Origin of the sequence: Dongia sp. (assembly GCF_041906375.1) — a bacterium.
GTDB lineage: Bacteria > Pseudomonadota > Alphaproteobacteria > Dongiales > Dongiaceae > Dongia.
Genome location: NZ_JAYRJJ010000008.1, coordinates 29,882 through 87,552 on the forward strand (window position 1 = coordinate 29,882; position 57,671 = coordinate 87,552).

The 57,671-nt window shown below is 63.5% G+C and carries 48 protein-coding genes and 1 tRNA gene (1 of these 49 cut by a window edge); 37 read left to right on the forward strand and 12 right to left on the reverse strand.

Annotated features, from left to right (window positions below):
• From ACE3OA_RS19475 to ACE3OA_RS19510, 8 genes are all read right to left on the reverse strand, one after another.
• On the reverse strand, nt 1–1,226 hold a 1,226-nt coding region (locus ACE3OA_RS19475; protein WP_374313888.1), incomplete at its 3' end, for an amidohydrolase family protein.
• Nucleotides 1,227–1,230: 4 nt separating this feature from the next.
• Nucleotides 1,231–2,169, reverse strand: coding sequence for an ABC transporter permease (locus ACE3OA_RS19480; protein WP_374313890.1), 939 nt, complete (start codon nt 2,167–2,169; stop codon nt 1,231–1,233).
• 4 nt (nt 2,170–2,173) lie between these two features.
• On the reverse strand, nt 2,174–3,223 hold the full coding sequence (locus ACE3OA_RS19485; protein ID WP_374313892.1) for an ABC transporter permease: 1,050 nt from the start codon (nt 3,221–3,223) through the stop codon (nt 2,174–2,176).
• Nucleotides 3,213–4,775 carry an ABC transporter ATP-binding protein gene (locus ACE3OA_RS19490; protein ID WP_374313894.1) on the reverse strand — a complete coding sequence of 521 codons (1,563 nt, stop codon included), beginning with the start codon at nt 4,773–4,775 and terminating at the stop codon, nt 3,213–3,215. The genes ACE3OA_RS19485 and ACE3OA_RS19490 overlap by 11 nt, the downstream gene beginning before the upstream one ends.
• Nucleotides 4,775–5,776, reverse strand: coding sequence for a BMP family protein (locus ACE3OA_RS19495; RefSeq protein WP_374313896.1), 1,002 nt, complete (start codon nt 5,774–5,776; stop codon nt 4,775–4,777). The genes ACE3OA_RS19490 and ACE3OA_RS19495 overlap by 1 nt, the downstream gene beginning before the upstream one ends.
• A 224-nt stretch (nt 5,777–6,000) precedes the next feature.
• Nucleotides 6,001–7,686: an ATP-binding protein gene (locus ACE3OA_RS19500; protein WP_374313898.1), complete on the reverse strand. Its 1,686-nt coding sequence runs from the start codon at nt 7,684–7,686 to the stop codon at nt 6,001–6,003.
• Between the two features lie 367 nt (nt 7,687–8,053).
• Nucleotides 8,054–9,331, reverse strand: a complete 1,278-nt coding sequence (gene preA, locus ACE3OA_RS19505; RefSeq protein WP_374314020.1) for an NAD-dependent dihydropyrimidine dehydrogenase subunit PreA — start codon at nt 9,329–9,331, stop codon at nt 8,054–8,056.
• Nucleotides 9,332–9,342: 11 nt separating this feature from the next.
• Nucleotides 9,343–10,704 carry an NAD(P)-dependent oxidoreductase gene (locus ACE3OA_RS19510; protein WP_374313900.1) on the reverse strand — a complete coding sequence of 454 codons (1,362 nt, stop codon included), beginning with the start codon at nt 10,702–10,704 and terminating at the stop codon, nt 9,343–9,345.
• 296 nt (nt 10,705–11,000) lie between these two features.
• On the opposite strand from ACE3OA_RS19510, the gene ACE3OA_RS19515 reads away from it, so the two are divergent.
• The 14 genes from ACE3OA_RS19515 (at nt 11,001) to ACE3OA_RS19580 (ending at nt 21,890) form a co-directional block, all read left to right on the forward strand.
• Nucleotides 11,001–11,210 (forward strand): DUF1127 domain-containing protein, encoded by a 210-nt coding sequence (locus ACE3OA_RS19515; protein ID WP_374313902.1) that lies wholly within the window; start codon nt 11,001–11,003, stop codon nt 11,208–11,210.
• Between the two features lie 148 nt (nt 11,211–11,358).
• A complete protein-coding gene (locus tag ACE3OA_RS19520; protein ID WP_374313904.1) occupies nt 11,359–12,354 on the forward strand; it encodes an ABC transporter substrate-binding protein in 996 nt (331 codons plus the stop codon).
• Nucleotides 12,355–12,476: 122 nt separating this feature from the next.
• On the forward strand, nt 12,477–13,463 hold the full coding sequence (locus ACE3OA_RS19525; RefSeq protein WP_374313907.1) for an ABC transporter permease: 987 nt from the start codon (nt 12,477–12,479) through the stop codon (nt 13,461–13,463).
• A complete protein-coding gene (locus ACE3OA_RS19530; protein WP_374313909.1) occupies nt 13,460–14,233 on the forward strand; it encodes an ATP-binding cassette domain-containing protein in 774 nt (257 codons plus the stop codon). Before ACE3OA_RS19525 ends, ACE3OA_RS19530 begins: the two co-directional genes overlap by 4 nt.
• Entirely contained in the window at nt 14,233–15,330 is a 1,098-nt protein-coding gene (locus ACE3OA_RS19535; RefSeq protein ID WP_374313911.1) for a hypothetical protein, read from the forward strand. Before ACE3OA_RS19530 ends, ACE3OA_RS19535 begins: the two co-directional genes overlap by 1 nt.
• Entirely contained in the window at nt 15,327–16,325 is a 999-nt protein-coding gene (locus ACE3OA_RS19540; protein ID WP_374313913.1) for a LacI family DNA-binding transcriptional regulator, read from the forward strand. Before ACE3OA_RS19535 ends, ACE3OA_RS19540 begins: the two co-directional genes overlap by 4 nt.
• Nucleotides 16,326–16,336: 11 nt before the next feature.
• Nucleotides 16,337–17,521 carry an AGE family epimerase/isomerase gene (locus ACE3OA_RS19545; protein ID WP_374313915.1) on the forward strand — a complete coding sequence of 395 codons (1,185 nt, stop codon included), beginning with the start codon at nt 16,337–16,339 and terminating at the stop codon, nt 17,519–17,521.
• Nucleotides 17,522–17,669: 148 nt separating this feature from the next.
• Nucleotides 17,670–18,347 carry a TetR/AcrR family transcriptional regulator gene (locus ACE3OA_RS19550; protein ID WP_374313916.1) on the forward strand — a complete coding sequence of 226 codons (678 nt, stop codon included), beginning with the start codon at nt 17,670–17,672 and terminating at the stop codon, nt 18,345–18,347.
• Nucleotides 18,344–18,715, forward strand: coding sequence for a hypothetical protein (locus ACE3OA_RS19555; RefSeq protein ID WP_374313918.1), 372 nt, complete (start codon nt 18,344–18,346; stop codon nt 18,713–18,715). The genes ACE3OA_RS19550 and ACE3OA_RS19555 overlap by 4 nt, the downstream gene beginning before the upstream one ends.
• Before the next feature lie 13 nt (nt 18,716–18,728).
• Nucleotides 18,729–18,866, forward strand: a complete 138-nt coding sequence (locus ACE3OA_RS19560) for a hypothetical protein (RefSeq protein WP_374313920.1) — start codon at nt 18,729–18,731, stop codon at nt 18,864–18,866.
• Entirely contained in the window at nt 18,863–19,414 is a 552-nt protein-coding gene (locus ACE3OA_RS19565) for a GNAT family N-acetyltransferase (RefSeq protein WP_374313922.1), read from the forward strand. Before ACE3OA_RS19560 ends, ACE3OA_RS19565 begins: the two co-directional genes overlap by 4 nt.
• A gap of 67 nt (nt 19,415–19,481) precedes the next feature.
• On the forward strand, nt 19,482–19,916 hold the full coding sequence (locus ACE3OA_RS19570; protein ID WP_374313924.1) for a hypothetical protein: 435 nt from the start codon (nt 19,482–19,484) through the stop codon (nt 19,914–19,916).
• A gap of 497 nt (nt 19,917–20,413) precedes the next feature.
• The gene (locus ACE3OA_RS19575) at nt 20,414–21,310 is read left to right on the forward strand and encodes a GyrI-like domain-containing protein (RefSeq protein WP_374313926.1); all 897 of its coding nucleotides are present in this window, start codon (nt 20,414–20,416) and stop codon (nt 21,308–21,310) included.
• Between the two features lie 97 nt (nt 21,311–21,407).
• Complete coding sequence (locus tag ACE3OA_RS19580; RefSeq protein ID WP_374313928.1) at nt 21,408–21,890, forward strand: SRPBCC family protein; 483 nt, start codon at nt 21,408–21,410, stop codon at nt 21,888–21,890.
• A gap of 127 nt (nt 21,891–22,017) precedes the next feature.
• On the opposite strand, the gene hydA is transcribed toward ACE3OA_RS19580, so the two are convergent.
• Nucleotides 22,018–23,478: a dihydropyrimidinase gene (gene hydA / locus ACE3OA_RS19585; protein ID WP_374313930.1), complete on the reverse strand. Its 1,461-nt coding sequence runs from the start codon at nt 23,476–23,478 to the stop codon at nt 22,018–22,020.
• 955 nt (nt 23,479–24,433) lie between these two features.
• Between hydA and ACE3OA_RS19590 the strand changes: the two genes are divergently transcribed.
• From ACE3OA_RS19590 to ACE3OA_RS19645, 12 genes are all read left to right on the forward strand, one after another.
• Nucleotides 24,434–24,817 carry a type II toxin-antitoxin system RelE/ParE family toxin gene (locus ACE3OA_RS19590; protein WP_374313932.1) on the forward strand — a complete coding sequence of 128 codons (384 nt, stop codon included), beginning with the start codon at nt 24,434–24,436 and terminating at the stop codon, nt 24,815–24,817.
• A complete protein-coding gene (locus tag ACE3OA_RS19595) occupies nt 24,810–25,121 on the forward strand; it encodes a helix-turn-helix domain-containing protein (protein ID WP_374313934.1) in 312 nt (103 codons plus the stop codon). The genes ACE3OA_RS19590 and ACE3OA_RS19595 overlap by 8 nt, the downstream gene beginning before the upstream one ends.
• 107 nt (nt 25,122–25,228) lie before the next feature.
• On the forward strand, nt 25,229–27,217 hold the full coding sequence (locus tag ACE3OA_RS19600) for a hypothetical protein (protein WP_374313936.1): 1,989 nt from the start codon (nt 25,229–25,231) through the stop codon (nt 27,215–27,217).
• On the forward strand, nt 27,136–28,197 hold the full coding sequence (locus tag ACE3OA_RS19605) for a hypothetical protein (RefSeq protein ID WP_374313938.1): 1,062 nt from the start codon (nt 27,136–27,138) through the stop codon (nt 28,195–28,197). Before ACE3OA_RS19600 ends, ACE3OA_RS19605 begins: the two co-directional genes overlap by 82 nt.
• A 359-nt stretch (nt 28,198–28,556) precedes the next feature.
• Nucleotides 28,557–29,495, forward strand: coding sequence for a DMT family transporter (locus ACE3OA_RS19610; RefSeq protein WP_374313940.1), 939 nt, complete (start codon nt 28,557–28,559; stop codon nt 29,493–29,495).
• 237 nt (nt 29,496–29,732) lie between these two features.
• Nucleotides 29,733–30,578, forward strand: coding sequence for an ABC transporter permease (locus ACE3OA_RS19615; protein WP_374313942.1), 846 nt, complete (start codon nt 29,733–29,735; stop codon nt 30,576–30,578).
• Nucleotides 30,578–31,498, forward strand: coding sequence for an ABC transporter permease (locus tag ACE3OA_RS19620; RefSeq protein ID WP_374313944.1), 921 nt, complete (start codon nt 30,578–30,580; stop codon nt 31,496–31,498). The genes ACE3OA_RS19615 and ACE3OA_RS19620 overlap by 1 nt, the downstream gene beginning before the upstream one ends.
• A 31-nt stretch (nt 31,499–31,529) precedes the next feature.
• Nucleotides 31,530–33,233: an ABC transporter substrate-binding protein gene (locus ACE3OA_RS19625; RefSeq protein WP_374313946.1), complete on the forward strand. Its 1,704-nt coding sequence runs from the start codon at nt 31,530–31,532 to the stop codon at nt 33,231–33,233.
• An 80-nt stretch (nt 33,234–33,313) separates the two neighbouring features.
• Nucleotides 33,314–34,996: an ABC transporter substrate-binding protein gene (locus ACE3OA_RS19630; protein ID WP_374313948.1), complete on the forward strand. Its 1,683-nt coding sequence runs from the start codon at nt 33,314–33,316 to the stop codon at nt 34,994–34,996.
• 17 nt (nt 34,997–35,013) lie between these two features.
• Nucleotides 35,014–35,982, forward strand: a complete 969-nt coding sequence (locus ACE3OA_RS19635) for an acetamidase/formamidase family protein (protein ID WP_374313950.1) — start codon at nt 35,014–35,016, stop codon at nt 35,980–35,982.
• A 124-nt stretch (nt 35,983–36,106) separates the two neighbouring features.
• Nucleotides 36,107–37,882: an ABC transporter ATP-binding protein gene (locus ACE3OA_RS19640; RefSeq protein ID WP_374313952.1), complete on the forward strand. Its 1,776-nt coding sequence runs from the start codon at nt 36,107–36,109 to the stop codon at nt 37,880–37,882.
• Between the two features lie 146 nt (nt 37,883–38,028).
• Nucleotides 38,029–39,438 (forward strand): amidase, encoded by a 1,410-nt coding sequence (locus ACE3OA_RS19645; protein ID WP_374313954.1) that lies wholly within the window; start codon nt 38,029–38,031, stop codon nt 39,436–39,438.
• Between the two features lie 126 nt (nt 39,439–39,564).
• Here the strand turns inward: ACE3OA_RS19645 and ACE3OA_RS19650 are convergent, their stop codons facing one another.
• Nucleotides 39,565–40,071, reverse strand: coding sequence for a winged helix-turn-helix transcriptional regulator (locus ACE3OA_RS19650; RefSeq protein WP_374313956.1), 507 nt, complete (start codon nt 40,069–40,071; stop codon nt 39,565–39,567).
• 191 nt (nt 40,072–40,262) lie between these two features.
• Here ACE3OA_RS19650 and ACE3OA_RS19655 point away from each other — a divergent pair, with 191 nt between their 5' ends.
• The 8 genes from ACE3OA_RS19655 (at nt 40,263) to ACE3OA_RS19690 (ending at nt 50,185) form a co-directional block, all read left to right on the forward strand.
• Nucleotides 40,263–40,709, forward strand: a complete 447-nt coding sequence (locus tag ACE3OA_RS19655) for a MaoC family dehydratase (protein WP_374313958.1) — start codon at nt 40,263–40,265, stop codon at nt 40,707–40,709.
• Nucleotides 40,710–40,881: 172 nt separating this feature from the next.
• Nucleotides 40,882–41,871: a bifunctional riboflavin kinase/FAD synthetase gene (locus ACE3OA_RS19660; RefSeq protein ID WP_374313960.1), complete on the forward strand. Its 990-nt coding sequence runs from the start codon at nt 40,882–40,884 to the stop codon at nt 41,869–41,871.
• Nucleotides 41,872–41,901: 30 nt separating this feature from the next.
• The gene (gene ileS / locus ACE3OA_RS19665; protein WP_374313962.1) at nt 41,902–44,760 is read left to right on the forward strand and encodes an isoleucine--tRNA ligase; all 2,859 of its coding nucleotides are present in this window, start codon (nt 41,902–41,904) and stop codon (nt 44,758–44,760) included.
• A gap of 167 nt (nt 44,761–44,927) precedes the next feature.
• The gene (gene lspA, locus ACE3OA_RS19670; protein ID WP_374313963.1) at nt 44,928–45,458 is read left to right on the forward strand and encodes a signal peptidase II; all 531 of its coding nucleotides are present in this window, start codon (nt 44,928–44,930) and stop codon (nt 45,456–45,458) included.
• A gap of 3 nt (nt 45,459–45,461) precedes the next feature.
• Nucleotides 45,462–46,058, forward strand: a complete 597-nt coding sequence (locus ACE3OA_RS19675; RefSeq protein ID WP_374313965.1) for a DUF3035 domain-containing protein — start codon at nt 45,462–45,464, stop codon at nt 46,056–46,058.
• Between the two features lie 7 nt (nt 46,059–46,065).
• Nucleotides 46,066–47,511: a M16 family metallopeptidase gene (locus tag ACE3OA_RS19680; protein WP_374313967.1), complete on the forward strand. Its 1,446-nt coding sequence runs from the start codon at nt 46,066–46,068 to the stop codon at nt 47,509–47,511.
• Nucleotides 47,508–48,842, forward strand: a complete 1,335-nt coding sequence (locus tag ACE3OA_RS19685) for a M16 family metallopeptidase (protein ID WP_374313969.1) — start codon at nt 47,508–47,510, stop codon at nt 48,840–48,842. The genes ACE3OA_RS19680 and ACE3OA_RS19685 overlap by 4 nt, the downstream gene beginning before the upstream one ends.
• 140 nt (nt 48,843–48,982) lie before the next feature.
• Complete coding sequence (locus ACE3OA_RS19690) at nt 48,983–50,185, forward strand: multidrug effflux MFS transporter (protein ID WP_374313971.1); 1,203 nt, start codon at nt 48,983–48,985, stop codon at nt 50,183–50,185.
• Here the strand turns inward: ACE3OA_RS19690 and ACE3OA_RS19695 are convergent.
• Nucleotides 50,182–52,260: a transglycosylase domain-containing protein gene (locus ACE3OA_RS19695; RefSeq protein ID WP_374313973.1), complete on the reverse strand. Its 2,079-nt coding sequence runs from the start codon at nt 52,258–52,260 to the stop codon at nt 50,182–50,184. The genes ACE3OA_RS19690 and ACE3OA_RS19695 overlap by 4 nt on opposite strands.
• 130 nt (nt 52,261–52,390) lie before the next feature.
• Nucleotides 52,391–53,515, reverse strand: a complete 1,125-nt coding sequence (locus ACE3OA_RS19700; RefSeq protein WP_374313975.1) for a DUF2336 domain-containing protein — start codon at nt 53,513–53,515, stop codon at nt 52,391–52,393.
• A 570-nt stretch (nt 53,516–54,085) separates the two neighbouring features.
• Here ACE3OA_RS19700 and ACE3OA_RS19705 point away from each other — a divergent pair.
• The 3 genes from ACE3OA_RS19705 to ACE3OA_RS19715 all read left to right on the forward strand — a co-directional run.
• Nucleotides 54,086–54,171: transfer RNA gene (locus ACE3OA_RS19705), tRNA-Leu, on the forward strand.
• Between the two features lie 394 nt (nt 54,172–54,565).
• Nucleotides 54,566–55,015: a hypothetical protein gene (locus ACE3OA_RS19710; RefSeq protein ID WP_374313977.1), complete on the forward strand. Its 450-nt coding sequence runs from the start codon at nt 54,566–54,568 to the stop codon at nt 55,013–55,015.
• Between the two features lie 595 nt (nt 55,016–55,610).
• A protein-coding gene (locus tag ACE3OA_RS19715) for a methyl-accepting chemotaxis protein (protein WP_374313979.1) crosses the window boundary here: on the forward strand, nt 55,611–57,671 show its 5' portion. The gene runs 441 nt beyond the window's last position; the window shows 2,061 of its 2,502 coding nt (coding positions 1–2,061); its start codon is at nt 55,611–55,613; its stop codon lies off the right edge, out of view.

The following is a 57,671-nucleotide window of genomic DNA, read 5'->3' on the forward strand; positions in this document are numbered from 1 at the left end:
TGCATCGCCCCGCCCGGCCCTTCCGCCACGACCCGGCCGCGCCGCAGCACCTTCAAGCGCGCGGCCTTGAGGCGGATCGCCTCGATCGGATCGCCGGCATCGAGCAGGACGAGATCGGCATAACAGCCGGGTGCCAGGCCATAGCCGTCGAGATGAAGGATCTTTGCCGGCGTTTCGGTGACAGATTGGAAACAGGCACGCATTGCTTCCAGCCCCGTCATCTGCCCCACATGCAGCGCCATGGTGGCGACATCGAGCATGTCGCCCGATCCCATCGAATACCAGGGATCCATCACGCAATCATGGCCGAAGGCCACGGGCACGCCGGCCGCCATCAGTTCCGGGACGCGCGTCATGCCGCGGCGCTTGGGATATGTGTCGTGCCGCCCCTGGATGGTGATGTTGATGAGCGGGTTGGCGATGGCCGCGACCCCGCTTTCCGCCATCAGCGGAATGAGCTTGCTGACATAATAATTGTCCATCGAATGCATCGAGGTGAGATGCGAGCCGGTGACTCGGCCTGAGAGGCCCAGCCGGTGTGTCTCGGCGGCCAGCGTCTCGATATGGCGCGACAGCGGATCGTCCGTCTCGTCACAATGCATATCGACCAGCAGGCCGCGCTCGGCGGCAAGCTCGCATAAGGCACGCACCGAGGCCGCACCCTCCGCCATCGTGCGTTCGAAATGCGGGATGCCGCCCACCACGTCGACACCGCGATTGAGCGCTGTGCTCAACAGTTCGACGGCACCGGCGCTGCGGAAATAACCGTCCTGCGGGAAGGCCACCAATTGCAGGTCGAGATAGGGTTTGACCCGTTTCTTCACTTCAAGCAGCGCATCGACCGCCAGCAATCGCGGATCGCAGATGTCGACATGGGAGCGGATCGCGAGCAACCCCCGCGCCACCGCCCAGTCGCAATAGCGCAGGGCGCGCTCCATGATCGCTTCCTGGGTGAGATGGGGTTTCAGCTCGCCCCAGAGCCGGATGCCTTCGAGCAGCGTGCCCGATTGGTTGAGCCGCGGGAGCCCTAAGCTCAACGTCGCATCCATGTGGAAATGCGCGTCGACGAAGGGTGGGCTGACCAGATTGCCGCCGGCATTGATGGTGGCTTCGCCGGCATCGGGCAGGCCATGCTCGACCGCGACGATACGCTCGCCCCGGATGCCGATATCGATATCCTTGCGCCCATCGGGCAAGCTGGCGTGGCGCACGATCAGGTCGAACATGGGATTACCTTTCCCCCTTGCGATAGGGAATCATCAGGGCCCGGGGATAGCCGGCCCGCCGCGCCATCGTGATGAGCGCCAGGATCGAGAGGATATAGGGCAGCATCAGGAAGAACTGGTAGGGGACACCGGCCACGATCTGCTGCAGGCGCAGCTGATAGGCGTCGAAGGCGGCAAAGAGAATGGCGCCCAGCAGCGCCTTGCCCGGCCGCCATGAGCCGAACACCACGAGTGCGATGGCGATCCAGCCGCGCCCGTTGACCATGTCGAAATAGAAGGAATTGAAGGCCGACATGGTGAGGAAGGCGCCACCCAGCGCCATCAGGGCGCTGCCCGCCATGACGGCACCGATGCGCAACAGCGTGACGTCGATGCCCTGCGCCTCGACCGCCGCCGGATTCTCGCCGACCATGCGGACCGCAAGGCCCAACGGCGTCCGGTAGAGGATATAGGCCACCAGCGCCACGCTGATGAAAGCGAGATAGGTGAGCGGCGTCTGGCTGAACAGCGCCTCGCCGAAGAAAGGGAGATCGGAGAGGCCGGGAATCGGCAGCGATTGAAAGGGTTCGATCTTGGGCGGGCTGGTCACTTCCGGCAGCGAGACGCGGTAGACATAGGAGGTGAGCGAGGTCGCGAGCAGCGTGATGCCGATGCCGGTCACATGCTGCGAGAGGCCCAGCGGCACCACGAGGAGCGCATGCAGCAGGCCGAAGGCAGCCCCGGAGGCCGCCGCCACCACGACGCCCACCCAGAGATCGCCGCCGAGATACACCGTGAACCAGCCGGTGAAGGCGCCCACCGTCATGATGCCTTCGATGCCGAGATTGAGCACGCCGGCCCGCTCGCAGATAAGCTCGCCCAGCGTCGCGAAAATGAGCGGCGAGGCGATGCGGATGGCGGCGGCCCAGAGGCTGGCGGTGAAGATGATCTCGAGTGCTGCCATCACCTCACCTCCATTTGAGGCGGAAGCGGGTGAACAGCATGCCGACCACCATGGTGAGCAAGGCCGTGGCCACCATCACATGGGCGATGTAATTGGGGACACCGGCCTGCCGGCTCATCGCATCGGCACCGACGAACATCGCCGCAACGAAGATCGCGGCCGCCACCACGCCCAGCGGATGCAGCATCGCCAGCATGGCAACGACGATGCCGGCATAGCCGAAGCCGGGGCTGAGATCGAGGGTGAGATTGCCCTTGAGCCCGATCACTTCGGAAACGCCGGCAAGGGCCGCGAGGCCCCCGGAGAGCAGCGCCACCTTCACCATGACGAGATCGACCTTCATGCCGGCAAAGCGCGCCGCGCGGGCATTGAAGCCGACGGCCCGCATCTCATAGCCATGGATCGTCCGGCTGTTGATGAACCAGACGAAACCCGCCATGACAAGCGCGAGGAGGAACCCGAGATGCAGGCGCTTACCCTGGACGAGCTTGGGCAGTTGCGCCGCTTCGATCACCTTCTTCGATTGCGGCCAGCCCATGCCCATCGGGTCCTTCAACGGTCCTTCCAGCAGGAAGGAGACCAGCAGCAGGATGATGAAATTGAGGAGCAGCGTGGTGACGACCTCGTCGACGCCGAACCGCGTCTTCATGAGCGTCGGCCCCAGCAGCAGCAGCGCACCCGCGAGCGCGCCCGCGACGAGCAGAATGGGAATGAGGATGGGACTGGGCAGCGGCAGCAGGCCGGTCCCCAGCACCGCCGCCATGATGGCGCCGCCATAAAGCTGCGCCTCGCCGCCGATATTCCAGAGGCGCGCGCGGAAGGCGACCGCTGCGGCAAGGCCCGTGAAGATGAGCGGCGTCGCCCGCGTCAGCGTCTCGAAAAGCGCGAACTGCGTCCCCACGGCGCCCTTGATCACCAGGCCGAAGACGCCGAAGGGATCGGCCCCGCTCCACAGCACGAGGAGGGCCGCGATCAGCAGGCTGGCGCCCACCGCCGCCAAGGGTGCGGCGAGCCAGAGAATCCAGGGCGTCTCGAGGCGCGGTTCAAGCCGCATGGCTCGCTCCGAATCCCTGGCCGAACCCATGTCCCGCCATCATCAGCCCGATCTGCTGCACCGAGAATTCGGCGCGGGTGAGCGGCGGCGACACCACTCCGCGATAGATCACGGCGATGCGGTCGCTCAAGGTCAGCAATTCGTCAAGATCCTCGGAAATGAGCAGGATGCCAGCACCACGCCGGCGGGCGCTCAGCAATTGTTCATGCACATAGCCGACGGCGCCGATATCGAGCCCGCGCGTCGGCTGTGCCGCCAGAATGAGCTTGGGATTCCCCGCCATCTCGCGTCCCAGAATCAACTTCTGCATGTTGCCGCCGGACAAGAGCCGCGCGGTCGCCTGCGGCCCCGGGCAGCGCACGTCGAAACCCGCGATGATCTCGGCCGCGAATTTCCGCGCCGCCGGCCAATCGATGAGATGATGCTTCGAGAAGGGTTCGTCGCGATAGCGTTCCGCGATCATGTTTTCGGTGATCGACATGTCGCCGATGAGGCCCATTGCATGCCGGTCTTCCGGGATGCGCCCCATGCCATGCCGCACCATCGCCGCCGCATCCGCCCCGGCGATCGCCGCGCCGAACAGCGTGAAGCTGCCGGCATCGGGCTGCGCAAGCCCGCTCAACAGATCGGCGAGCATCGCCTGGCCGTTGCCGCTCACCCCGGCAAGACCCAATATCTCACCCTCCCGCAAGCTCAGATCGACCCGGTCCAGTTCCGCCCGCCCATGGGGGCCCATGATGGTGACGCCTTTGAGCGCGAGGAGTTCTGAGCCGGCTTGCTGCGGCTCCACTTTCGGCAGCGGAACCGCGCGCCCCACCATCAGCTCGGCAAGCTCCGCCCGCGTCGCCCCCTTGGTCTCGCGTCCCGCCACCAGTTTTCCCTGGCGCAGCACCAGGACGCGGTCGCTCACCGCCAGCACTTCATTGAGCTTGTGGCTGATGAAGATGATGGCAAGCCCGCGCGCCACCAGTTTCTCCAGGGTCGCAAACAGGCTGTCGCTTTCCTGCGGCGTCAGCACCGCGGTGGGTTCGTCGAGAATGAGGATGCGGGCGTTGCGATAGAGCGCCTTCAGGATCTCGACCCGCTGCCGCTCGCCGACCGATAGCTCGCTCACCCGCAGATCGGGGTGGACGGCAAGGCCGAAATCCGCCGCCAGCTGCGCCAAGCGCTCCTTGGCCTTCGCCTTGTTCGAGCGCCAGGACCACAGGCTCTCCGTCCCCAGCACGATGTTGTCGAGCACGGTGAGATTGTCGGCCAGGGTGAAATGCTGGTGCACCATGCCGATGCCGGCCTCGAGGGCAGCAGCCGGGCTGCCCGGCGGCAATGCGCGCCCGAACACCTCGATGCTGCCCGCATCAGCCACGTAATGGCCGAAGAGGATGTTCATCAAGGTCGTCTTGCCGGCGCCGTTCTCGCCGAGCAGGGCCAGCACTTCCCCGCGCCGGAGCTCGAAGCCGATATCGTCATTGGCCTTGAGCGCGCCGAAGCGCTTGGAAATACCGGCCAGCCGGAGGACGATTTCCCCCGGCTGGCCGCTTGTCGTCTCGCTCATCAGCTCGATTTCGGCTCGTTGTCGTCGATGGCGACCTGGAAAGCGCCGGATTTGATGGCGGCTTCGCGTTCCTTGACCTTGGCGACGATATCCGCCGGCACCTTGGCCTCGAACGTGCCCAAGGGTGCGAGAGAGCAGCCGCCTTCCTTCATGAAGGACAGCGCCCCGTAATCCTCGGCCGTGAAGCTCTTGTCCTTCACCTTGGCGATGGCCTTGTCGAGCGTCGGCTCGAAATGCCACAGGGCGGAAGCCACGACCGTGTCCGGGTAATCGGCTTGCGTGTCGATCACATTGCCGACCGCCAGCACGCCCTTTTCCTTGGCCGCGTCCGAAACACCGAAGCGTTCGGCATAAAGGAGATCCGCCCCGGCATCGATCTGCGCCAGCGCCGTCTCCTTGGCCTTGGGCGGATCGAACCAGGAGCCGATGAAGGCCACCTGGAACTTGGTGTCGGGCTTCACTTCCTTGACGCCCGCCATGAAGGCGTTCATCAGGCGGTTGACCTCGGGGATCGGATAGCCGCCGACCATGCCGATATTGCCGCTCTTGGTCATCGCGCCGGCGATCATGCCGGTCAGGTACGAGGCATCCTGGATGTAATTGTCGAAGGTCGCGAAATTGGGCAGGGCCGCATCCGGCTTGAAGGATGACCCGATCAGGAAGGCGACACCCGGATAATCCTTGGCGACGGCGCGCGCGGCGTCCTCGACCGCGAAGGCCTCGCCGACGATCAGCTGATGGCCGGCCTCGCAATATTCGCGCATGACGCGCTCGTAATCGGTATTGGCGACCTTTTCCGAGAACACATAGTCGATGTCGCCCCGCTCCTTGGCGGTGGTCGCCGCCTTGTGGATGCGGCTCACCCATTGCTGCTCGATGGGCACGGTATAGATCGCCGCCACCTTGATCGCATCGGCGGCACGGACTGCGCGCGGCAGAACCGTGACAGCCGAGATGGCGGCCGATGCATGCAGAAACGCACGTCGAGATACCCGGATCATAGCCTTCTCCTGCTACAATTTATGTCGCGTTTATGTCTTGTAACCCCTGCTGTACGAGCCCACCCGACGGCCAGGGGGTATGGTGGCCGCAATATGGTCGGGTGCAAGTGCGGTGCGCGATGTCCCAACCGGACGAGGGCCCCGCCTATCAAACTCGCGTCACGATAGTTTCACAAACGCGCCGGACCGGCAATAATTTTTCCGCAGGCGCGAAAGCGCCGCTCTCACGCCGCCTTGGGTGCGGCTGGGAAACGCATCCGCACATTGGTGCCCTGGCGCGGGGCGCTGCTGATGGCGAACTGGCCGCCATGCAATTCCACAAGGCGCAGCACGATGGTGAGGCCCAATCCCGTGCCGCCCTGGCGCTGGCGGTTGGAGCCGGCCTGTTCGAAGGGCAGCAGGACCTGCTCAAGCTCCGCCTCGCTCATGCCGATGCCGGTATCTTCGACCTCGATGACACCGCCGCCATCCGGCTGCAGGCTGAGGCGGATCTCGACCGAGCCGCCGGCCTCGGTGAACTTCACCGCGTTGGAAAGAAGATTGAGGAGGATCTGGCGCAGTGCCAGTTCGTCGGCATGGAGTACGGGTGCCCCATGCGCCTTGACGCTGAGCTTGACGTTCTTGGCCTCGGCCCGGCTGGCCAGCAGGTCGAGGCACGCTGCGGCGATGGCCGGCGCGTCGACGAGGCTGGGCTCGATCTCGCGCTTGCCGGCCTCGATCTTGGCATGGTCCAGGATCTCGTCGATCAGCCCCAGCAGCAGCGAGCCGCTGGCATGGATGTCGTTGGCATAATCGCGCACCCGTTCCAGCGTCAGCATCTGGCGCGTCGGCGTGCGCAGCAGGTCGGCAAAACCGATGATGGCATTCAAGGGGGTCCTGAGGTCATGGCTGGCGGTCGCCAGCAGCATGCTCTTGCCCCGGTTGGCGGCCTCGGCCGCGCGGCGCTCGCGAAACAGCGCCACGATGGTCAGCACCGACATGGTGAACAGCACGATGAGCTCGCCCGCCAATTGCAGCGGGTTGATGGTGGCCGGCGCATGGAACGGCCCGACACCGGCCGCGGTTCCCGCCATGGCGATGACCGATGCCAGCGACACCAGCGTATAGGCGGCGCGGAGCGAGGTATTGAGCGCGATCCAGGAAAGCGGCACGACCAGCAGGAAGGGCAGCGAGGCAAAGAGTGCGATCGGCACCGGCGGTGCCGCGAAAAGGCCGATGACGATGACGGCAACGCCGATCCAGACGATGCGGTCCTGGCGCGTGAGGTGCCGCGCCTTTTCCTCCGACGCGTTTTCACCGCCCAGCCACAGCAGCAGGCAGGGTGCAAAGGAGAGCGTGCCGCCGCTGTCGCACAGCCACCAGCTGACCCAGGTCCGCGTAAGGGCCGTGAGATGCAGCGAGCCGCCGCCGGCGAGGTTCGGCAGATTGAGCGCCAAGGTGCCACCGGTTGCGGTGATCGCCGGATGCAGCACCACGGCGCAGAGGATGAAGGCGACGACGCCGGCAAAGCTGCTGAAGAGCGACGGCTGCGGGCGCCAGCGCCGCATGATCTGCGTCGCCAGGATCGGCCCCAGCGCGTTGGTGAGCGAGATCAGCGTCGCCACCAGCAGGTTTGATCCGAAATAGCCGTAATTGATCAGGAACGATCCCAGGAACAGACCGGGAAAGAAGCGCCAGCCGCCGAGCATCGCCGCGACGACGGCAACGCTGGCGGGCAGCCAGATCGGCGCCGGAAACAGTCCATAGGCGGAAAAATACTGGCCGACCGCGAGGCCCAGCAGGAAATAGAGGGCGGCGGCGGCAAGATTGCCGCCGAAGCAGGGCAGGAATCCGCCATCGGCGCGCAGCCAGTTGGCAAAGTCAGGAACGGCGAGCCGGGTGGCGTCGAATTTTTGCAGCGTGGCGGGCATTCCCGCCGATTCGCCCGAAACAGACCCAGATACCGAAACCGACATCATCTCAACCCGCACTCTCGCTTCCGACCGCCCCGGACCTCTATCAGATATTCATGGCAGGCGGCCGTTTGGGGATATTTGCCTCAACTTCCTTAATTTGGCGTGAACTTTTGGACAAGGTTTGCGGCTGCGGCAATACCTCTCGGGGATGAAAAGCATCGGGGCCCGCCCTCGTCTTTGGGCGAGCCCCGCTCATGCTGTGGAAGTTGGGTAGGCTTTGGACTGAAGCCGATCGATAAACCCCGCTCTTATCCCCTCCCCCCTTCAGGGGGGAGGGCTCGTCGGCGGGTGGGGGGCTGGAAGCGATGACTCTCGCCCAGCCTTACTCCGCCGCCTTCTTGCGCATCGGGTTCCTGGGGTCCTGGGTCCAGTTCAGGTACGGCTTGCCCGTGTCCTGCGGCACCATGGTGATGACGTTCGGCACCGGGCAGGCGTGGTAGCAGAGGTTGCAGCCGACGCACTCCGCGTCGATCACCTCATAGCGCCGTTTCCCGTCCACCCGCTTCGCCGCAATCGCCTGGTGCGAGGTGTCCTCGCAGGCGATGTGGCAGAGGCCGCATTGGATGCATGTCTCCTGGTCGATCGCAGCGACGGTCTTGAAATTGATGTTGAGATATTGCCAATCGGTGACGTTGGGGACGGCCTTGCCCCGGAAATCCTCGATCGTCCGATAGCCCTTCTCATCCATCCAGTTGGAAAGACCGCTCGCCATTTCCTCGACGATGCGGAAACCGTAATGCATCGCCGCCGTGCAGACCTGCACATTGCCGGCCGACATGGAGATGAACTCGGCCGCATCCCGCCAGGTGCCGATGCCGCCGATGGCCGAGATCGGCAGTCCATGCGTCGCCGGATCGCGCGCGATCTCCGCCACCATGTTGAGCGCGATGGGCTTCACGGCGGGCCCACAATAGCCGCCATGAGTGCCCTTGCCATCGACCACGGGTGTGGGCGCCATGGCGTCGAGATCGACCGAGCAGATCGAATTGATGGTGTTGATGAGCGAGACGGCATCCGCCCCCCCCTTCTTCGCCGCTTGCGCCGGCTTACGGACATCAGTGACGTTGGGCGTCAGCTTGACGATGACCGGCATCCTGGTGTTCTGCTTGCACCAGCGCGCGACCATCTCGACATATTCGGGCACCTGGCCCACGGCGGCACCCATGCCGCGTTCCGACATGCCGTGCGGGCAGCCGAAATTGAGCTCGATGCCGTCGGCTTCCGTTTCCTCGACGCGTTTCAGGATACGCTTCCAGGCATCCTCCTCGCAGGGCACCATCAGCGAGACGATCATGGCGCGGTCTTTCCAGTCGCGCTTCACCCGCTTGATCTCCTGCAAATTCACGTCGAGCGGCCGGTCGGAAATGAGCTCGATATTGTTGAAGCCGATCATGCGGTCGGGCCCCAGATGCATGGCGCCGTAGCGCGAGCTCACATTCACCACGGGCGGATCTTCGCCCAAAGTCTTCCACACCACGCCACCCCAGCCCGCCTGGAACGCGCGCACGACATTGTATTCCTTGTCCGTCGGCGGCGCCGAGGCCAGCCAGAACGGGTTGGGCGATTTGATGCCGATGAAATTGGACCGCAGGTCAGCCATCATTCCCTCCCTTACGCTTCGCCGCGCAGATACGCGTCGATCGCAATTGCCGCATCGCGCCCGTCGGCCACCGACTGCACCGTGAGATCGACGCCGGACGTCACGCAATCGCCGCCGGCGAAGACACCCTTGATCGAGGTCGCGAAATCCTCGTTGACCGCGATCTTGTTGCCGGCAAGGTCGAGCACGTCCTGCGCTTTGCCGTTGACCGGGTCTTTCACCAGCGTCTGCCCGATCGCCTTGAAGACCGTGTCGCAGAGCAGCGTGAACTTTTCACCCGTCCCCATCAGGCGGCCCTGCGCATCAAGCTGCGTGTATTCGAACTCGATCTCGCGCACCGCGCCATTATGGCCATAAAGCTTCACCGGCCGCGCCCAATGCTTGATCTTGACGCCATTCACCTGTGCAAATTCCTGCTCGTGAGGCGTGGCGCTCATATTGTCCGCCCCGCGGCGGTAGACCAGGGTCACGTCCTCGGCGCCTAAGCGCTTCGACTGGATGGCGATATCGATCGCGGTGTTGCCGCCGCCGATGACCACAACCTTGCGCCCGACGGGGAGCGAATTCTTGTCCTTGGCCTGGCGCAGCTTGGCGATATAGGCCACCGCGTCCTCGACACCCTGCAGCGTCTCGCCTTCCGCGCCCAGCGCATTGACGCCGCCAAGGCCCATCGCCAGGAACACGGCATCATAGGTCTTGCGCAAACCCTCCAGCGTCACGTCGCGGCCCAGCGCCTGGCCGGTCTTTACCGTGATGCCGCCCAGCGCCAGGATGAAGGAGACTTCCGTCTGCGCAAAATCATGCACCGTCTTATAGGCGGCGATGCCGTATTCATTGAGCCCGCCCAGTTTCGGCTTCGCCTCATAGACCGTGACGTCATGGCCAAGGCGCGACAGGCGATGCGCCGCCGAAAGCCCGGCCGGACCGCCGCCGACGACCGCGACCTTCTTTCCGCTCGAAGGTGCCCGCGTGAAGGGCTGCTTGCCGCTTGCCACCAGCGCATCCGTGGCATAGCGCTGCAACGCGCCGATCTGCACGGGCTTGTCTTCGGAATGATTGCGGACGCAGGCATCCTCGCACAGGATCTCGACCGGGCAGACGCGGGCGCACATGCCGCCCATGATATTGGCCTCGAGGATCGTCTCGGCAGCACCCAGCGGATCATCGACCGCAACCGAGCGGATGAAGCTCGGTATGTCGATGCTGGTCGGGCAGGCCTCGATGCAGGGCGCGTCATAGCAATAGAAGCAGCGGCTGCTCTCGACCAGCGCGCGCTTGCGGTCCAGCGGCGGCTTCACATCATCGAAATTGGCCGCCAGTTCGGCGGCGGTGAGGCGGCCCGCACGGATATCTGGCGCGGCATGCTCGCTCATCGGCGTGTCCTCCCGGTTGACGTAGCGTCTATCCCTGGCCGGACCGCCCCTTGCGCCCTCATGAATCCTTGCGGGGCGCGCTTGTTTCTGGTGGCGATCGGCTACCTGTTCAACGCGATGAAAACACATTCTTTCCATATGGTCAATTATTCTTGACCGATTGGAAAGACTTTCTGCGGTTCATCCGACAAGTGAATCCGATCACAGCACCCCCGCGCAGCCCGGCCTATCTCCTCCCCATAAGAAGCGGGCGTCTGAAGCCCCTTGGTTCATTGAGCATGAAACGGAGATCGCCCATGTCGAGTTACGTCCTCTTCACCCGCACCGACCGCCGCAGCCGGTTCTTCCGTCTAGTCATCAGCCTGGCGACGAAGCTCAGTCGCACCATGGAACGCCACCGCGCTGTGGCGGCCCTCTCGCAAATGTCGGACCATCAGCTGCGCGACATCGGCATCACCCGGGGAGAGATCGAGCACGCCATCGATCACGGCCGTGACTTCCGATAAGGTTTGTTTAGCGCGATTACTAAACTGCATGCCGTTTATTCTCCCTGATTGACGCCACGAATAGGAACGTCCCAGTATTCGCGCATGGTTGCCGCTAAGAGCGACCTGCACTGGGACCATTCCTGTTTAATAAACATGGGGAGACTGCATGATGATCACGCGTCGTCGTCTGCTGCTGAACGCTGCCGGCCTATCCGGAATCGGCCTGATGGCCACCACTTTGCCCCTCAACCTCGCCCGTGCCGCCGGCAAGCCCGTCGTGGCCCTGCTGCCGGGTGTCGTTGATCCCTTCTACTTCACCATGAAGCGCGGCGCCGACAAGGCGGCGGAAGAAGAAGGCGTCGAGTTGATGTTCCAGATACCGAAGGCCTGGAACGTCACCGAACAGGTGCCGATTTTGAAAGCCGTCATCGCCAAGAAGCCGGACGTGCTGCTGATCTCGCCGGTCGACAAGGACCAGCTGATCCAGCCGCTGAAAGAGGCGGCCGATGCCGGCATCAAGGTCATCACCGTCGACACCTATATCGGCGAAGGCAAATACCAGACCGGCGCCGGCAAGGCTGACTTCCCGCTTTCCTATGTTGCCTCCGACAATACCGAAGGCGGCCGCATCGCCGCCCGCGCGCTCGCCAAGGCGGTTGGCGAGAAGGGCAGCGTCTATTGCGAAAACAACAAGCCCGGCATCTCCTCGACCGACCAGCGCATGGTGGGCTTCGAGGAGGAATTGAAGAAGTACCCCAATATCAAGATCCTCAAGACCCAATATAACGAGGACGATGCCAACAAGGCCGCGGCCCATGTGGCGGCGGTGCTGGCACGCGAGCCGGACCTTGCCGGCATCTTCGGCGCCAACACCTTCTCCGGCATGGGTGCGTCCGAAGGCGTCAAGAAGGCCGGCAAGACCGGTGCGGTGAAAGTCGTCGTCTTCGACGCCGTCCCCGGCATCGACGCCAGCATCAAATCCGGCCTCGTCGATCTGGCGATCGCGCAGAAGCCGGCCGAGATGGGCTATGTCGGCGTCAAATTCGCGTCCGACCTCATCAAGGGCAAGACCATCCCCACCTGGCAAGGCACCGGCTTCGTCGTCATGGACAAGTCGAACATCGACCAGGAAGACGTCCGCCAGTACATCTATTCGAACTGATCACCCTCACTTGCGTCATGCCCGGGCTTGACCCGGGCATCCACTCTATCCGGCAAGCAGTGGATCCCCGGGTCAAGCCCGGGGATGACGCAGTGGAGCGCCGCATAAGGATTCGCGTACCCGTGACCGACCACACCGTCGACGACAAGCTCGGCCGCATCGCATTGCTGACAAGGCTGTGGCCCTGGCTGTTCCTGCTCACCCTCATCGCCTTCTTTGAAGCCTGGGCGCAGATCGAGGTGGGGCGCACATTTCTTTTCAGCGCCTATAACCTGCAGGCGATCCTGCTGGCGGCCTCGGCGCCCTTGCTCCTCGCCTTGGGGCAGACCTTCGTCATCATCACCAGCGGCATCGATCTTTCCGTGGGCTTCGTCATGGGATTGGCGGCCGTGGTAGTGGCGCAGTTCACGCTGCTGGCCGGCAATACCGAACTGGCCCTCGTCCTCGGCATCCTCGGCACGCTCATCGTCTGCATGGTCTCCGGCTGGATTTCGGGAACCCTGGTGGCGCGGCTGGGTGTGCCGGCCTTCATCGGCACGCTCGGCATGTATGGCGTGGCGCGCGGTGCGGGCTTCCTCTCGGCCGGCAGCGGCATGACCATCTCCATCGACAATCCGGGCCTCGTTTTCCTCGGCACCGGCTGGGCTCCCGTCATCGTCACCGGCATCCTGCTGCTGGGGCTGCATTTCGTCCTCTCGCAGACCAAATTCGGCCAGTACACCTATGCGATCGGCGGCAATCTGCAATCGGCGGCGCGCGCCGGCATCGACGTGAAGCGCCATTTGATCAAGATCTACATGCTATCGGCCGCTTTCGCCGGGGTGGGCGGCATCGTCTATACCGCGCGCTATGCGGCAGGGGCCGCCAATGCCGGCGAATCCATGCTGCTCGATTCCATCGCCGCCGTCGTCATCGGCGGCGCCTCGCTGTTCGGCGGCACCGGCAATGTGGTGGGGACCCTCATCGGCGCGCTCATCATCGCCGTCATCCAGTTCGGTCTCATCTTCATCGATGTCGATGCCTTCTGGCAGTTCATCGCCGTGGGTGTCGTCATCATCCTCTCGGTCCTCATCGACCAATACAAAGACCGGCTGCTGAGGGCGTCATGAGCGGACCGATCCTCGAAGCCAGGAATGTCTCGATCCGCTTCGGCGGTGTCGAAGCGCTGAAAGACGTCTCGCTCAGCGTCGCCCCCGGCGAGGTGCTGGCGCTCGCCGGCGACAATGGCGCCGGCAAATCGACCCTCATCAAAATCATCTCCGGCGTCTATCACCCGCATGAAGGAGCACTCTTCTTCGATGGCGCGCCGCTCACCTTGCGCGACCCGCAGGATGCCCGCGCCAAGGGCATCGAGACGATCTATCAGGACCTCGCCTTGGCCGACAATCTCGACGTCGGCGCCAACATCTTCCTTGGCCGCGAGCCGATGCGCCGGCGCTTCGGGCTCTCCGTCATCGACCGTCCGCGCATGCGGCAAGTGGCGCGCCAGGTGCTTGACCGGCTCGACATCGTCGTCCCGGAAAAGAAACTCGCGGGTCCGGTGCGGACACTTTCCGGCGGCCAGCGCCAGGCCATCGCCATCGGCCGCGCCATTTATTGGGACGCGCGCGTGCTCATCATGGACGAGCCCACGGCGGCCTTGGGTGTCCCCGAACAGCGCAAGGTGATGGAGCTGATCCTGGGGCTGAAGGCGCAGGGTGTTGCCGTCATCCTCATCTCGCACAATCTCCACGACATCTTCGGTGTCGCCGACCGCATCCTGGTGCTGCGCCGTGGCGAGCTTGCCGGTGAGCGCCTGGCGCGCGAGACCGATGGCGACGAGATCGTGCGCCTGATGGTGGGCGATACCTATGCTGCCACCAAGACGGTTTCCAGGTAATGGACCGCTGGCAGATCGCCCGCTGGCAGATCGCCCGCTGGCAACTCGACTGGCCGTTCGGCACGGCGGAAATCATCAGCCTCGGCGGCATGCTGGGCCCGGTGAATTTTCGCCTGCCCGATGGCCGCGCGCTGCAGCCGATGTATCTGGCGCCGTGGCTGAACGACCCGGCAACTCCGGATCTGCCGCCGCTCCTGCGCCATTTGCGCGGCGAATTCCCTTGCGTGCCCTTCGGCCGGACCGATTTTCCGGAAGGACTGGATACTCCGCTCTTTCAATCGTCATCCCCGGGCTTGACCCGGGGATCCACTCTCTCGGCGGCACCAGTGGATGCCCGGGTCAAGCCCGGGCATGACGAGAAAATATGGGAGAGGGCGGACCCCCGCGACGGTTGGGAACATGGCTACAGCGCCAATCAGCCCTGGTCGCTCATCAGCGCGGACCGGCAGCATGTGCGCATCGGCATCGACTATCCGGAAAGTTCACCCATCGCACGGCTGGAGCGGCAGGTGAGCGCCGATCCCGAACAGCCGGCGCTCGACCTCTCGCTCACCATCTGGGCGCGGCAGGACGCCACCCTCCCCGTGGCGTTGCATCCGACCTTCCGCACCACGGGCGGCGTGCGCGTGCTGCCGGGCCCCTTCACGGCGGCCATCGCCTATCCGGTACCGACGGAGACCGACGTGTCGCAGCTCATTGCCGACGGCCGCAGCGCTGATCTTGCCGTCCTGCCCGCCCTTTCCGGCCCACTCGACCTCACCCGTCTGCCCTTGCCGGTCAAAACCGAGGAATTGCTGCAGCTCAAGGATTGCAAAGCGCCGTTTTCGCTCTATTACGAGACGGAGGGGGTGACCATGACCTTGTGGTGGGACCAGGACCAATTGCCCGACGTCATGCTGTGGGTCAGCAATGGCGGCCGCGCGGGCTTCCCTTGGAACGGCCGCAATTACGCGCTGGGGATCGAGCCGGTGAACGGCGCCTTCGATCTCGGCCGTGTCGCCGCCCCGCCCGCGGACCATCCCCTGGCCACCCGCCGCGGCCTAACCTTACGGAAGGGCAAGCCCTTGCGCCTCGATTACCGGATCGCCGTCCAATGAGCATTACCGTGCGCGACATCGCCCGCGAGGCCGGCGTCTCCATCGGCACCGTTTCGCGTGCGCTTAAAAACCAACCGGGCCTCGCCGAAGAAACGCGCCGCCATGTGCGCGCCGTGGCAGCGAGGCTCGGCTATGACCAGGGCAAGCTGCAGCCGCGCAAAATCAGGAAACTCGCCTTCCTGCTGCATCGCCAGCACAACACGCTCGCCAACACGCCTTTCTTCTCGGCCGTCCTCCACGGCGTCGAGGAAGCCTGCCGGACCGAAGGCATCGTGCCCTCCTTCCTCTCCGTAGGGCCGATGGATCCGGTGGCCGAGCAATTGCGCCTGCACGACCCCGATGCCCTGCTCTGCGCCGGCTTCTTCGAGCCCGAACTCCTTGCCGTCTTCCGCGAGGCCGGCAAGCCCATCGCCCTCATCGATCTCCTCGCCGATGGCTTCCTCTCGGTCAATCCGGACAACCAGCGCGGCGGCTATCTCGCCACCCAGCATCTGCTGCGCCAGGGCAGGAAGCGCATCGCCTTCCTCTCCGGCTCGCTCGCCCATTATTCGATCCGCGAAAGATTCCGCGGCCATCGCCAGGCCCTATTCGATGCCGGCATCCTCGCCGACCCGTCCCTCGAAGCCATAATGCCCAACGGCATGGATGTGGAACCGGGCGCCTATCTCGCCATGCAGCAACTGCTCGCGCTCGAGCATCGCCCCGACGCCGTTTTCGCCTTCAACGACAGCGCCGCCTTGAGCGCCATGCGTGCCGCACAGGAAGCCGGCCTCAAACTGCCGCGCGACATCGCCTTTGTCGGCTTCGACGATATCGCCCAGGCGGCCCTCGCCCATCCATCGCTCACCACCTTGCGCGTCGACAAAGAGGAGCTGGGCCGCGTCGGTGTCGATCTGCTGCTGCACGGCGCCGGCGACGGGCCGCAGAATCGCACCCTGCCGGTCGAACTCGTCATCCGCGACAGCAGCATCACCGCCACCCGCATCTCAGCCTGAGGATTCCAGCCTTGCCGAATTTCCGCGACCGCCGGTTCCTCGAAGACCATATCGCGCACACGATGGCTTTCTATCATCCGCGCAGCATCGACCCCTCGGGCGGCTTCTATCATTTCCTGAAAGATGACGGCTCGGTCTACGATGCCACCACGCGGCATCTGGTGAGCTCGACCCGCCTCGTCTTCAACTACGCCATGGCCTGCCGGCATTTCGGCCATGGCAGATATGCGGGCGGCCTGCGCCATGCGCTCCGCTTCCTCAGCGACGCGCATCTTGATCCCGCGACCGGCGGCTATGCCTGGACGTTGCACTGGGAGAACGGCCGGAAGACCCTGCTTGACGGCACCAATCATTGCTACGGCCTCGCTTTCGTGCTGCTCGCTTATGCCCACGCGCTCATGGCCGGCGAGGAATCGGCGCGCGCGCCGTTGGCGGAGACCTTCGCGCTGATGGAGCGCCGCTTCTTCGAGCCCGCTTTCGGCCTCTATGCCGATGAAGCGTCGCCCGACTGGTCGGTCACCGCGCCCTATCGCGGGCAGAATGCCAACATGCATGCCTGCGAGGCGATGCTGGCGGCCTATGAAGCGACCAAGGAGACTCGCTATCTCGACCGCGCCGAATTGCTGGCCGACAACATCACGCGGCGCCAATCCGCTTTGGCCGGCGGCATGATGTGGGAGCATTACCACGCCGATTGGTCGGTCGATTGGGATTACAACCGGCATGACAAAACCAACATCTTCCGCCCCTGGGGCTATCAGCCGGGGCACCTCACCGAATGGGCGAAGCTCCTCCTCATCCTGGAACGGCACCGCAAGCTGGATTGGCTGGCCCCCCGCGCCAAGGAATTGTTCGACACGGCGCTCGCCAAGGCCTGGGACCGCACGCATGGCGGCATCCATTACGGCTTCGGGCCGGAAGGCGAGATCTGCGACGGCGACAAATATTTCTGGGTCCAGGCCGAAAGCTTTGCCGCCGCCGCCTGCCTTGCCCAGCGCACCGGCAACGAGGCCTATTGGCTGTGGTATGACCGCATCTGGGACTATAGCTGGCGCCACTTCGTCGACCACCAACACGGCGCCTGGTACCGCATCCTCACCGCCGACAACCGGAAAATGACCGACGAAAAAAGCCCCGCCGGCAAAGTCGACTACCACACGATGGGTGCCGCTTACGAAGTTCTGAATGTGATTTGAGGGGGGCCGTAAGCGACAACCCCTTGCTACATAAAATAAAATAGAATTTCTGACCGAAGCTTTTTCCCGCCGGTCAAACAATCCGGTTGAGCGCTGCGCCCGTTCCGGTTTTACTGCAGCGAGTGGGGAATATCTGGGGGCATGTGACATGAGCAGCGCGGCCGGCGACGAGGCCTCGACCGACGCGGAGGACAGCCAGCTGGGCGTCCGGGCGCGCAGCCGTGCGCGCATTGAGGCCAGCATCAGGAAGGCCGCGGAGGAGGTCTTTGCCGAGATGGGCTTCGAAGGGGCGTCCACCAGCCTCATCGCCAAGCGCGCTGGGCTGCCCAAGGCCAACCTCCATTACTATTTCAAGACCAAGAACGATCTCTATCAGTTCGTGCTGCGCGACATCATCGAGCTGTGGCTCAACACCGCGCAGGAGATCCAGCCCGATTCCGATCCGGCGACCGCCCTGGCGCATTACATCGGGCAGAAGATCGATCTGGCCCGCGACCGCCCGATCGCCTCCCGCGTCTTCGCCAATGAAGTGTTGCACGGCGCACCGCGCTTCGACCGCTTCATGCGCCAGGATCTCAAGGATTGGGTCGAACGGAAATCCGCTATCATCGAAGAATGGATCGGCCAGGGAAAGATCGACCGGATCGATCCCAAGCACCTCTTCTTCATGATCTGGTCGACGACGCAAACCTATGCCGATTTCGCGACGCAAATCGCCGCCGTCCTCGGCCGGCGCGAGCTCATCGAAAACGACTACCAGCTCGCCGCCAGCCAGATCACCCGGATCATCCTCAAAGGCTGCGGCCTGAAGGCGCCGGAGGCGTGAAGCGGCCTGCGCGCCGGCTTACCCTTGCCCTGTTTGTCCTTTGGACATCGGCGAGCGGGGCGTCGGCCTATACCGGCGCCACCTGCCTTGCTGCCGACAATGAGAGCCGCGCCGCCTGCGTCGCCATGATCGGCGCGGTGCGTGAGTTGATGGTTGATGGCAACAGCAGCGATCCCGCCTGCGCACGGGTCGGCCGGGACGACATGGCGTTGACCGACGGCGTCATCGACTGGATCAAGTCCCGCCCCGACCGCCACGGCGACGATCTTGCCAACCTCATCCGCGAGGCCCTGCTCAGCATCGACCCCTGCACCCAACGCTCGCTTATCCCGGAGATGCCGACAGGCGATCCGATCGATACGGATTGAGGGCGAACTGCGGATGACAAGGCCGCTCGCCTTCAGCCACGCCCTCCTTGCCATGATCGCCACCACGGCGTTGTGGGCGTTGGCGTTCATCGAGCTCGTCTGTTTCGCGCTGTTGATCCGGATTCTGCAGCGGAAGGCCGCCATTCCATGAGTCATGTGATCGTCACGCCGCGGCTGCGGTTGCGCAACTGGCGCGGCGATGACCGCGACGCTTTCGCCGCCCTCAATGCGGATGCTGAAGTCATGTGGGATCTGGGCGGCCCGCTGTCGCGAAAAGAGAGTGATGACAAGTTCGATCGCTACAGCACCACCTTCGATCAAGCCGGATTCTGCCGCTGGGCGCTGGAAGATCAGGGCGGCCGGTTCCTCGGCTATGCCGGCCTCATGCCGGCGCGCGCCGATCATCCGCTGGGACCACATGTCGATATCGGCTGGCGCCTGCTGCGCGCGATGTGGGGCAAGGGCTATGCGACCGAGGCCGCGCGCGCGTGCCTGCAGGATGGATTCATGCGCATCGGATTGCAGCAGATCCTGGCCGCCACGGCCGCCAACAACGCCCGGTCGCAGGCGGTCATCCGGCGGCTCGGGATGAAGCGCGCCGAATGGCTCGACTATGCAGAGCCGCTGGGCTCGGGGATGTGGCATGGCCTCGTCTGGATCGCGCGCAAGGATGGCGCAAAAGTGGCAAATAACGGCTGAAAGCTAGCTTTTTTCGCGCTCAACCCGCTAGACTGGCGCGACCATCACCCAGACGAGTTCCCGTTTCATGAACGCTTCCGACATCCGCACCTTTTTTGACGGTTATGCCCGCGCCTTCACCGCGCAGGATGCCAAGGCGATCTGCGATCATTATGCCTTTCCGGTGCAGATCCTCTCAGAGGATGCGGGCTATGTGTTCCGGGACAAGGCGGAGATGCTGGCCGACATGACGGGCTTCGTGGCCTTTTATGACAAGGTCGACTTCGCCCGGGCCGAGATCGCCGGGTTCGAGTTCCAGCCCCTCAGCCGCGCCTTCGCCCAGGCCCATGTCGATTGGGCACTGATCAACAAGGCGGGCGGGCATATCGTCGACTTCCACACCACCTATACATTGCGCATCGACGGCAAGGACCGCGATGGCGGCGGCCCCGCCATCATCGGCATCCTCGGCCATTCCGAGGACAGCGCCTGGAAACAGCGCGGCGTCTCGATCGACTGGTGAGGGCTAGAATCCGAACGACGGCTCACGCTCCAGATCCCGCTTTAGCGCCGCCAACGGCTCCCTATAGTATGCGGTATAGGGTGGCTGCTGACCGCTCTCAAGCGCATCAAGCAGATCGTAAACACGCGCCTTGGCCTCAACCAGCATACGTATCTGCATTGGTGTACGCTTGTCCCATATCAGAAAGTAGGGTTCGAGACTCTCAAGATCACGTGCCCAGCGGGATGCTCGAGCCAAGGTTGGGGCCATCTCCATCTCTTCGTAAATTCGTCGCAGAATTTCCCTTTCGTCCGGCATACCGGAGGAGAGGACGTAAAAGCACCTCGCTATCGCTGCTCTGAGAGTCTGCCACACAATGGTATCCGTCCCGCCTTTCGATTCAGTGGAGCAGAATTCTGTGCTTCGATCAATTCCACTTACTACCGTTCGATGGTGAGAAACTTCGCAAGCGCGATCAAAGCCCATACGACTAGGGTCGCAGGCGTCGGAGGAGTTCGATGAAACCAGCCACCAGCCTCGATTACAGCCGCCGCATCGACCGGGTGCTTCAGCATATGGGCGCCCATCTCGATGCCGATCTCGATCTCAACGCCCTGGCTGAGATCGCACATCTGTCGCCCTATCATTTCCACCGCATCTATGCCGGCATCACCGGCGAGACGGCGGCGGAGAGCCTGCGGCGGATGCGGCTGCACCGGGCGGCGGGCAGCCTGATCGGCGAGGCGACACCGATCGCCGCCATCGCCAAACGCGCCGGTTATGGCAGCGTCGCCGCCTTCGGCCGTGCCTTCCAGGCAAGCTATGGCATGGCACCCGCCGCCTATAGAAAGCGCGGCGCGCTGGTGATGGATTATTCGGATCATCCTGCGGCATCCCCGTCACAGAAATCGGAGCATGCCATGTTCAATGTCAGTATTCGCGACACCGCGCCCGTGCGCCTCGCCGCCTTGCGCCATCGCGGGCACTATCTGGAGATCGGCCCGGTCTTCGAGCGGCTTTACACCTGGGCCGGCCCACGCGGGCTGATGGGCCCGACGACGCGCGGCATCGGCATCTATTACAGCGACACGCATGCGGCACCGCCGGCGGAATGGCAGTCGGATGCCTGCATCAGCGTCAGTGAGACGGTCACGCAATCGCTTGAAGCGGGGGCGCTTGAAGCGGGGGCGCCGCGCCTCATCGATCTCGCCGGCGGGCGGCATGCAGTACTGCGCCACCAGGGGCCCTATGCCGAACTCCACAAGGCCTATACCTGGCTGTTCGGCACCTGGCTGCCCAATAGCGGCGAGGAGCCGGCGGACCGGCCCTGTTTCGAGGAATATCTCAACAATCCGCGCGACCTGCCGCCGCAGGAATGGCTGACCGAGATCAGCCTGCCGCTGGTCGCCAAATAGCGCGGTCGTAAAACAGAGCTGGCCGGCTGCCACGCTGCTGACAGAATCTGACACTGCATCGAGCTAGGGTCCGCCTTCAGATACGAAGGAGGATCCTATGCGCCGTCATTCTTATGAAACCACGACCGATCTGCCGCCGGAGCGGCTGTACCGGGCGCTGGCCGATGTCGCCAGCTGGCCGCAATGGGATGACGGCATTGAGGCGATCGCCATCGAGGGGCCGGCGGAAAGCGGCGCGGTCTTCGCCTTGAAACCCCGCGGGCGGCACTCAGTGAAACTGCGCGTCGAGACCATGGTGGAACCTTATCGCTTCAGCGACGTGGCCTATCTGCCGCTGGCGCGCATGCGCACCGAACACAGTTTCATCCCGACGCCGACCGGCACCCTGGTGCGCAGCACGGTCGAGATCAGCGGGCCGCTCGCGCGCTTCTGGGACAGGACGCTCGCCCAGGATTATCGCGAAGGAGCAGCGCGGCAGACACGCCGCTTCCTCGCCTTCGCGGCCAATTGGAACAAGCCGGTTGAGCAAACGGCGGCGCCGAAGAAGCAGCGCGCGCTGCCGTTCTATACGGTGTGCTGAGGGAACCCCCACCCGCCGACGCATGTCGGCATTCGCCGACGGGCCTCCCCCTGAAGGGAGAGGGTTTTGCAACGGCCTCAAGCCCCTCTCCCTTCAGGGGGAGGGGTTGGGGTGGGGGTACTTTCTCTTACTCCGCCGCTTTCTCCTGCTTGCGCACGACGCCTTTGGGGGCGCGGATCTCGTTCACTTTCTTCACGGCATCGAAGACGGCCGGGAAGGTCGGGCGGTCGATATAGCGGCCGGCGCCCTTCTCCACCTTCAGTTCGCCTTTTTCATAGACGACCTTGCCCTGTGAGATCGTGACCGACGCATTGCCGGTGACGCTCATGCCTTCAAAGATGTTGTAGTCCACCTTTTGATGGTGGGTCTTGGCGGAGATGGTGCGGGTGGCCGCCGGGTCCCAGACGACGATATCGGCATCGGCGCCGACCGAGACAGAGCCCTTGCGCGGATAGATGTTGAAGATCTGCGCTGCCGCGGTGGAGGTGACGCGCACGAATTCGGAGCGCGTCAGGCGGCCGGTGCCGACGCCGTGATGCCACAGGACGGACATGCGGTCTTCGACACCGCCGGTGCCGTTGGGGATCTTGGTGAAGTCGTTCTTGCCGGCGGCCTTCTGGTCGGCGCAGAAGCAGCAATGGTCGGTAGCGGTGGTGTGGAGATTGCCCGATTGCAGGGCGCGCCACAGCACTTCCTGGTTCTCCTTCGGGCGGAAAGGCGGGCTCATGACATGGGCCGCGGCCACCGCGAAATCCGGGTGACGATAGACGCTGTCATCGACGAGGAGATGGCCGGCGAGCACTTCGCCATAGACGCGCTGGCCTTCGCTGCGGGCCCGCGTGATAGCCTCGACCGCTTCCTTGCATGAGTTATGCACGATGTAGAGCGGGTTGCCGATGACCTGGGCCACACGGATGGCGCGGTTCGCGGCCTCGCCTTCGACCTCGGGCGGTCTTGACAAAGGATGGCCTTCGGGGCCGGTGATGCCCTTTTTCAAGATCTCGGCCTGGAGGTGATAGACGAGCTCGCCATTCTCGGCATGCACGGTGGGGATGGCGCCAAGCTCGAGGCAGCGCGCGAAGGAGAGCACGAGGTTCTCGTCCGGCACCATGATGGCGTTCTTATAGGCCATGAAATGCTTGAAGGAGTTGACGCCCTTCTCGCGCGTCAGGACACCCATTTCCTCGCGGACCTTGTCGGACCACCAGGTGACGGCGACGTGGAAGGAATAATCGGCGCAGGATTTCTGGGCCCATTCGCGCCACTGGTCGTAAGCCGAGAGGAGCGAGGTCTGTGGGGCGGGAATGACGAAGTCGATGATCATGGTGGTGCCGCCGGCAAGGCCCGCCGCGGTGCCGGTGAAGAAATCTTCTGAGGCCACCGTGCCCATGAAGGGCAGCTGCATGTGGGTGTGGGGATCGATGCCGCCCGGCATCACATACTGGCCGCCGGCATCGACCACGCGGGCGCCCGACGGCGCCTCGAGATTCGGGCCCACGGCCTTGATCTTGCCCGCCTCGCAATAGACATCGGCGCAGGTTTCGCCATCGGCATTGACGATTGTCCCACCACGAATCAACAAAGACATCGCGCGCTCTCCCTTGGTTCGGCTGAGCCTTCGGGCGCGTCAGAAGCTGGCGAGGACGCCAGGCTCGGCGAGACCTTGGAGGCTCGTGGCTATGGCACCGCGTCGATGCCGGAACTCATGGCCGGACATCCCGCAGCGTTCTTTTTGATCATTCGGTCAAGGATGGTAGCGGAAAGCAGCCGAGGTGAAAAGCGCGGTGTGGACCGACGCTCGGTCGCACCCGTCACTTGCAGCCCCCTACCCCGCCGACGCATGTCGGCATTCGCCGACGGGCCTCCCCCCCTAAAGGTGGGAGGAGATGAGAGCGAGGTGGACAGTACCAACTCAGCCGGAAAGCCCTCCCACCTTCAGGGGGGGAGGTCGGGAGGGGGGCAGGTTCAGTCTCGATCTCCCATCCTTCGACCCACTTTGCTCATTTGCAATCGCTCGGCGCAGCTATGGTCGGCTTTGGGGCCCGCGCCGATGGGCGGTTGCGTCGGGATTTCCTGCCCGGCCAGGGATCGGCTTGTCCCAGCCGTTCCGGGGAATCGCGTGTCCATGGCGATCCGCAGGGGCGCGCGTGTCCATGGTGCGCCGCAGGGGACGTGTTTGGCCGCCCAACGTCCAGGCGGGACCGCTTCACCCATTGCGGCCGGGGAGCCGGTTCTTTCGTGACCAGCCGCAACGTGGGGCAGCAGCCTTCGGGAATCAAAAGAAGGCCAAGCCCCAAGGATCACCGGACTGCGCCCAGTTTTCCTGGGCCTGCACCGGCACAACCGAGCGATTGCAGATGAGCGGAGCGACCAACCCATCCATGTTCCTGCGCGCTCAGGCATTAGTAGCAAATTCCTAGGATGCTGTCAAGAACAAAAAAGGAACTTTTGTCTTCAATAACACTTTTAATCGTAATATTATGATCCGAACCATCTGAGGACGCTCTTTCCGGCATTGAAAAATATATGACCAAGTAGTATAGATGATGACGCTGCGCGTTTTTAAGAACCGGGCTTTCGCGCGTTGGGTGAAAGGCAATGATCTTGGCGACGGGTCGCTCTGTCGCGCCGCCCACGAAGTCAGACGCGGGCTGATCGACGCGCGACTTGGCGGGCCGTTGTTGAAGAAGCGTGTGGGTAGATTGCATGGCGGCAAGCGCGGTGGGTTCAGAACGATCATCGCCTACCAGGAGAGCGACAGACTGTTCTTCATCTACGGCTTTGCAAAGAATGAGCGTGACAACATCACCAATACCGAACGGATGGTACTGATGGCATTGGGCGAACAATTCATGGCCTGTGACGATGCAGCGCTAGCGCGCGCGATCACAGACGGGTTGCTGCAGGAGGTGGCGTGCGATGGCTAAGAAGAGCCGTATCCTGAGCGAGGTTCTGGAAACTGCCGAGGACCTGCACCGCATCGGCCTTATCGATACGGAAACAATGCGGAAGTTTGATGCGTTGTGCCTGCCGCCGGTGCCGCAATATTCCGCCGCCGACATCAAGCGCATCCGCAAGGCCAACAAGGCCAGCCAAGGCGTGTTCGCCGCCTATCTCAATGTCAGCAAGGCAACGGTGACGGCGTGGGAGCAGAACCTGAAATCACCTTCGCGCATGGGCTTGAAACTGCTCAACCTGGTCGACCGGAAGGGGCTGAAGGCGTTGGTTTGAGTGATGACCTCGCCAGCAAAATCAGCGGATACCAAAATCGAATAAGAACAAATTGACAACATCCATTTTTCGTTGTATGCTAAAAGCATAATAAAACGGAGAATGCAATGTCATACCCAACCGAAATTGGCGCCGGGAAGAACAAGAGCAAATCGACCGACGGTTCGCTCGGTAAGTGGAACGGTGAATCGTTTGCATTCCACTCCAGCGGGGCTGAGACCGAGTGGTTGCGGCAAGCCTACCGGCAGGCGGTCAGCCCCATGACGTGGCAATCGGCGCGGCCGGCGGACTCAAAGACGGACATGATGCTCAAGGCAATGCCCGAAAAGGCCGGCACCACTCACTTCAAAGGGCCAGATGGGCAGTTTCGCGTCATTGGCCCGGAGCAGCGCGAACCGAAAGACGTGACCGAACATCGCCGGCAATCGGTGATGCCATGGTTGAATACTTTACCCAAGAAGCAACAGACGACGTGGCAGGATCTCGCTGACCTTCCGGAGGATCACCCGCATCCTGGCGAGGCCGAGCAGGTGGCAAAATGGATGGGCACCTACGACTCGTTGAAAGGCGAGGTACCGGCGGTCCTGGTGGCGGAGGGACCAATGCCCCGCCCGTTCCGCGTTGCGACCGATGTCACACCGGAGGAAGCTATCGTGGGGAAGCCACTCGCCGACGGGGGTGGCCGTCGAGGAGTCGTTGCTGGCGCAGGGGGACTGCCGCCCGCCCCGAAGCAACCGACCACTCAGGGCGAGGCGCTCGTGAACGTCGCTACCGCGGCCAACGATGACATCTTGAGTGCTATACCGACTTTGACGGACAAATTGATGAAGGAGCCACCCGTCCTCAATTTCAACAGTATGAAGACGCGTCCCTATCCACCGACTGCGGTCATACTCGATACGACACAGCCGGCACCCGCACTCGGTCTCAACGCGGAGCAGATGCAGAACATGTCCTGGGTGGGATTGGACCAGAAACTGCGCGCACAGGACACCTACAATCCGCTGTTCGACTCGCCGCCCATCCGACTTCAGTCGCTGCGATCGCATGCACGCAGCCCCTTGGCGGCGGCACAGGAGGCACTCGATATCGTCCACGAAACACATCTTGCCAAGGGTCGCGATTGGAATCAGGAGCTGCCGCTGCACCCTGAAATTGCCAAGTCTGAGTTCGATAACGCGCTCGAGGCGACCGTGATTGAAGCGACGACCCTATGGACCGGTCGCAAGGACAGCATTCCAACCGCTTTGGAGATCGAGCAGATCCGGCAATACGTGGCACCCCGTCTGGTCGGGTACTTCCCCGCAAGCATGCGGGACAACTTGCTGAAGCGGGATATGCCATCCTCGACTCTGCCCGAGATTAAGAACGGCGCGCAGCGAATCGGCGATCTCATGACCGCCCTCACCTTTGGCGAGATCAAGGAGATCACCGTCGACGGGCAGAAGATCGAGTTATCCGAAATCGGCGTTCAGCCGGATACTGCTACTGAATCGAATAAGCGTCCAGGATCGCATGGCAGTTTAGCCGTGCAGCGCTTCAACTACTTGGTGGGTCAGGAAGTGCAGCAGATGCTGCGGGACTGCCCGGAGGTGGTCGAGTTGGCAGAGGTCGTTAATGGACCAAAGACGCCGAAGGCCGATGGGCCAGGATTTGAAGCGTTCAAGGAAAACACGCTGCAGGACCCGCGTCGCACCGGCGTCAAAGGCAGCATGCGATCTGACATCGCGATCAGGCTAGTCTACAATGGTCAAGATTGCATCTTCCATATCAATTCAGTCGATATGAAAGATGCTTACAATGCCACGGATCGCGAACACGCGAATTTCAATCGGGGAGTGGAGAACGCGCGCGCATTGTTGGATCACTACCTATTGGCCAAAGGTAAGTGGCAAGAACGAATTGCGAAAATGACGCTCAGCGAACGGAACGCCCTAACTATGATCCCGAAGCCAGCGACGGACGATGAAGAAGAATTCCAGCGCATTATGAAGGATTTCATAAAAAGACTTGATTGTGCCAGCATCGTCGCGGAGTGCGAGAAAGGGGCTGGATACATGGATACCCTGCCCAAACAGGGAACATCTTTGCAATGACCACCAAACAAATTTGTCACATCCGCAGTCTGGAACTGCTCGGGACGATGTCGCATCGGGACATGCTGCGCGCGCTGGATGCGATGAAGGTGGCCTATCCAGAATTGCTCTTCTTCGCGCCGGCGCATTTCTATGCGGTGCCCGGCAAGTTAGACCCCGCCAAGAGAGGCCAAGCGGACGATCGGCCATCAAAGGACTTGACCACTCTATACGCCGATGCGGCGAGTTGCTTTGCCGCGTTGGGGGAAGAGCAAGCCGACTTCAAACGAGCCCCGGCGATCCGGATGGCGATGCGGGCGCCGTGGCCGGAGGAGATTGCCTCTGGCGATGTGATGCGGATGCGCGGCGGCGACACCAGCGGGCATTTCAAATATTACGCGGACGATCCGGATCTGTGGCGCCAGAAAGGCCGGCTGGTCGACATGACCGTGCCGGCCGTGGAGCCGCGAACGATCCTGTCGGTCGAATACAATGGCAATAGGCGTCTGTTGCATCCACCGCCGCACCTTCCCAACGAGAAGGCGCATCCGCCCGATAGTTTCGGCGCGGCCCGGGAGATCGATTCGCTTTCCCAGTTCGCGGACGTTTTCACCTGGTACAATGTCGACGATTCCGAGACCGCCGAATTCATGACGACCTTCAAGCGGCTCTTCAACAAACAGATAACGACGCGCTTTGCCTGGTACGATCCGGCGACGGGGCGCTATCTCGATCGATATCGCGGCCGCTACAAGCAGCATATCGGCCGCGACCTGCTGGCGTGGCTGTGCCACCATCCGGGTGTATATGCGGGCATCTCCAGCGTCTTTGAGGATATTCCCGATTTGGCAGGGCGTCTTGTCGGATTGGGCCCGGCGCCGGATTACAAGGCGGAGGTGTTCCTGGAGGAGGGCCTGCCGATTGACGATATCGATGGGTTGACGGCCGAGGAACGCGACCGGTTGTTGCGGCGGCATGAGAAGAAGATGAAGGCGGGGTGAGTGGAAGTGATTCCGTAAGCCGTCACTTGCGCCCCCCTCCCGACCTCCCCCCTGAAGGTGGGAGGAGATGAGAGCGAGGTTGAACGGACGAGGGCGTTCTAGAGCCCTCCCACCTTTAGGGGGGAGGGTTGGGAGGGGGGCCGCCGCAGACTCCACCCTCCGCAAAACTTGCATTATTACGACATTGCCGCGATGCGCGCGGCTGTGCAGAGTGCGGCGGGGCCGGGGTGATGGCCGATTTTTTTGGTTTCAGGCGGGCGTGTATTTTGGCGACATCGGGGCAAGAGGCGGCCGGGAACAACCTGGCGGGCGCGAGCGGGGCAGCCGGAAATAACGCGGCCGGCGGGCATAAGGCGGCGATGCCGGGGATTTTGTGTCTCATCGCCGGGGCCACGGTCTTTTCGATGCAGGATGTGGTCATCAAGCTGATGAGCGGGGGTTATGCGCTCTCCGAAGTCTTGACTGTCCGCTGCCTGGTGGCCTGCGTGCCTTTATTCTTCCTGCTGAAATTCGGCGGCGGGGGCTTGCGGGCGCTGAAATCGCAGAAGCTGGGGCTGCTGCTCATCCGCAGCGCGATGCTGCTGGTTTCCTACACCACCTATTATCTTTCCATGGCGAGCCTGCCGCTCGCTGTCGTGGTGGCGCTGTTCTTCGCCGCCCCCTTGTTCATCGTCATTCTTTCTGGCCCGCTTCTGGGTGAAAAAGTGCGCCCCAGCCAGTTCGCGGCGGTGGCGGTGGGCTTTGCCGGCGTGCTGGTGATCTGCTTCGGGCCGGCTTTTTCGGGCGATGCGGGCGCCCAGACGGCGAAGGCGCTGGTCGAGCCCGCGGCGCTGCTGGCGCTGGGGTCGGCGCTGTTCTACGGCGCCTCGGCCGTGATGGCGCGGAAGCTTGCCGACACGGAAAGCGGCGCCGTGATGGCGAGTTTCCAGAACATCGTCTTCCTCGCCGGCGCCAGCACCATCGCGCTCATCACCAATCTGGGGCCGGATCTCTCGGCGGAGGTGAGCAATGGCAGCCTTCAATTCCTGCTGCGGCCCTGGGCCATGCCGGGGACGCGCGATCTGCTGCTCATCGCCTCCACGGGGCTCGTCGGCGCCTGCGGCTCGTTCCTGCTGACGCAGGCTTACCGCCTGGCGGAGGCCAATGTGGTGGCGCCGTTCGAATATGTCTCGATCATGCTGGCGGCCCTGCTCGGCTGGTGGATCTGGGGCGAGGTGCCGACGGGGGCCACTTATCTGGGCATCGCGCTGATCATCGGGGCGGGACTTTACGTATTGCGGGGTAAACCTGCCGTGTAAAGGCGTGAGGGGGCGTATGGATACAATTTTACGCAACGGCGTCATGCCCGGACTTGATCCGGGCATCCAGTCTTTCAGCTGCAGTGGATCCCCGGATCAAGTCCGGGGATGACGATCTGGGGGATGACGAGTTGGGGATGACGGCAATTGTATGAGTTTTACCGGAGACCGCTTGATCGGCCTTTAGAGCGGTTCTATGTTCCAGCGAAATCCTGAACCAACTTCAAGATTACATCCATGATCATTGGCGCGCTGCTGCGGCGCAAGCTGGCCCTTCTGGGGCTCATCGTCATTACCGTCTTCGTCCTGGCGGCGGTTCTGGCCCCCTGGATCGCACCCTATCCGCCCGAGCAGCAATTCTTCGAGGGCCTGACCCTGGAAGGGGCGCCCCTGCCCCCCAACGCGCAATTCTGGCTGGGCACCGATCTCTTGGGGCGCGATCTCCTGTCGCGCCTCATCTATGGCGCGCGGGCGACGCTGATCGTCGGCGTGGTTGCCAATGGCGTCGCCATCGCCATCGGCGCGCTGATCGGCGTCACCGCCGGTTACCTGCGCGGCCGGACAGGCAGCGGATTGATGCGCTTTACCGACCTGATGATGGCCTTCCCGGCCCTGCTGCTGGCCATTCTGCTCGCTTCCATGTTCCGCCCGAGCCTGTGGATCGTGGCCTTCGTCATCGCCATGGTGAGCTGGGTGCAGATCGCCCGCGTCATCTATGCCGAAACGATCTCGCTCTCAGAACGTGAATATGTGACGGCCGTGCGCTCGGTCGGCGCCTCGACGCCGCGCATTCTCTTCCGCCACATCCTGCCGCATCTCATCCCCACGCTCATCGTCTGGGGTACGCTCGGCATCGCCACCACCTCGCTCTTCGAGGCGACGCTGTCCTATCTCGGCATCGGCGTGCAGCCGCCCACACCTTCCTGGGGCAACATGGTCAACGAGAACCAGACCTATTTCGAAAGTGCTCCCTGGCTGGTCTTCTTCCCCGGCATCGCCATCGGCCTGCTGGCCCTTTCCTTCAACCTGATCGGCGACGCCTTGCGCGACATCCTCGACCCCACCCTGCGGGGGCGGCACTGATGACGGGCTATCTCATCCGCCGCATCTTCCAGGCCCTCCTGACCCTGATCGGCATCAGCATCATCACCTTCCTGATCCTGTTCGCCCTGCCGGCCGATCCGGCGCGGCAGGTGGCGGGCCGCACGGCCAGCGTCGAGCAGGTCGAGCAGGTGCGCCACCAACTGGGCCTCGATCTTCCCGTCTGGCAGCAATATGGGCGGTATCTGGGCAAGCTGGCGACCGGCGATCTGGGGCGCTCCTATGTGCAGCGGACCCAGGTTTCGGAACTGGTCGCCTCGCGCCTCCCCGCCACCTTGTGGCTGATGGCGACGGCGATCGGCTTCGAGCTCGTCATCGGGCTCAGCATCGGTGCCATCGCCGCCTTCCGGCGCAATACGCTGCTCGACCAGAGCATCATGATCGGCGCCTTCATCTTCGTCTCGGCGCCGCAATTCCTGCTCGGCTACACCATGCTCTACGTGTTCGCCGTGTGGCTGGGCTGGTTCCCGATCGGCGGCTACGGCACGGTGAAGCAGATCGTGCTGCCGGCGCTGACCCTGGGATTGCTCGGCGGCGGCTGGTATGCGCGCATGATGCGCTCCTCGGTCATCGAGGTGCTGCGGCAGGATTTCGTGCGCACGGCGCGGGCCAAGGGCCTGGGGCGGCTGCGCGTCATTTTCGTCCATATCGTGCCCAACGCCATCCTGCCGATCATCGCCATGGTCGGCATCGATATCGGCATCTTCATGAGCGGCATCGTGGTGGTGGAATCGGTGTTCGGCTGGCCGGGCATCGGGCAGTTGACCTGGCAGGCCATTCAGCAGATCGACATTCCCATCATCATGGGCGTGACGCTGGTCTCGGCCTGTGCCATCGTCATCGGCAATCTTCTGGCGGATCTCGCAGCACCGCTGATCGATCCCAGAATACGACTTAAATAAAGACGAACTTTCCCTTGGACAGGAGGATCTGATGAACCGTTTGCTCGCATCTGCATCGATCGTCGCCTTGTTGGCACTGGGTGCCTGCGGCGAAGAGAAGAAGGAAGAGGCCCAGTCGCAGGCAGCCCCGGCCGCCACGTCGGAAGCAGCACCTGCCGCCAGCGGAGCGGCACCGGCCGCGGCCGAGATCAAGCAGGGCGGCAGCATGATCGTCACCTTCAAGGACGACCTGCCCACGCTCGACCCCGCCATCGGCTATGACTGGAAGAACTGGTCGGTGATCAAGAGCGTGTTCGACGGGCTCCTCGACTACAAGCCCGGCACCACCGAGATCGTGCCGGATCTCGCCGAGAGCTTCGAGACCTCGGCCGACGGCCTCACCTACACCTTCAAGCTGCGCCACGGCGTCAAATTCCATAACGGCCGCGAGATGAAAGCCGCGGACGTGAAATACAGCCTGGAGCGCATGATCGATCCGAAAACGCAGAGCCCGGGTGCCGGCTATTATGCGGGCATCAAGGGCTTTGCCGAATTCCAGGGCGGCACGGCCAAGGAAGTCACCGGCATCACCACGCCGGATGATTATACCGTGAAGCTCGAACTCACCGCGCCGGATGCCACCACGCTCCATCTCCTCGCCCTCAACTTCTCCTTCGTCGTGCCGAAGGAAGAGGTCGAGAAAGCGGGCGCCGATTTCGGCAAGAAGCCCGTGGGGACCGGCGCCTTCAAGGTGAGCGAATGGACCTCCGGCCAGAAGATCGTGCTGGAGCGCAACGCCGATTATTACAAGCCGGGCCTCCCGCATCTCGACAAGATCACCTTCGAGATCGGCCAGGAGCCGGTCGTGGCGCTCCTGCGTCTGCAGAAGGGTGAGATCGACATCGCCGGCGACGGCATTCCGCCGGCGAAGTTCACCGAGATGATGAACGACCCGGCCGCCAAGGATCTGGTCATCACCGCCGACCAGCTCCATACCGGCTATGTCGCCATGAACGTGACGATGAAGCCGTTCGACAATGTGGCCGTCCGCCAGGCGGTCAACATGGCGATCAACAAGGACCGCATCGTCCAGCTGATCAACAACCGCGCGGTGCCGGCCAACCAGCCGCTGCCGCCGGCCATGCCGGGCTATGACGCGACCTATAAGGGCTATTCGTACGATGTCGACGGCGCCAAGGCGAAGCTGAAGGAAGCGGGACTTGAAGCCGGCTTCGAGACCGACCTTTATGTCATGAACACCGATCCGCAGCCGCGTATCGCCCAGGCGATCCAGCAGGATCTCAACGCCATCGGCATCAAGGCGAATCTGAAATCGCTCGACATGGGCACCGTCATCGCCGCCGGCGGCAAGAAGGACGGGGCGCCGATGATCTGGTCGGGCGGCATGGCCTGGATCGCGGACTTCCCCGACCCCTCCAACTTCTACACCGTCATCCTGGGCTGCGGCGGTGCGGTCGATGGCGGCTGGAACTGGTCCTGGTACTGCAACAAGGATCTCGACAAGCGCGCGGCCGAGGCCAATGCGATGACCGACCCGGCCAAGACCAATGAGCGTGCCGCGGCCTGGGGCAAGATCTTCACCGATCTGATGGCGGACGCCCCCTGGGCGCCGGTCTTCAACGAGAAGGCCTATGTCGTGCATGCCAAGCGCGTGCAGGGACCGAACGGCGTCTTCGCCGACCCGATCCACATCCCGGTCAATTACGACGAAGTCTATGCGACCGACGTCAAGTAGGCCGGTGTGAAGTAATGCCGCTATCCGGGGCGGCGCGCATGCCGCCCCGGCCACTTTTCCAAGAACGCCAGAGGATCATCATGCACCGTCTGCTCAGTACCGCTTCCGTCATCACCCTGTTGGTTCTGGGTGCCTGCGGCGAGAAAAAAGAGGAAGCGCAATCCCAGGCCACCAGCGAAGCGGCACCGGCCGCCAGCACGGCCGCGAGCGAGGCGGCGCCCGCCGGTACCCCGAAGCAGGGCGGCGAATACACGGTGCTGTTCAAGGACGATCTCGATTCGATGGACCCGGCCATCGGCTATACCTTCCAGAGCTGGTCGCCGATCCGCGCCGTGTTCGATGGGCTGATGGATTACAAGCCCGGCACCACGGAACTGGTGCCGGATCTGGCCGAGAGCTATGAGATTTCGCCCGATGGCCTCACCTATACCTTCAAGCTGCATGACGGCGTGAAATTCCATAACGGCCGCGTCATGAATTCGGCCGACGTCAAATATTCGATCGAGCGCGTCGCTGACCCGAAAACGCAGAGCCCGGGTGCGGGTTATTTCGCCTCCATCAAGGGCTATCAGGAATTCGCCGACGGCAAGGCCAAGGACATCGTCGGCATCACGACGCCGGACGCGAAGACGGTGAAGTTCGAACTGAGCGCGCCCAATGCGACGATGCTGGCGGTGTTCGGCCTCAATTTCGGCATGGTCGTGCCGAAGGAGGAAGTCGAGAAATACGGCCCCGACTTCACCCATCACGTCGTCGGCACCGGCGCCTATGCCTTGGGCGAGTACACGCCCGGCCAGCGCATCGTGCTCAACCGCTTCAAGGACAATTTCAACAAGTCGGAAGGCTTCGCCGACAAGATCACCATCCAGTTCGGCATCGAACCTGTGGTGCAGGTCTTGAAAGTGCAGAACAACGAGGCCGACATCACCGGCGACATCTTCCCGCCGGCGAAGTTCCTGGAAGTTTCGAAGGATGCGGCCCTGAAGGACCGCTTCATCACCGCAGATCAGCTCAACACCAATTATCTCGCCATGAACGTCAATCTGAAGCCCTTCGACAAGGTCGAGGTGCGCCAGGCCGTCAACATGGCGATCGACAAGGAGCGCCTGGCGAAGATCCTCAACGACCGCGCGACGCCGGCCACCCAGGTGTTGCCGCCGGCGATGGGCGGCTATGACCCGGATTACAAGGGCTATCCGCATGATCTGGCGGCCGCCAAGGAATTGCTGAAGAAAGCCGGCGTCGGCGACGGTTTCACCACGCAGCTCTATTTCCAGAACGCCGATCCCTGGCCGCGCATGGGCCAGGCGATCCAGCAGGATCTCGCCGCCATCGGCATCACGGTGGAGTTGAAGGGCCTGGATCTTGCCACCTCGGTGGGTGTGAGCTCCAAGCCCGACGGGGCGCCGATGAGCCTGACTGAATGGTATGCCGATTTCCCCGACCCTTCCAATTTCTACACGGCGATCCTGGGTTGCGCCGGGGCGATCGAGGGCGGTTATAACTGGTCGTTCTATTGCAACAAGGATATCGATGCCCGCGCCGCGGCCGCCGATGCCATCGCCGATCCCGCGAAGGCCGCTGAGCGTCTGGCCGCGTGGAAGGGCATCTATGCCGACATCATGAAGGACGCGCCCTGGGTCCCGCTGGTCAATGCGCGCCGCTATGCGCTGAAATCGACGAAGATCGACGGCGATCCCAGCTATTTCACCGACATCATCACCCAGCCCTTCCCCTATGACACCGTCTGGGTGAAGCAGTAACGAGCGGAGTTGAGACCATGAGCGGTTCGCACAACGGTTCAAATAAGGCGGGGCACGCGCATACCATTCACCGTCACCATCATCATCACGGCTGGGACAATTCCCTGAAGCCCGTGCTGACCGTGGCGCCGGGAAGTGTGGTCGAGCTGGAAACGATTGATTCCTCAGGCGGGCAGATCACGCCCGCCTGGACGGTCGCCGACATGGGCAAGCTCGATTTCGCCAAGGTCAACCCGACCACGGGTCCCGTCTTCGTCGACGGTGCGGAACCCGGCGATGCGCTCAAAGTGACGCTCATCTCCTACAAGCCTTCGGGCTGGGGCTGGACGGCCAACATCCCGGGCTTCGGGCTTTTGGCCGACCAGTTCAAGGAGCCGGCGCTCAACATCTGGAAATATGATGCGAGTTCGCTTGCTCCCGCGATGTTCGGCTCGATCGCGGCCGTGCCCTTGAAACCCTTTGCCGGCACGATCGGCTTGGCGCCCGCGGAGAAGGGCCTGCATTCGGTAGTGCCGCCGCGCCGCGTGGGCGGCAACATGGATATCCGCGACATGGCGGCGGGGACCGAGCTCTATCTGCCGGTCGAAGTGGCGGGCGCCCTGTTCTCGCTGGGCGATACGCATGCGGCACAGGGCGATGGCGAGGTCTGCGGGACGGCCATCGAAAGCCCGATGGATGTCACCGTGAAGCTCGATCTGGTGAAGGGCGCCAATATCAAATTCCCGCAATTCCGCACGCCGGGGCCGGTCACGAAGCATCTCGACGCCAAGGGCTATGACGTCACCACGGGTATCGGCGCCGATCTGATGGAAGGCGCCAAGGCCGCGGTTTCCGGCATGATCGACCTGCTGGCCAAGCGGCACAAGATCAGCCCGGTCGAGGCCTATATGCTCTGCTCGGTCTGCGGCGACTTGAGGATCAGCGAGATCGTCGACATGCCGAACTGGGCCGTGTCGTTCTATTTCCCGCGCGTGGTGCTGGATTGAGGGTGCGTGCTCGTTTGTCATCCCCCGCTTTAGGCGGGGGATCCACGAGTTGCCTTCTTCGCTAGCTAATAAACTCGTGGATGCCCCGGCCAAGCCGGGGCATGACAATGAATAGAGAACCGCTATGGCAGTAACAAAGAACACCGGCGATATCCTGCTCGATGTGCGCGATCTGTCGGTTGAGTTCGCATCGCCCAAGGGGGCCGTGCGGGTTATCGACAGGTTGAGCTTCGATCTGCGCGCCGGCGAGACCTTGTGCATCGCCGGCGAGTCCGGGTCCGGGAAATCGGTGACGGCGCTGTCGCTGATGGGCCTGCTGCCCAAGCCCGGCGGGCGCATCGCCCAAGGGTCGGCCCAGTTCCTGGGGCGCGATCTCTTCAAGCTGTCCGAGCCGGAGATGGCCGAGATTCGCGGCAACGAGATCGCCATGATCTTCCAGGAGCCGATGACCTCGCTCAATCCGGTCCTCTCCATCGGTACGCAATTGACCGAGGGGCTGGTGCGGCATCTGGGCCTCAGCCGCGCGGGTGCCAGACAGCGGGCGCTGGAAGCGCTGGAAGCGGTGCGCATTTCCGAGCCGCAGCGGCGCCTGAAGCAGTATCCGCACGAGCTCTCCGGCGGCATGCGCCAGCGCGTCATGATCGCGATGGCGATGGCGGCAAAACCGAAGATCCTCATCGCCGACGAGCCAACGACGGCATTGGACGTCACCATCCAGGCGCAGATCCTGGAACTGATGGCGACGTTGCAGCGCGAGACCGGCACCGCCATCATCATGATCACTCATGACATGGGCGTGGTGGCGGAAATCGCCGACCGCGTCGTCGTCATGAAGAAGGGCGAGGCAGTAGAGCGCGGGGAGACCGCCGCGATCTTCGCCCATCAGAACCACGCTTACACCAAGGCGCTGCTGGCTGCGGTGCCGAGCTTCAGCCACGGGGCGGCAGCACCCTTGGCGCCCGATCTTGGCGGCGCCAAGCCGCTTATCGAAGTGAAGGACCTCATCGTCCGCTTCGATGTCAAAGGCGGCCTGCTGCAGCAGGTACAACAGCGCGTGCATGCGGTAGAGAAGGTGAGCTTCGACCTGATGCCCGGCGAAACCCTGGCGCTGGTCGGCGAATCCGGCTGCGGCAAGTCGACGACCGGCAAGGCGCTGATGCACCTGGTCCCCTGCAGCGGCGACATCCGCATCGAGGGTGAGGCGGCCGGCCGCAAATCGAGTGCCGAACTGAAGGCCATCCGCCGCCGCGTGCAGATGATCTTCCAGGACCCGCTGGCTTCCCTCGACCCGCGCATGAATGTGGGCGATCTGGTGATGGAGCCCTTGGTCATCCACGGCATCGGGACACCGGCCGAACGCCGCGAGAAGGCGGCCGAACTGTTCCGCCGTGTCGGCCTGACGCCCGACCAGCTGGCGCGTTTCCCGCACGAATTTTCCGGCGGACAGCGCCAGCGCATCTGCATCGCGCGGGCATTGGCGCTGGGCCCGAAGGCGATCGTCGCCGACGAATGCGTCTCGGCCCTCGACGTCTCGATCCAGGCGCAGATCCTGGAGCTGATGCAGGAGTTGCAGGATGAGCTTGGCATCGCCTATCTCTTCATCTCGCATGACATGGCGGTGGTCGAACGCATCAGCCACCGCGTCGCGGTGATGTCGATGGGCCAGATCGTCGAGACCGGCCCCACCCGCGCTGTGCTGGGCAACCCGCAGCATGCCTATACCAGGAAGCTGCTCTCGGCCGTGCCGATCCCGGACCCGGCGCGCCGGCATGCCGAGGAATGGCAGCGCGACCGCAAGCGCATCGAAGGCGAAGTGCCGAGCCCCTTCCGCCCGGCGGATTTCACGCCGGAGTTCGTGACGTTCCGCGATCTTGGCGGCGGGCATCTGGTGGCGGCGTGAGGTGCCTATAAGTTTAGGTTGGCCGTCATCCCCGGGCTTGACCCGGGGATCAGGTGTGACTGGGCTCTGACCTTCAGTTACAGGCTGATGCCCGGGTCAAGCCCGGGCATGACGAGAAGAAGACGGCAAGCAGGGAGAGCTTTACCATGACCGAATACTGGCGCCTCAGTGCGCGCAAGACCGTCGAACTGCTGAAGGCGGGCGCGGTTTCGCCGTTGGAGCTGATCGACCATGCGCTTGCCCGCATCGCGACGGTGAACCCACGCGTCAATGCCATGGTGACGCTGTGCGCCGACCGCGCGCGCGACCATGCCAGGCGCCTGATGGCCAAGCCCGTCGACCAGCGCGGGCCCTTGTGCGGCCTGCCCTTCGGCGTCAAGGAACTGAATGACGTCGCCGGGGTGCGCACCACCTATGGCTCGCCGATCTTTGCCGACAATGTGCCGGAGAAGTCCGACATCATGGTCGAGCGGCTGGAGCATAACGGCGGCATCGTGCTCGGCATGACCAACACGCCGGAATTCGGGGCCGGCGCCAACACCTTCAACGAGGTGCATGGCGAGACCTATAATCCGTGGAACGTCAAACTGAATGCCGGCGGATCGTCGGGCGGTGCCGCGGTGGCGCTGGCGACCGGCGAGGTGTGGCTGGCGACGGGCTCCGATCTCGGCGGGTCCTTGCGGACACCGGCGGCGTTCTGTTCGGTGGTGGGCCTCCGTCCCTCGCCCGGCCGTGTGCCGTCGGGTCCCGGCGAGTTGCGCTTCGACACCTTGTCGGTCGACGGGCCGATGGCGCGCGATGTCGGCGACACGGCCCTCATGCTGGATGCGATGGCCGGCTGGCACATCGACATTCCGGTCTCGTACCCGGCGCCGGATGAACCCTTCCTCGCCACCGCGCTGAAGCGCCTGAAGCCCAAACGCGTCGCTTTCAGCCTTGATCCGGCAGCGCTGCCGATCGAGGCCGGCGTCAAGTCGATCTGCCGCGCGGCTTTGGAAAAACTGTCGGCCGCCGGCATCGCGGTCGAAGAAGCCTCGCCGGATTTCAGCGGCGTCGGCAATGCCTTCCAGACCCTGCGCGCGGTCGATTACGCCACCACCATGCGGCCGCTCTTGAACAAGCATCGCGACAAGCTGAAGCCGGACGTGATCTGGAATGCGGAGAAAGGCCTGGGGCTTACCGCGGAAGAGATCGGCAAGGCGCATCTCCGGCGCTCGCGCCTCTATGCCGACATGGTGAAGCTGTTCGAGACCTATGACCTGCTGGTGCTGCCGGCAGCACCCATCCTGCCGCGCGACATCAAGGAACGCTGGCCCCGCGAGATTGCCGGCGAAACGCTCGACAACTATGTCGAATGGCTGAAGCTCGCGGCACTCATCACCATGACCTCCTGCCCCGTCCTGTCGCTCCCTTGCGGCTTCTCGCCGGACGGGCGGCCGATGGGCCTGCAGATCGTGGGCAAGCCCCGCGGCGAAGGCGCCCTGCTCTCGCATGCGATGCTGTTCGAGGAAATCCTCGGCGTGCGCGACGCGGTGCCGATCGATCCGAAGGGGTGATTGCTCCTCTCTAAACCGTCATCCCCGGGCTTGACCCGGGGATCAGGTGTGACTGGGCTCTGACCTTCAGTTGCAGGCTGATGCCCGGGTCAAGCCCGGGCATGACGGTGTTTATTGGAGTGAGGCCTAGTGGGTCTCACCCTCTTCCTTCAGCGCCGCCAGATAGGCGTCGCGCATCTGGTCGCTGGCTTTGGGGCCGGTCGAGGGGCGCGGGGTGCCCAGATGACTCTCGCGCAGTTCGTCCATGAACGCGTTCCAGAGCGGGCGGCCGCCATTTTCCAGGATCTCGGCGCGGACGGAGAGGGTCCTGGTGGCGGGGAGGTGCCGGCGGCCCCAGGCTCCCATTTCAGCCAGCAGCGGCACCAGCTGGATCGCCTGTTCGGTCAGGGAATAGATCGCCTTCTGCTTATGGCTGGGATCGTCGGCGCGGGTGAGGAAGCCGTTCTCGGTGAGGCGCTTCAGCCGGTCGGCGAGAATGTTGGAGGCGATGCCTTCCTCGGAATGGGTGAGGAGTTCGCGGAAATGGCGGCGGTTGCCGAACATCATGTCGCGGATGACGATCAGCGACCAGCGATCGCCCAATGCCTCGAGCGTCAGGTTGATGGGGCAGCCGGATCGTTGCGTTTCGCTCAAAGGGGCAGGTTCCTCGGGTAACCGATTGCAATTTAGGAGCGGTAATCGGGCGAGGCAACAGATTTGATGCTCATAATCTTGCGCCGCCTGTTCTTGAGGCGGGTGGGGGCGGTCGCTATAGTGCCGCGCACTTTGTGCGGTGCGATGCTGTGACAAGCAACGCGCGCCCGATCTCCTGGAACAGGTGGAAAATGAGCGTCGCCTACGCGGAAGAATTGCGCGGCAAATATGTCGATGAAATCGATACGGGCATGTCGGCGGTCTTTTCAAAGACGGTGACGGAGACCGATATCGTCCTGTTCGCGGGGCTTTCCGGCGACACCAACCCGGTGCATCTCGACGAGGATTTCGCCAAGCCCAGCATGTTCAAGGGCCGCATCGCCCATGGCATGCTGACCGCGGGCTTCATCTCGGCCGTCTTCGGCACCAAGTTGCCGGGGCCGGGCTGCATCTACCTGTCGCAGAGCCTGAAGTTCAAGGCACCGGTCCGCATCGGCGACACGGTGCTGACGCGCTGCACCGCGACGGCCGTCGACAAGGAAAAGGGCCGCGCCACCTTCTCCACCATCGCCACGGTGGGCGACACGGTGGTGCTGGAAGGCGAAGCCATGCTGCTGGTGCCGAAGCGGCCGAAGTGAGTTTGAGTGCAGTGATGTCGATGATCATCAGTCATTACCCCCCTCCCCGGCCCTCCCCCTCAAGGGGGGAGGGAGTAAGTGTAGACTCGTTGCCGCACCCTACCTCGTTGCGGTCCCCTCCCCCCTTGAGGGGGAGAGTTAGAGAGGGGGGTGTCTTGCCCCAGCCATCTTCATGCGACTGATCCGACATCTCGAGGATGTGCCGTTCGAGGCGCAGGGCGCCGTGGTGGCGCTGGGGAATTTCGATGGCGTGCATCTGGGACACCAGGCGGTAATCCGCCAGGCGGCCGAGATCGCGCATTCGCGCAATGCGCCGCTGGCGGTGCTGACCTTCGAGCCGCATCCGCGTTCATTCTTCCGCCCCGATGACCCGGCCTTTCGCCTGACGCCGTTCCGCATCAAGACGCGGCATCTGCAGGCGCTGGGTGTCGACTTCCTGTTCGAGCTCACCTTCGATGCGGACATGATGGCGCGAAGCGCCGAGAATTTCGTCACCGAGATCCTGGTCGGCGGCTTTCACATCGCGCATGTCGTGGTGGGCTATGATTTCTGCTTCGGCAAGGGCCGCGCCGGTAACGCCGCGTTGCTGACCGAATTCGGCGGGCGGCACGGTTTCGGCGTCACCTCGGTCGCTGCGGCGAAGAAGGGTGATGGGCCGGCCTATTCGTCGACCCTGGTGCGCGAGTTGCTGCAGGCGGGCGATCCGAAGAACGCCGCCGCCACTCTGGGCCGGCCCTGGGAGATCGAAGGCCGCGTCGAGCATGGCGATGCGCGCGGGCGGCAGTTGGGCTTTCCCACCGCCAACATCGCGCTCGGCGAATTCCTGGAGCCCAAGCTCGGCGTCTATGCGGTAATGGCGATCGACGACAACGCCCCAGCGGATGGATGGATCAAAGGTGTCGCCAATCTGGGCCGGCGGCCGACCGTGGGCGGCACGCGCGTGCAGTTCGAAGTGCATCTCTTCGATTTCTCCGACGATCTCTATGGCAAGCATCTGCGCGTTGCGCTTATCGACTTCATCCGGCCGGAAATGAAGTTCGACGGGCTCGATGCCTTGAAAGCGCAGATCGCCGCCGACAGCAAGGAAGCCAGGCAGCGCCTGGCCGATTACCATGGCCCGCAACCCGGCGGGCATCCAGGCAGCGCGCAGAAGCGCGCCTAACGACATTTTGACAGTGGACGTAAAGACACCATGAGCGCCGACGCGACGAAACCCGATTACAAGAACACCGTCTTCCTGCCGAAGACCGACTTTCCCATGCGCGGCGATCTGCCCAAGAAGGAACCGGCGATCCTGGAGAGCTGGGCCACGGGCGATCTTTACGGCAAGCTCCGGAAAGCCAGCCAGGGCAAGGCGAAATTCGTGCTGCATGACGGCCCGCCTTATGCCAACGGCAACATCCATATCGGCCACGCGCTCAACAAGATCCTCAAAGACGTCATCAACCGCTCGCAGCAGATGCTGGGGAAGGACGCGCATTACGTCCCCGGCTGGGACTGCCATGGCCTGCCCATCGAATGGATGATCGAGGAACAGTACAGGAAGGCCGGCAAGAACAAGGACGAGGTGGAGATCAACGAGTTCCGCCGCCAGTGCCGCGAGTTCGCAGCCAAATGGATCGACGTGCAGCGCGAGGAGTTCAAGCGCTTAGGGGTTGCCGGCGATTGGGACCACCCCTACACCACCATGGCCTATGCGGCCGAGGCGCAGATCGCGCGCGAGATCGGCAAGTTCCTGATGAATGGCGGCTTGTTCCGCGGCTCGAAGCCGGTCATGTGGTCGGTCGTCGAAAAGACCGCGCTCGCCGAAGCGGAGGTCGAATATCACGACCATGTCAGCAACACGATCTGGGTGAAGTTCCCGGTCCGACAAGGCCCCGAGGGCTTGAAGGGCGCTGCCATCGTCATCTGGACGACGACGCCCTGGACCATTCCAGGGAACCGCGCCATCGCCTTCGGCAAGGAGATCGACTATGTCGGCCTCGAGGTGACGGCCGTGGGTGACGGCGCCCATGTGAAGCCCGGCGACAAGCTTGTCGTCGCGCAGGATCTGAAAGCGGCGTTCGAGGAGAAGGCCGCGATCACGGGCTCGAAGGTGTTCTGGTCGGGCAAGGGCGAGAGCCTTGCCGGCACGGTGACACATCACCCGTTCCATGGATCGGGCTATGATTTCGAGGTGCGGCCATACGCCGGCGATTTCGTCTCGACCGAGGCGGGCACCGGCTTCGTGCATATCGCCCCCGGCCACGGTGCCGACGACTATGAGCTGGGCCAGGCCAACGGTATCGAGGTGCCGCAGACGGTGGGTCCCGACGGCGCCTATTACGACCATGTGCCGCTTTTTGCCGGCAAGCGCGTGATGAACCAGTACGGCAAGAAGGGCGATGCCGATGATTCGGTCATCGCGGCCCTCGCTGAGCGCGGCATGCTGGTGGCGCGCGCGCAGATCACACATTCCTATCCGCATTCCTGGCGCTCCAAGGCGCCGATCATCTTCCGCAACACGCCGCAATGGTTCATCTCGATGGAGAAGAACGATCTGCGCAAGATCGCGCTCTCGGAGATCCAGAAGACGCGCTTCGTGCCGGAGGCGGGCCGCAACCGGCTCTATTCGATGATCGAGAACCGGCCGGATTGGTGCATCAGCCGCCAGCGCGCCTGGGGCGTGCCGATCGCCGTCTTCGTCGAGAAGAAGACCGGGGCGTTGCTCAAGGACCAGAAGGTGATGGACCGCATCGTCGCGGCGTTCATGCAGGAAGGCGCCGATGCCTGGTATTCCAGCGATGCCTCGCGCTTCCTCGGCAATGATTACAATCCGGACGATTACGAGCAGATCAAGGACGTGGTCGACGTCTGGTTCGATTCGGGTTCGACCCATGCCTTCGTGCTGGAGGAAGCGACCCGCGCCGACCCGAGCTGGGACATGACCAGTCCCGCCGATCTCTATCTGGAAGGGTCGGACCAGCACAGAGGCTGGTTCCATTCCTCGCTGCTGGAAAGCGTCGGCACGCGGGGCAAGGCACCCTATAAGGGTGTCCTCACCCATGGCTTCGTGCTCGACGAGCAGGGCCGCAAGATGTCGAAATCGCTGGGCAATGTGGTGGCCCCGCAGAAGGTCATGGAGCAATACGGCGCCGACATCCTGCGCCTGTGGGTCACCGCCTCGGATTATTCGGACGATCTGCGCATCGGCAACGAAATCCTGAAATTCATGGCCGACCATTACCGGCGCCTGCGTAATACCTTCCGCTATGTGCTGGGGGCGCTCGACGGCTGGACGGAAGCCGAACGGCTCGATGCCAAGGAGATGCCGGAGCTCGATCGCTGGGTGCTGCATCGCTTGAGCGAACTCGATGCCCGCGTGCGCGAGACGGCCGAGAGCTATGATTTCCACGGCCTTTTCACCGAGCTGCACAATTTCTGCGCGGTCGATCTTTCCGCCTTCTATTTCGACATCCGCAAGGACGCGCTCTATTGCGACCGGCCGGATTCCAACCGCCGCCGCGCCACGCGCACGGTGCTCTATGAAGTGTTCTCCTGCCTCACCGCCTGGCTGGCGCCGATTCTGTGCTTCACGGCGGAAGAAGCCTGGCGGGCACGCCCGTTCAAGGAAGGCGAGGAAAGCGTGCATCTGCGCACCCTCCCGACCCTGCCGCAATCCTGGAAGGATGGGGAACTGGCGGCGAAATGGAGCAAGATCCGCGACATCCGCCGTGTCGTCACGGGTGCCCTGGAACTGGCGCGCGCCGAGAAGAAGATCGGCGCCAGCCTGCAGGCAAAACCCAAGGTCTATCTGTCACCTGAGCGTCAGGTGGAGCTCAAAGGTCTCGACCTTGCCGAGATCGCCATCACCTCCCATATCCAGCTGCTGGGCGAGCCGGCGCCGGCAGGCGCCTTCACGCAGAACGATGTGGCGGGGGTTGCCGTGGTGGTCGAGTTGGCAAGCGGCGAGAAATGCGAACGCTGCTGGCAGGTGCTGCCGGAAGTGGGCGAGGTGAAGGCGCACCCCACCCTATGCCACCGCTGCGCCGATGCGGTTGGGGCGGCGTGATGATGCTGACGAGATTTGCGGCAGCTTCCCCCCTCACTCCAGCCCCTCTCTCGCGAGGGGAGAGGGGCATTGTTGCCAGTCCGCACACCTTCCCTATCCCCTCGCGGGAGAGGGTCAGGGTGAGGGGGCCTTTGCAACCGATGATTTCCGCCGCGGGGGCCTGAGCCATGCGCATCGCATCCGCGGCCCTCTTCCGCAATGCCGTCATCCTCGCCGGCCTTATCATCGTCGCCGACCAGTTCACCAAATGGCTGGTGATGGTCGAAATCATGAATCCGCCGCGGGTCATCGAGGTGCTGCCCATCGGGAACATGGGCCTCAACCTGGTGATGGCCTGGAATACCGGCGTCTCGTTCAGCATGCTGCGCGGGACCGGGCCCTGGCTGCTGTCGGGACTGGCCATCGCGGTCAGCATCGGCCTGCTCGTCTGGCTGGGGCGGCTCACCGCCCGCCTGCCTGGCTATGCGGTCGGCCTCATCATCGGCGGGGCGCTGGGCAATGTGATCGACCGCCTGAGATTCGGGGCGGTGTTTGATTTCATAGACTTTTACGTCGGAGCCTCGCCCGATTCCTGGCATTGGCCGGCCTTCAACCTCGCTGATTCCGCTATTACCGTCGGCGTTGTTCTCCTGTTGTTCGACGCCTTGTTTCAGTCGACGGATAAGGGTAAAAATAGCGCCGGATCGGAGGCTCCCTAAACCATGCGCGCTAAATTCATCGTGACCGTCCTTGGCCTGATGGCCCTGCCCGCCTTGTCCGGTGGCTGCTCCAACACCACCAAGGAAGCGCTGGGCCTGACCAAGCGCTCGCCGGACGAGTTCGAGGTCGTCTCCAACGCGCCCTTGTCCATGCCGCCGGATTACAATCTGCGCCCGCCGGCGCCCGGTTCGCCCCGGCCACAGGAAGGCACCGCGCGCGACCAAGCGCAGCAGGTCGTCTTCGGCTATCCGGGTGCGGGTGGCGTCCCCTCCAAACTGCCGGAAATCGGCGTTGGCGAAGCCTCCAGCGCCCAGTCGGCCGGCGAAGCCTCGTTGCTGCAATCGGTCGGCATGGCCGGCGTCGATCCCAATATCCGCCAGGTGGTCGATGCCGAGACCAGCGAGGATGAGGCCGATTCCAAGCAGCTGATCGACAGCATCGTCTTCTGGCGCAAGCCCGAACCCTACGGCACCGTGGTCGACCCGACCGAGGAACAGAAGCGCCTGCAGGAAAATGCGGCCCTCGGTAACGCGCCGACCCAGGGCGACGTACCTATTATCGAACGCAAAAAGAAAGGCCTGCTCGAAGGCCTGTTCTAGGAGCCTGATGCCCCATTCATGGAATGTCCGCATAAGGCCGGCTGCGATTTGCGCCGGCCTTAGTCTTTCACTGGCCCTTAGTCTTTCACTGGCCCTGCTCGCTGCGTCGCCGGCCGAAGCCGAGTTGTTCGAGGCCAAGACCTATACCCTGAAGAACGGGATGGAAGTGGTGGTGCTGCCGCGCCACCTCGCCCCGGTGGTGTTCCAGGTCGTGGTCTACAAGGTCGGCGCCGCCGACGGCGAAAAGGCCAAGAACGGTGTCGCCCATTTCCTTGAGCATCTGATGTTCAAGGCCACCAAGAAGATGGCGGCCGGCCAGTTCAGCCAGGATGTCGACCGGCTGGGCGGGACCGACAATGCCTTCACCAACCAGGACATGACGGCCTATCACCAGGAATTCGCCGCTGAGCATCTGCCGGCGATCATGGCGGCGGAAGCCGATCGCATGGTCAATTTGCAGCTCGACGACAGTGTCGTCCTGCCGGAGCGCGATGTCATCCTCAACGAGCGCGGGCAGACGGTGGAGAGCGATCCCGGCAGCCGCTTGGCCGAGGCGATGAACGCCGCCACCTTTCAGAACCATCCCTATGGCCTGCCCATCATCGGCTGGCGGCACGAGATGGAAAGCTATTCGACCGAGGATGCGCTGAATTTCTATCGCCGCTGGTACGCGCCCAACAACGCCATCCTCATCGTCGCGGGCGATGTCGAGCCGGAGGCCGTGCGGGCCCTGGCCGAGAAGAATTTCGGCCCCCTCTCCGCCCGTGACCTGCCCGAACGCGTTCGCCTGCAGGAACCGCCGCCGGAAGCGGCAAGGCGCCTTGCGCTCTCCAGCCCCGAGGTCGAGCATCCATCCATGTGGCGCCGCTATGTGAGCGAAAGCTATCGCACGGCCGGGCTCACAAAGGGCGACAATGCACCCTATGCCTTGAGCCTGCTTGCCGAAGTGATGGGCGGCGGTGCCGTCGGCCGGCTCTATAAGCAGCTCGTGATCACCGATGGCGTGGCACTAAGCGCCGGCGCCAGCTATAACGGCGACCCGCGTGACTATGGCAGCTTCACCTTCTATGTGAGCCCGCGCAACCCGGCCGAACTCGACAAAGCCGAAAAGGCGGTCGACGCGGAAATCGGCAAGCTGCTCAAGGACGGCGTCACCGAGCAGGAACTTGCCGACGCCAAGAAGCGGCTGCTGATGGACGCGGCGAAGTCGCGTGACAGCCTCAACGGCCCGGCGCTGCTGGTGGCCGAGGCCCTGGCCGGCGGCGAGACCATGGAGGACATCCAGGCCTGGCCCGATCGTATTGAGGCCGTCACGACCGCCGACGTCATGAAAGCGGCCAAGGCCGTGCTGGTGCCGGAGAACAGCGTCACCTCGACCCTGACGCCGGAAGCCCCCGCCGATGCCAATGCCGATGCCAATGCCGATGCCAACGCCGCGGAACCCACGCCATGATGATGAAGTCCTTCCGCGCAGCAGCGTTCATTCTTGTCGTCATCCTGCTGCCGCGTCTTGCGGCGGCGGCCGACATCCAGAAAGTGGTGAGCCCCGCCGGCATCGAGGTCTGGCTGATCGAGGACCATACCGTGCCGGTGGTCTCCTTGGCCTTCGGCTTCAAGGGTGGCACCGCCACCGACCCCAAGGGCAAGGAAGGCGTTGCCGAGCTGGCATCGGGCCTGTTCGACGAAGGGGCGGGTGAGCTCGATTCCGAATCCTTCCAGCAACGTATTGCCGATCTCGGCCTCGATTACGGCTTCAACGCCAGCGCCGACAGCTTCAACGGATCCTTGCGCACGCTGACCGCCAACAAGGAGCAGGCGGCCGATCTGCTGGCGCTCGCCCTCACCCGGCCGCGCTTCGATGCGGAGCCGGTCGAGCGCATGCGGCGCCATTTCCTCATCGCCATCGAAGGCGAGCAGCGCGACCCCAGTGCAGCGGCCTACCGGGCCCTGGAACGGAAGCTGCTGGGTGTGCATCCCTATGCGCGTTCGAATTACGGCACCAAGGAAACCATGTCGGCGCTTACCGCCGCCGATCTCCAGCAATTCACCAAGGACCGGCTGACCCGCGATCACCTTTACGTCGCTGCGGCCGGCGACATCAACGCGACTGATCTGGGGAAGCTGGTCGACCGCGCTTTTGCGGGCCTGCCTGCCAAAGGTGCAGCGGTCGAAGTGCCGGAAGCAAGCGTCACCAAATCGGGTTCGCTTGCCGTGCTCACCCGCAACATCCCGCAGGCCACCGTGTTGTTCGCGCAGCCCGGCGTCAAGCGCGACGACAAGGATTTCTTCGCCGTCTATCTGATGAATTACGTGCTGGGCGGCGGCGGCTTCTCTTCGCGCCTGATGACGGAACTGCGCGAGAAGCGCGGCCTCACCTATGGCATCGACACCGATCTGGTGACGCTTGACCATGTGGGCTTCCTCAGCGGCAGCTTCGAGACCCCCAATGCCAAGGTCAAGGAGACGCTGGAGCTGCTGCGCGCCGAGTGGCGGCGCATGGCCGAGAGCGGCCCCGACGCCGCGGAGATCGAGGCGGCGCGGACCTATCTGCTGGGCTATTACCCCCGCAACCTCACCACCACGTCGAAGGCCGCCGACACCTTGCTCGGCATCCAGATGAACGATCTGGGCATCGACTACATCGAACGGCGCCGCAAGGAGATCGACGCGGTCACCATCGACGATGTGAAACGCGTGGCCCGCGACCTCCTCGACGACAAGGCGCTTACCATCATCGTTGCCGGCAAACCCGAAGGCCTCCACGGCGCCGTGCCGGTGCAGTGAGGAAGGTGGAGCCACTCCTCCGATCGTCATCCCCGCGCTTGGCGCGGGGATCCACGAGTTTGCGCAGGCCACGAAGAAAGTCGTGGATGCCCGGGCCAAGTCCGGGCATGACAGCTCAGGTAGCGAGTGCATAAACGGCCATGACCGCGCCCACCCCCATCAGCCGCACCACATTGATCACCTTGACGGCGCTGGTGGCGATGGGGCCGCTGTCGACGGATTTCTATCTGCCGGCTTTGCCGGTGCTGGCCAAATATTTCGGCGTCGCGGAAGCGAGTGCGCAGGCGACGCTGTCGGCCTATCTGCTGGGCTTTGCCGGGGCGATCCTGGTCTATGGGCCGCTGTCCGATCGCTTCGGGCGACGCCCGGTCCTGGCCGGCGGCATCGTCATCTTCACCCTGGCGAGCCTGGGGTGCATGCTGTCCGACAGCATCGGCATGCTGGTCGCCTTCCGCTTCGTCCAGGCGCTGGGCGCCTGCGCCGGGCCGGTCATTTCGCGCGCCATGGTGCGCGACCTGGTGGGGGCCAGCGGTGCGGCGCGGGTCTTTTCCTATCTCAGCGCCGCCGTGGCCCTGGCGCCGGCCATCGCACCGATCCTCGGCGGGTTTCTCACCGACGCCTTCGGCTGGCGCGCCTGCTTCGCGGCCCTGACACTTTATGGTGCCGGCGGCCTGGTCGCGGTTTTTGCGATCCTCGGCGAGACCAACCAGACGCGCGACCTCAGCGCCGCCAACCCGCTATCCTGGTTCCGCATCTATGGCGCGCTGATCGGGCACCGCGAATATTTCGGCTATGTGCTGGCGGCGACCTTCGGCTACAGCGGGATCTTCTGCTTCATCTCCGGCTCCAGTTTCGTCTTCATCGACGTGCTTGGCGTGCCGCCGAAATATTTCGGCTTCTGCTTCGGTGTCTTCGTCATCGGCTATATCGTCGGTGCCACCAGCGGCGGGAAACTGTCGAAACGCATGGCGCCGCCGCAGCTGGTGGGCCTCGGCTCGCTGATCGCCCTCGTCAGCGCGCTGGCGCTGGTGGCGGTCAATCTGCTGATGGAGGCTTCGGTCTGGACCGTGCTGGCGCCGCTCCTCCCCTATATGGCCGGTGTCGGCATGACCATGCCGGCGGCACAGGCCGGCGCCATCGGCCCCTTTCCGCGTTCGGCGGGTGCCGCTTCGGCCCTGCTCGGCTTCGTGCAGATGGCGGTGGCGGCAGGCGTGGGCGCCATCCTGGGCTTCATCGGTTCGCCCTCGCCGCTGCCGATGACCGTGATGATCGCCGCCACAAGCGTGGCGCAGATCGCCTGCTATTGGTGGGTGGTGCGGCCGGCCGGAAACGCTGCCGCCTAATCGCGTCCCTGGTCCTGGCGCTGATCCTGGATCGGCTTCTTCTTGGTCTTGGCCGTCTGCGCCGCATTGCTCGTGGAACTTGGGGCGGAATCGCCGCCACCGCCGAGGATCGTGCTGAGCAGCGAGCCGATGCCGGATTCCTCTTCCTGCGGGGCGGGCGCCGGGGTGGCCGGGACTTCCGGCGTCAGTTCGGTGGGTGTGCCGGCACTGGCGACCAGCGCTCCGCCGCCGCGCGGAACATCGCGGGGCGCAAATCCCGCCAGCGCCTCGCTCATGAAATCGTGCCAGATGACGACGGGGAGCGAGCCGCCGGTCACCTTGTCCATCGGCGCCCCATTGTCGTTGCCGACCCAGATGCCGGTCACCAGATCAGCGGTCAACCCGACGAACCAGGCATCGCGGAAATTCTGGCTGGTGCCGGTCTTGCCATAGACCGGCCAGCCCTCAAGCTTGGCCTTCTTGCCGGTGCCCCAATCGACCACCGAGGCCATCACGTCGAGCATGTCGGCAACGGCGCTGCCGGAGGCGACGCGGCCCGGACCGGAGCCGCTGCGCTCATAAAGCACCGTGCCGTCGCGCGTGGTGATCCGGCTGATAGCATAGGGCCACACACCCTTCCCCTGATTGGCGAAGACGGCATAGGCGGTGGTCATTTCAAGGAGCGTCGTCTCGGAGGTGCCAAGGGCGATCGAGGCGTCGTTGCCCACCGGCGTGGTGATGCCCAATCGCTGCGCAGCGGCGATGACGTTTTTGCGCCCGACCTGCTCGGATAGCTGCACGGCCACGGAATTGAGTGAGCGCGCGAAGGCTTCGCGCAAGTTAACCTCGCCATAGAACTTGTCGTTGTAATTGCCCGGCTGCCACTTGCCGATGCGGATCGGCGTGTCGTTGAAGATGCTGCCCGGCCCATAGCCCGCCTCGAAAGCCGCGAGGAACACGAAGGCCTTGAAGGCCGAACCCGGCTGCCGCAGCGCCTGCGTGGCGCGGTTGAACTGGCTGCCACGATAGGAGACGCCGCCCACCATGGCTTTGACGGCACCGTCCGGCGTCATGGCGACGAGGGCCGCCTGGCTTGCATTCTGCTTGGGCCCCATTTCGGCGATGGTGCGGGCGAGATCCGTTTCGGCGATGCGCTGCTGATGCGGATCGAGTGTCGTCTCGACCACCAGATCCTGGTCGGAGAAACCGACATAGGACGAGACCTGGTCGAGCACCCAATCGGCATAGAACTGGCCGATCTGGCCGCGCGCCTCGGCACTGACCGAGGGTGCCGTCATGGTGGCCGCGGCGTCGGCCACATCGGCGCTGATGAAGTCGGAGGCGACCATGTTCTGCAGTACCAATGTGGCGCGGTCGCGGGCGAGGATCTTGTCATTGAGCGGATTGTAGCGCGAGGGGGCCTTGAGCATGCCGGCCAGCATGGCCGATTCAAAGAGGCTCGCCTCGGCCGCGGGATGGCCGAAATATTTGCGCGACGCCGCGTCTATGCCATAGGTGCCGGCGCCGAAATAGACGCGGTTGAGATAAAGCTCAAGGATCTGGTCCTTGGTGAAATTCCGTTCCAGCCACAGGGCGAGGAGCACTTCCTGGCCCTTGCGATGGATCGAGCGCTCGGGCGTCAGAAAGATGTTCTTGGCGAGCTGCTGCGAGATGGTGCTGCCGCCCTGGACCAGCCGGCCGGACGTGAGATTGACATAGACGGCGCGGGCCAGGCCTTTGAGGTCGAGGCCGAAATGGCTGTAGAAGCGCCGGTCTTCGGTGGCGATCACCGCCTGCGGCAGATAGGCCGGCAGGTCCTTGAGGGCCACGGCGCTGCCATAGAGATCGCCATAGGAGGCGATGAGGCTGCCGTCGCTGGCGACCAGGCTGACGGAGGCGCGGCGCTTGATCTCGTTGAGCTTGGAGACGTCGGGCAGGTCATAGGCGCACCAGGCGACGAAGATGAGGCCCAGAAAGCCGCCCCAGATCGACGCCACCAGGCCCCATTTGAGGGTGAAAAGGGTCAGCCGGCGGCGCCATGTGCGCCCCGTTTTGCCCTTCTTTTCCGTGCTTCCTTGCGAATCGCCTGCGCTCATGACCGCCTTTTACCAGATCGCGCAGCGGGCGCGCGACCCATACCTCAAGCGGTCATATGGCCACGAAATGCGGCGGTATCAGGGCAGCTTGGCGATCATTTTCCGGTGAATAGACCCGACTTGCGGCGGCTCAGCGGCCATGCGCCCGCCGGGCGCCACCTTCCTGGCCATTGTCGTGGTGGCGGCTGGCCACGGCCAGCAGCGCCTCGGTGATGCGCTGTTCGAAGGCCTGTTCCGGATTGGCGTCGCCGATCACGTCGTCGAGCACCGGGCGCACATTGTTGCGCCAGCCTTCCGGCGCGAAGCCGAAACGGCGGACGCGCTCATGGCGCCCGAGCAAGGTGAGCTGCAGGAAGAGCTCGCGATAGACCGGATCGAGATGGCAGCGCTCGAACAACTGCTGCGGACCGCGGCCACCTTCGTCACCAAGGAGCGCGCGGACATTGCTGACCTGGATGCCGGCCATGAGGCTCAGCGCCGGCAGCACGAAGGCGAAGTTACCCAAGGCAAACGCGCGCAGGATGAGCGTCGAGCTCAGCAGGCCGTTCTGATGGAGCGCGTCGATGAGGCCGCGCATTTCCTCGGCCCGCTGGCCGGGCGCGAAGCTGGTGAGAAGGATATTCTCGCGTCCATGCTCGATGAGCGCCGAGACGCGCGCCGGCTCGAGATTGTATTTGTCGATGAGCCGCTCGAGGATGCGGCCCGAAACGACGGTCGTCATGCGCTCGGCCACCGCCATCGGCAGGGCGCGGCGCTGCGCCACCGCATCGGTCACATTGGCATTGTCGGCAAAGCGGTCGAGCATGCGGTGATAGGCTTGCGTCGGGATGGCCGCATTCTCGTTGGTGGCGACGCGCAGCACGACGGTCTCGTCATCGGTCTTGATGAGTGCTGTCGAGACGGCAGCCGACAAGATCGGACGCGAGGCCACGGCGCGGGCATGTTCGATCGAGCGGTGTTCGATCACCGCCACGAGATCTTCATCGGTGAGGGCAAGAGATTCGGCCAGAATCGGCCGCGCCACATCCATGACGTCCTCGGCCAGGCGCCGGGCGATGCCGCGGTCGAGGCCGGGAGCGGATTTCAACGTCTCAGCGAGGCGCCGGCGGAAATCGAGCTCAGCCTCGGGCAGGACCGCGTTGATGATCGAATTGGCGATCTCGCGCTCTTCCGCGGTCATCTCGCCCGTCTGATAGACATTGGCGACCGCCAGCATGGTGGCAGCGCGTCTGGCTGGGGTCGGGTCTGCGCTCAAGCGGGTTACATCTGCTTGGGTCAACCTTGCCACACTTCGTCCCTTCTGTACTCGCGGCGAACTGGGCCCGCGTCCCGTGGTTACGACTTCCGCTGTTTACCAATTCCGCCGGCCTTGACCGGTATTCCTTGGCTTGGCCCGGTAGCAACCCTGTGACCAGGGCTTCATCGACCGACTCAAAGGCGCTGCGACAAACATAGTTTTTGCCTTATAGCGACGTCCAGGGATGATCGGGGTAAAAACCCCGTTATCACGGATAAATCACGCTAATTCAGCAATATAGTGTGAGGTTTTGTTGCCTAAAATACCGTGTGAATCTTCGTTAATTTATCGTAAAAGCGCTGTGGCAAAACTGGGATCGAACTGGGAGAAAGAAGCGACCTTGCACGCCCTCGCCGGCAACACGACACCGGCGGGGAACTAGGGTGCACACACGAAGAGGTAGCGGGTCAGGACCGGCAGGCCGCCGGACAAACGCATCGCCTGGCCAGCAGCGGGCTTGCCAAGGCCCGGCCGTTGGCTAATATGCCGCCGCGCCGCGACCCTCCAGGGCCGCCGGCTTTCACAGATGCCTCTGTGGCGAAATTGGTAGACGCGCCTGACTCAAAATCAGGTTCCCAAAAGGAGTGCTGGTTCGAGTCCGGCCAGGGGCACCATCTGTGTTTTCAAAGGAAGTCACCGGACGGGAAGTTAGAATTTCTGTCTGCCCGCCATCAAATTGTTGCGTAAGATGACGTGCTGGAGGTGGCTGAATAGTAGAATTCGGCGTTCTCTATGCCGCCTGCTGACGATCCAGCCCGGCAGCAACGAGCTTTAAGTTGGCCATTCAGCGCGCGCAGCCAGTGTCCTGAAATTAGGCATCCGTTCGACTATGCCTGAGCGAAAAATACGCCTTCATAGTTTGAGGCATTGCGTCACGAGCAGAATTGACGCCGCATATAGATAAGCTGGTGGGATCGCTTAGGAACTCTACGCCAACAACTTTGATAGGATATGTTCCGCTGGAGTTATCGCGCGAAGCGCTGGAGCTCGGCGAAAGGGGGAAACTTGATGCAGACACCGACCTGGACTTGGGCGGTACCATTGATCGCCGCCATCTTGGCACTCTGCGGGGTTACGCTCACTATTGTCATCCAAGCGCGCAACTTTAACCGCCAGCTGCGCGCGACTCACATCTTGAAGATCTCCGAAATGCGCCAAGAGTGGATCAAGAACCTTCGCGAAGCCATGGCGACGTTTCAATCCTACGGCGTCACACCGGACATGAACCACAGCGATAAGCGCGAATGGTACGAGGCAGGGACTCGGATCGAACTTCTGATGAATCCGGCTGATCCGGACTTCGACGAGTTGCATGAGCGGATGTACAAGTTTCTGGGCGCCAAGGATCCAATCGAGAAGTTTTCTGCCAACCCCGCCTACATCGCGGTATGCCAAAGGATTCTGAAGCGCGAATGGGAAGTACTGAAGGCAGAGGTTCAAGCAGCCGATGGGAAGTGAAGCCGATACAGTCCTAACCCATCACTCGGCGCGAACGCATTAGGTACTCATGATGGTTTCCTCTCGTTCCCGATATCCGAACCGGACACTCAGATAACGGCCCCGAGCCGTCTGGTAGCAATGCGCCCATTCGGGCTTCGGGCTCCTGTCTTTTTTGGTGGATGACCTACCCCCATTTTCAGGCCGCTGATAACTTAGCGTCCGTGTCCTTTTGAACTTGCCCCAACCTTGGATCACTTCGGCTGACAAATTCGGCGGGTACCATAGTGCTGGTTCGAGTCCGGACAGGGGCACCATCTGTGTTTTCCGCACCATCACTGCGACCACCTCATGGCCGATTCGGCGGCGGGTAGGATTTATTGCCTCAGTTCGCCGGGCTTGAGAAAATCTGCGCGCAGCAAATCCAGGTTCTTCAGAAAATTGCGTGCCCGACATGCCATAGCGCGATAGGCCCGATTTTGCCGGTGCTCTTTATTCATGGCAGGCGACTTTTTAACAAAATATTCGGGACTTAGCTGCACATTGGACTGATTCTTGAGAGTTAGCGGCAGGCGCGCCGAAGCCGGCGCGACGCCTGCTTGGCGAGGAGAGCAGCATGCGCCTGAACGAACCCATCACCGATCGCGAAATCATGGTCGATGCCGACCGGCCGATCGTGTCGCGCACCGATGCCGGCGGGCGCATCACCTTCGTCAACCAGGCGTTCATCGACATCAGCGGTTTCGAGGAAGCGGAACTGATGGGCCAGCCGCATAACATCGTGCGGCACCCGCATATGCCCAAGGGCGCCTTCGCCGATCTGTGGCGTGCGTGCAAGCGCGGCGACGCCTGGAGCGGGCTGGTGAAGAACCGCACCAAGCTCGGCGATTTCTATTGGGTGCGCGCCAATGTCTCGCCGATCTATCAGGGCGACCAGATCACCGGCTATCTCTCCATCCGCAGCCGGCCCACGCGTGAGGAAGTGGCTGCCGCCGGCAAGATCTATGCCCTGTTCCAGAGCGGTCAGGCCAAGGGCCTGACGGTCGAGGACGGCAAGGTCGTCAAGGACAGCAAGTGGCGCCGCTTCGGCATCAAGCTGCAGAACTTCCGCGTCGAGGTGTTTTCGGCCCTGGCGCTTCTGGCCGTGACGCTGGCGCTTACCATCGGCAGCAGCCTGTGGGCGCTGGGTGGCATCGGCAGCGCCGTCGACAAAGTCGCCGCGCAAAGCGACATCGTGGTCAACCAGGCCATTCCGCTGCTCGGCGCCACCAAGGATGTGCGCTTCGACGTGGTGCAGATCCAGCAATGGCTGACCGATGTTTCGGCGACGCAAGGCAAGGACGGGCTGGCCGACGGTTTCGACATTGCCGCCAAGTTCAAAGAGAAGCTCGGTCAGGATATCGAGGCCGCGAAGGCCATCGCCACCACGCTGGGCCAGCCGGAAATCGTTGCGGCGCTGGACGGCGTCGCCGCCGCCAGCGGCCCCTATTATGAGATGGGCGTCACCATGGCCAAGGCCTATGTCGCCGGCGGGCCGGAAGGCGGCAACAAGATCATGGGCGATTTCGACGCGACTGCCGCCGCCATCACCACCAGCGTCGACGCCTTGGCGCAATCGACCGAGCAGTTCATCGCCGCCGTCGCTGCCCAGCAGAGCGGCGCCGTCTCGGAAGAGAGCGCGCTCGTCGCCCTGCTGTTCAAGCTGTCGCTTGTTCCCGTCATCATCGGCTTGATCTCCGTGATGCTGGCCGTCCTCGCGATCTTGCGCGTCGCCCGCCTGGTCGGCCGCATCGCCCACGCGACGGCCAAGGCCGCATCCGGGCAGAAGCTGGACGACATACCGGGAGTCGATCGACACGACGAAATCGGCACGCTGGCGCGCGCGGTGAAGACCTTCATCCTGAAAGTTGATTTCGGCGAGTTGGAGCGCGAGGAATTATCGGTCCGCGCCAATCGCCACCGCACCGAGGCGATGACGGACATGGCTGAAAAGGTCGAAAGCGAGACCGGTGCCGCCGTGAGTTCGGTGGCCGGCCTGGTGAGCGAGATGGCGCAGAGTGCCGGCCTGATGAACGATGTCGCGATCGCGGTGACGGCACGGTCACATTCGGTCACCGGCGCCTCGCAATCGGCGCTCAACAATGCACAGCTGGTGGCCGCGGCCGCCGAAGAGCTTTCCGCCTCGATCCGCGATATCAGCGGGCAGGTCACACAAACGGCCGCGGTGAGCCGCACCGCCGTCGACACGACCGAAAAGGCCACCGCGGCGATCGAGGAGCTCACATCGGTCGTGCAGCAGATTTCGCAATTTGCCGGCATCATCCAGGATGTCGCCAACCAGACCAACCTGCTGGCGCTCAATGCGACCATCGAGGCGGCGCGGGCCGGCGACGCCGGCAAGGGCTTCGCCGTCGTCGCCAATGAGGTCAAGAACCTGGCCGCGCAGACCTCGCGCAGCACCGAAGAGATCGCGCGAACCGTCTCGCGCGTGCTGCAGGCGACCGATTCCGCCGCCGAGGCGGTGCGCGGCATCGGCGCACAGATCAAACAAGTCGACGGCTTTGCCACCAGCATCGCCGGTGCCATCGAGGAGCAGGCGGCGGCGACCGCCGAGATTTCGCGCAATATCAGCGAGACCGCGACAGCGACCGGCACCGTGACCGAACAGATGATTGAT

Excerpts from the sequence above, each read along its gene's own strand:
- ACE3OA_RS19480 (WP_374313890.1), bottom strand. The coding sequence starts at position 2,169 with ATGGCAGCACTCGAGATCATCTTCACCGCCAGCCTCTGGGCCGCCGCC.
- ACE3OA_RS19485 (WP_374313892.1), bottom strand. The coding sequence starts at position 3,223 with ATGCGGCTTGAACCGCGCCTCGAGACGCCCTGGATTCTCTGGCTCGCC.
- ACE3OA_RS19490 (WP_374313894.1), bottom strand. The coding sequence starts at position 4,775 with ATGAGCGAGACGACAAGCGGCCAGCCGGGGGAAATCGTCCTCCGGCTG.
- ACE3OA_RS19495 (WP_374313896.1), bottom strand. The coding sequence starts at position 5,776 with ATGATCCGGGTATCTCGACGTGCGTTTCTGCATGCATCGGCCGCCATC.
- ACE3OA_RS19500 (WP_374313898.1), bottom strand. The coding sequence starts at position 7,686 with ATGCCCGCCACGCTGCAAAAATTCGACGCCACCCGGCTCGCCGTTCCT.
- preA (WP_374314020.1), bottom strand. The coding sequence starts at position 9,331 with ATGGCTGACCTGCGGTCCAATTTCATCGGCATCAAATCGCCCAACCCG.
- ACE3OA_RS19510 (WP_374313900.1), bottom strand. The coding sequence starts at position 10,704 with ATGAGCGAGCATGCCGCGCCAGATATCCGTGCGGGCCGCCTCACCGCC.
- ACE3OA_RS19515 (WP_374313902.1), top strand. The coding sequence starts at position 11,001 with ATGTCGAGTTACGTCCTCTTCACCCGCACCGACCGCCGCAGCCGGTTC.
- ACE3OA_RS19520 (WP_374313904.1), top strand. The coding sequence starts at position 11,359 with ATGATGATCACGCGTCGTCGTCTGCTGCTGAACGCTGCCGGCCTATCC.
- ACE3OA_RS19530 (WP_374313909.1), top strand. The coding sequence starts at position 13,460 with ATGAGCGGACCGATCCTCGAAGCCAGGAATGTCTCGATCCGCTTCGGC.
- ACE3OA_RS19535 (WP_374313911.1), top strand. The coding sequence starts at position 14,233 with ATGGACCGCTGGCAGATCGCCCGCTGGCAGATCGCCCGCTGGCAACTC.
- ACE3OA_RS19540 (WP_374313913.1), top strand. The coding sequence starts at position 15,327 with ATGAGCATTACCGTGCGCGACATCGCCCGCGAGGCCGGCGTCTCCATC.
- ACE3OA_RS19550 (WP_374313916.1), top strand. The coding sequence starts at position 17,670 with ATGAGCAGCGCGGCCGGCGACGAGGCCTCGACCGACGCGGAGGACAGC.
- ACE3OA_RS19560 (WP_374313920.1), top strand. The coding sequence starts at position 18,729 with ATGACAAGGCCGCTCGCCTTCAGCCACGCCCTCCTTGCCATGATCGCC.
- ACE3OA_RS19565 (WP_374313922.1), top strand. The coding sequence starts at position 18,863 with ATGAGTCATGTGATCGTCACGCCGCGGCTGCGGTTGCGCAACTGGCGC.
- ACE3OA_RS19570 (WP_374313924.1), top strand. The coding sequence starts at position 19,482 with ATGAACGCTTCCGACATCCGCACCTTTTTTGACGGTTATGCCCGCGCC.
- ACE3OA_RS19575 (WP_374313926.1), top strand. The coding sequence starts at position 20,414 with ATGAAACCAGCCACCAGCCTCGATTACAGCCGCCGCATCGACCGGGTG.
- ACE3OA_RS19580 (WP_374313928.1), top strand. The coding sequence starts at position 21,408 with ATGCGCCGTCATTCTTATGAAACCACGACCGATCTGCCGCCGGAGCGG.
- hydA (WP_374313930.1), bottom strand. The coding sequence starts at position 23,478 with ATGTCTTTGTTGATTCGTGGTGGGACAATCGTCAATGCCGATGGCGAA.
- ACE3OA_RS19590 (WP_374313932.1), top strand. The coding sequence starts at position 24,434 with ATGATGACGCTGCGCGTTTTTAAGAACCGGGCTTTCGCGCGTTGGGTG.
- ACE3OA_RS19595 (WP_374313934.1), top strand. The coding sequence starts at position 24,810 with ATGGCTAAGAAGAGCCGTATCCTGAGCGAGGTTCTGGAAACTGCCGAG.
- ACE3OA_RS19600 (WP_374313936.1), top strand. The coding sequence starts at position 25,229 with ATGTCATACCCAACCGAAATTGGCGCCGGGAAGAACAAGAGCAAATCG.
- ACE3OA_RS19610 (WP_374313940.1), top strand. The coding sequence starts at position 28,557 with ATGCCGGGGATTTTGTGTCTCATCGCCGGGGCCACGGTCTTTTCGATG.
- ACE3OA_RS19615 (WP_374313942.1), top strand. The coding sequence starts at position 29,733 with ATGATCATTGGCGCGCTGCTGCGGCGCAAGCTGGCCCTTCTGGGGCTC.
- ACE3OA_RS19620 (WP_374313944.1), top strand. The coding sequence starts at position 30,578 with ATGACGGGCTATCTCATCCGCCGCATCTTCCAGGCCCTCCTGACCCTG.
- ACE3OA_RS19625 (WP_374313946.1), top strand. The coding sequence starts at position 31,530 with ATGAACCGTTTGCTCGCATCTGCATCGATCGTCGCCTTGTTGGCACTG.
- ACE3OA_RS19630 (WP_374313948.1), top strand. The coding sequence starts at position 33,314 with ATGCACCGTCTGCTCAGTACCGCTTCCGTCATCACCCTGTTGGTTCTG.
- ACE3OA_RS19635 (WP_374313950.1), top strand. The coding sequence starts at position 35,014 with ATGAGCGGTTCGCACAACGGTTCAAATAAGGCGGGGCACGCGCATACC.
- ACE3OA_RS19640 (WP_374313952.1), top strand. The coding sequence starts at position 36,107 with ATGGCAGTAACAAAGAACACCGGCGATATCCTGCTCGATGTGCGCGAT.
- ACE3OA_RS19645 (WP_374313954.1), top strand. The coding sequence starts at position 38,029 with ATGACCGAATACTGGCGCCTCAGTGCGCGCAAGACCGTCGAACTGCTG.
- ACE3OA_RS19655 (WP_374313958.1), top strand. The coding sequence starts at position 40,263 with ATGAGCGTCGCCTACGCGGAAGAATTGCGCGGCAAATATGTCGATGAA.
- ACE3OA_RS19660 (WP_374313960.1), top strand. The coding sequence starts at position 40,882 with ATGCGACTGATCCGACATCTCGAGGATGTGCCGTTCGAGGCGCAGGGC.
- ileS (WP_374313962.1), top strand. The coding sequence starts at position 41,902 with ATGAGCGCCGACGCGACGAAACCCGATTACAAGAACACCGTCTTCCTG.
- lspA (WP_374313963.1), top strand. The coding sequence starts at position 44,928 with ATGCGCATCGCATCCGCGGCCCTCTTCCGCAATGCCGTCATCCTCGCC.
- ACE3OA_RS19675 (WP_374313965.1), top strand. The coding sequence starts at position 45,462 with ATGCGCGCTAAATTCATCGTGACCGTCCTTGGCCTGATGGCCCTGCCC.
- ACE3OA_RS19680 (WP_374313967.1), top strand. The coding sequence starts at position 46,066 with ATGCCCCATTCATGGAATGTCCGCATAAGGCCGGCTGCGATTTGCGCC.
- ACE3OA_RS19685 (WP_374313969.1), top strand. The coding sequence starts at position 47,508 with ATGATGATGAAGTCCTTCCGCGCAGCAGCGTTCATTCTTGTCGTCATC.
- ACE3OA_RS19690 (WP_374313971.1), top strand. The coding sequence starts at position 48,983 with ATGACCGCGCCCACCCCCATCAGCCGCACCACATTGATCACCTTGACG.
- ACE3OA_RS19695 (WP_374313973.1), bottom strand. The coding sequence starts at position 52,260 with ATGAGCGCAGGCGATTCGCAAGGAAGCACGGAAAAGAAGGGCAAAACG.
- ACE3OA_RS19710 (WP_374313977.1), top strand. The coding sequence starts at position 54,566 with ATGCAGACACCGACCTGGACTTGGGCGGTACCATTGATCGCCGCCATC.